Source organism: Streptomyces sp. NBC_00075, from assembly GCF_045041225.1.
GTDB classification, from domain to species: Bacteria; Actinomycetota; Actinomycetes; order Streptomycetales; family Streptomycetaceae; genus Streptomyces; species Streptomyces adonidis.
In genome coordinates, this window is record NZ_CP108243.1 from 1,493,612 (window position 1) to 1,551,282 (window position 57,671).

A 57,671-nucleotide genomic window follows, 5' to 3' on the forward strand; every position below is an offset into this window, starting at 1 on the left:
AAGTCCCTGGACGAGCTGATCGCCCAGGGCCTGACAGTACGAACGGGCGGGGTCGCCCACCGGGCCACGGTCACACGACGCTGACGCACGGCTGGCGCAACGTGCACAGGTGGGTCAGGTGGTGGCTGCCAGTCTCATGGCCAAGGCCCGCGAACTCCGCACCGACCAGGCACGTTTCAGCGAAGCCGATGCGTCACCGAACCCCAGTCACCCGCCGCACCCGCGACCTCCGCAGGCCGACCAGACAATGGCCGACAACCTCCCGACCGAGGGCCTCGATCACCACCTCGACCAACGGCAGCGCAGCCACAACCTCCCCGCCGCCCAGGCACGTTACGGCGAGGCAGGCGCCCGCCCCACCTCAGTCACCCGCGGCTCACGCACCGCTCCCGCAGCCTCCGCAAGTGGGCCAAGTGGTAACCGGCGTTCTCCTGGCCCAGGGACGCGATCGCCTCCTCGACCAGGGGCAGTGCTGCCGTGAACTCCGCTTCGTCGAGGTGCGTTTCGGCGAGGTCGGTGAGGGTGCGGGCGGTGTTGTACGCCTCGCCGGTGGCCCGGAAGAAGCACAGTGCCTGTTCCAGGTGGTCGCGGGCCTCCTCGCGGCGGCCGAGGCCCCGTAGTGCGCGGCCCCGGTGGCGCTCCAACAGGGCGCGGGCGCGTGGGAGATCGGCGGCGCCCTCGTCGGTGGGGCCGATGCCGTCGAGGATGCGGTACGCCTCGTCGAAGCAGTCGTGTGCCTCGGTGAAGCGCCATTGGCGTAGGCGGAGCAGGCCCAGGAACTCGACGGCGGAGGCGTGGCCGCGCGTGTGGCCGGCGGCCTGCTCATCCCGGGCCGCCGCAACGGCCTCCGGTTCTGCCTCGTCCCAGCGGCGCAACTCCGTGTAGGTGTGCGCCAGTTGGGCGTGCAGGGAGCCTGCCGTTCGGCTGCCCGGGAAGTGGGCGTCGGCGGTTCGTGCGCCTGCCTGGAGTGCGGGGAGCAGGATGTCGTGGTGGCCTGCCTTGAGTTGGAGCGGCCACAGTGCCTGGCACAGGCGTACGACGGTGTCCCAGTCGTTGAACTCCTCGGCCGCGCACACCGCTTGGACCAGGTTCTGTGCCTCGGCGGTGAGAGCGGCGACAGCTGTGCCCCGGTCGCCGTACGAGATCGGCGAGGTTCCGGCGGGGACGCGCCAGCTCTCCGGGAGGGCGGCCTGGGCGGCGCCCACCGCGAGGTGGAGATAGTGCTCGACCGTGCGGGTGACGGCCGCCGAGCACGCGGCGATGCCGTCGGTGGCGGCGGCGGTGCGCTCGGCGTGGGCGCGTACTGCCGGGCGGTAGCGGTAGCGGCCGACCTCCGTGGGGTCCAGGAGCAGCGCGGCGGCCAGTTCTTCGAGGAGGCGGGTCGCGTCCGCCTCGTCCAGGTCGGCGGCCCGTGCGGCTGCGGCGGCGTCCAGGGCAGGCCAGGCGTACAGGCCTGCCAGGCGGTAGAGACGGGCTGCGGCAGGGGGCAGCAGGCGGTAGGAGTCCTCGGCTGCCCTGCCCACCGCGTCCCGGGCCGGATCGGCGGCGGGGCTCTCAGGGGAGGGGACCTCTGCGGTCAGGCGGGGCGCCGCTGCCCGTAGGGCGTACGGGGAGCCGGCGCAGCGGTCCAGTACGCCGGGCAGGGTGGCGCGGGCCGCGCCGATCGCCGGTTTGCCGACCAGGTCGGTGAGCAGCTGCTTGGCATCCTTGCGGGCCAGGGGGCCGACCGGGACGCGCAGCGCGTCGAGACCGGCGAGCGGCTGCCGGGCGACGACCACGGTGACGACGCCCGGGGCCGAGGTGAGCAACGCCCTTACCTGGCCCGCCGATTGGGCGTGGTCGAGGACCAGGAGGAGCCGTCGGTCGCTGAGGCAGCTCCGGAAGAGGTCGGCTCGGTCGGCTGCGGCGGGCGGTATCTCCTCGTCGGGCAGACCGAGTTGGCGCAGGAGGGTGCCGAGGGCGGCGTCTGGTCCGAGGGTGCGCAGATCGGCGTAGAGCTGTCCGTCGGGGAATCGGGCCTGTTGCCGCCAGCCCCAGTGGATGGCGAGGGTGCTGGTGCCGATGCCTTCGGGGCCGTGCAGCAGGGCCAGCCGGGGGCGGCCGTCGAAGGCGCGGGTGGCCTCCTTGTCCAGGGCCTTCAGCGCTTCCTGACGGTCCGTGAAGAAACGCGGAGAGGCCGGCAGTCCGGGCCGACCCGCGAAGGTGCCGGACATGGCGCCCTGTGCGGGCACACCCTGGGCGAACAGGGTCCAGGCGCGGGCGAGTTGGGGGTCGTTCCGCACTCGGTCGTGGACGAGGTGGGCGACCTCGGTCAGCTGTCCGGGGGTCGTGGGTGCGACGACTTCGCGCCCCGCGATACGGCGGACCACACCTCCGGCGGACTCCCACGCCCACCGTCCGGCCTCGTTCGCCATGCCCGATCCGACGGCTCCGAGTACCGCACCGATGGCGCCCATCGACATCGGATCCATGATCCCGTGCCCTCCCCGTCTCCCGTGCCCAGCACGGCCGTTGTGCCGCCTTGTGGATCAACCCTAGCGGCAGAACGGACACCCTGACGGAGGGTCAGCCACCCTCGTTCGCTCAGCGAGGCGGAATCCCGTACGCCCTCTCCACCCTGATCCGCAGCACGAGCCGCCCATCCCGGACCATCGCCGTGCGGTAGTCGTCCCAGTCGGGATGCTCGCCGCGCACGGCCCGGTAGAGGCGGATCAGCTCCTCGACCGTCTCGTCGTACGGGTCCCGCGCCACCGGCGTCAGGTCGGCCGTGCCCTCGACCACGGTGTACGCCCAGCGGTCGTCGCTGGTCACGTGGTAGGAGACGCGCGGGTCCCGGCGCAGGTTGCGGGTCTTGGCGCGGGTGTCGGTGAGGGAGACGCGGACGGTGCGTTCGTCGGGGTCGTAGGCGTGGTTGACGTTCGAGAGCTGGGGGCGGCCGTCCGCCTTGAGGGTCGTCAGTACTCCGCCGGCGTACTCGGAGAGCAGCTTGAGGAGCGCGTCCTGCGTGTCGTCCTGAGTCATGTCTTCATCAACGGTGCGCCCATGCGACTCCATTCCGAGCTGCGCCCGCTTGAGCGCGGTAGACACTGTCTACCGCGCACTGGTAGACAGTGTCTATGAGTGACTCCCTACGCACCCGCCTGATCGATGTCGGCGTCGACCTGGTGACCACGGAAGGCATCCACGCGCTCACCCTCCGGGAGATCGCCCGCCGCGCCGGCGTCTCCCACGGCGCCCCCCGCCGCTACTTCCCGACCCATCTGGAGCTGCTGTCGGCCATCGCCCGCCGTGGCTTCACCGAGCTGGCGGCCAGGGGCGAACGGGCGATCGAGGAGAGTCGGTACGGGACCGGCGGTTCGGCGGGGCCCCGGGAGCAGATCGCCCTGCTCGGGCGGGTGTACCTCGACTTCGCGCTCGCCAACCGGGGCATGCACGAGCTGATGTTCCGTCACGATCTGCTGGAGAGCGACACGTTGGGGCTGCGCGAGGCCAGTCTGCCCGTCTTCGCGCTGCTGGTGGATCTCGTCGGGCAGGTCCGGCCGGATGCCGACGCCCGGCTCGTCTCGGGCGCGTTGCTCGCGAACCTCTACGGCATCGCCCAGCTGTGGGCCTGGGGCAGCCTCCAACTCACCACCGGGGCCGACGACTTCGTACCCCTGCTGCGTACCGCCCTCGACGCGCACCTCGGGCCGGAGGAGCGGTGAGCGCGCATCGACGGGTCACTTTCGCAAGCAGTGTGATCGGGGCGGTGGTCGTCGCTCTCGACGGCACCGTGCTGACCATCGCGCAGCCCACCCTGCAACAGGACCTGCACGCCTCCTTCGCCGAGGTCCAGTGGACGAGCACCGGGTATCTCATCGCGGTCGCGAGTCTGCTGGTGTTCGCCGGACGGCTCGGGGACCGGTACGGGCATCAACGACTGTTCGCCATCGGGGTGTTGGGCTTCGGGGCGGTGTCGGCGGGCATCGGGGTCGCCTCCGGAGTGGGCTGGGTGATCGGACTGCGCGTCCTCCAGGGCGTGTTCGGCGCGCTGCTGCAACCCGCCACGCTCGGGATGCTGCGCGCCGCGTTCCCGCCCGACCGGCTGGGGATGCCGATCGCGTGGCGGACCAGTGCGATCGGGGTGGCCGCGGCGGCCGGTCCGCTGGTGGGCGGGGTGCTGGTGACCCACCTGGGCTGGCGGTCGGTGTTCTTCCTCAATGTCGTACCGGCGCTGGTGCTGGGCGTCCTGGCGTCGGTCGTACGCGCTCCGGGCCCGCCTCCGTCTCCCGAGGCCGGACGTGCGCGGCTCGACCTCCCCGGTGCCGCCCTGCTCGCGCTGGCCCTCGCCGGCCTCGTGCACACGCTCGTCGGTGTTCCGGAGCACGGCTGGAGTGCGTCAGCCGTCCTCGGGCTGCTCACGGCGGCCGGCGCGGGCCTGCTCCTCGTACGCCATGAGCGGCGTGCCGCCGATCCGCTGTTGCCGCCGGAGGTGCTCGGGTCGGCGGTCGTGGGGGCCGCTCTGAGCATTCTCGTGGCCGCGTCCGCTGCGATGTTCGGCACACTCTTCGTGGCCAGTTATGTGCTCCAGGACGAGCTGGGCATGGACCCGTTGCGGACGAGTCTGGCCGCGCTGCCGGGTGGCGCGGCGATGGTGCTGGGGGCGCCGGTGGCCGCCGTGCTGCTGCGTCGCTACGGGGCCCGGCGTACGACCGTGGCCGCGCTGGCGCTGCTCGCGCTCGGGGTGCTCGTGCTGTTCCGGGCGGCCGGGACGGGGGCGGTCGGCGGTGGATTCCTGCTGCTCGGAGCGGGTTTCGGCACCGTGATGGTGACCGCGACAGCCGTCGTCGTACGGCATGTGGCGGCCGAGTCGGCGGGGGTGGCGGGCGGGTTGCAGCAGACCGCGATGAACGTCGGACCGGTCCTCGGGGTGGCCACGGCGGCCACGCTCGCCACCGTCACCGGCGGGCTGCGGACTGCGTTGCCCGTGCTCGCGGGTATAGCGGTCGTAGGGCTTCTGGGCACCCTGAAACTGCCGGATCTTGGTGATCGCAGGGCGACGGCCACCCACTCTCTGCGTCACCATGGGGGTTCTGAGGCCTGAGGTGGTCCTGTCGGGGTATGACAGGACGGCACTTCAAGCGACCGGAGGGGAACGATGGCACAGCTGCGACAAGAGGTCGATCCGAGCGAGGTCGGACTGGACGTGAAGGCGCTCGACCGCCTCGACCAGCACTTCGCCCACTATGTCGACGAAGGGCGGCTGCCCGGCTTCCTCGTGTCCGTGGCCCGCGCCGGTCGCGTCGCGCACCTCACCACGCACGGCCGGCGCGACATCGCGGCCGACCTGCCGGTCGAGGCCGACACGATGTGGCGGATCTACTCCATGAGCAAGCCGGTCACCTCGGTGGCCGCGCTGATCCTGGTGGAGGAGGGCCGGCTCGGGCTCACGGACCCCGTGTCCCGCTTCCTGCCGGAGTTCGCCGACCCGCAGGTGTACGCGGGGGGCTCCGGGGACGACCTCACGACCCGGCCCGCTGGCCCCCTCCTGATCCGCCACCTGTTGACCCACACGGCGGGCCTGACCTTCGCGTTCTACCACTCGCACCCCGTCGACGCCCTCTACCGCGGGGCCAACCTGGAGTCGTCGGTGGTGCCGGGCTCGACCCTGGCCGAGACCTGTTCGGTGTACGCGGGTCTGCCGCTGCAGTTCGAGCCGGGCACCCAGTGGAACTACTCGGTCGCCACGAACGTCCTCGGCCGGGTCATCGAGGTGGCGTCCGGGCAGCCGCTCGACGAGTTCGTCGCCGACCGGGTCTTCCGCCCGCTCGGGATGACGGACGCCGGTTTCTGTGTGACGGGCGAACAGACGGACCGGCTGGCCGAGTTGTACGGGGAGACCGAGGACGGCGGAATCGAGCCGACCCTCGGTCTGCCGCTGAAGGGCCGGCCCCGGTTCCTGTCCGGCAGCGGCGGCATGGTCGTCACCGCCCACGACTACCACCGGTTCATGGAGATGCTCCGCCGGGGCGGCGAACTCGACGGCGTCCGCCTCCTGTTGCCCGAGACGGTGGCCCTGATGACCTCCAACCACCTTCCGGGCGGCGCCGATCTGCGTACCTTCGGTGCCCGTCCGCACGACGAACCCGGCAACGCGGGCGTCGGTTTCGGCCTCGGGGTCTCGGTGGTGATCGACCCCGACCGCACCCTGGCCCCGAGCGGCCTCGGCACGTACGGCTGGAGCGGGGTGGCGACGACGACGTTCTGGGTCGACCCGAGCCGTGATCTGACCGTGCAGTTCATGACCCAGGTACGACACAGGACGAGCCAGTCGTACTGGCAGGATCTCCGACGGCTGGTGCACGAGGCCGTCGTCGCCGAGTAGGTGCCCCAGGAAGCAGACAACAGGCGGGGAGCGCGCCGCCGTCAGCCGACGGTGAGCCTGAACTCCAGTCCCTCCCCGCCGAGTTCGCTCAGCCATTCCTCCGAACGCCGTGCCGTCTCGGCGGCGCGGCTCAGGCCCGGCGGCAGCGAACCGTCGAGGATGTGCCGGACGCCCAGGGCAAGTGTGCGGGAGACACAGCGGGCCATCGCGCTCTCGGCCGCGTCACCCTCCAGGTCGAGGAGATAACGGCCGGACCACGTCCGCCGCCCCGAGCCGGTGTCACCGTCCGCGTCCACCTCAAGGGACACCGCGAGCACCACCCGGTCACGGTCGGCGTCGGTCGTCGGATAGCGGGCCGCCAACTCCCTTGCCAGGGCGCCGATCCGCTCGTCGTCGCCGCCCTTCAGCTCCTCGAAGACGGAGTCCCAGGCGCTCAGCCAGCCGTCCAGGCGCAGGGTGCCCCGCACGAAGGTCTCCGCCTTCCACGCCGTCGGCAGTTCGTACTGGCCGACGAAGGGCAGGCTGTCCCGGTTCGGGTACACCTCGAAGGTCTCCCCGTCGATCACATGCGGGCGCGTGACCTCCCAGGGCCGGTCGGCGACCGTCTCGGCGCCGTCCTCGATGTAACGGGCGGGCGAGCGAAGGGCGTTCAGGACTCCGGCGGGCGCCCAGCTGAACCGGTACCTGAAGTCGTTGGGCACCGCGGGGATGCCTCCGCAGTACGAGGTGAGGCGGTACGAGGCCGCTGTACCGGCACCGATCGCGTGCTCGGCGCGGGTGACCAGGCTGTGGGCGAAGAGGTGGTCGATGCCCGGGTCGAGCCCGCACTCGGTGAGGACGACCAGACCGGCCGCCTCGGCTGCGGGAACCTGATCGAGTACCGCCTCCGACACATAGCTTGAGCACGCGAAGTGCGCCCCGCCCTGCACGCAGGCCGCCAGCAGCGGGGCGTGTTCGGGTGCCGGGAGCATCGAGACGACCACGTCTCCGGGGGCGAGTTCGGCGGTGAGCGCGGGGAGGGTGTAGGCGCGGGGTTCGGCGCGGCCGGTGAGGCCCAGGTGGGCGAGGGCCTCGGCGGCGCGGTCCTCGGTGCGGTGCCACACACGTACCCGCTCGGCCGTCTCGCACAGCGCGGCCAGGCCGCCGCCCGTGGACAGGCCAGCGCCGATCCAGTGGACGGTGCCGCTCGCGGGAACCAGATCACTCATGGCCCAACTCCTCCTTGACGATGCCGAGTTCACGGCACACCTGATGGAACCGGTCCAGACAGCGCCCCCACGCCCCGCCCACCTCGAAGTCGAGGAGCTGGGGCACCAGGGCGGCCGAGAAGTCCGTGCTGGCCTCGCGGGGCAGCAGGGACGGCAGGTTGTCGATGGCGATCAGGTCGAGCGGGGGCTCGTCCCGGAGGAGGCGCACCGGGTCGTCCCAGGTGGTGGCGGTGTCGTAGACCGGGAGGAGGTTCATGGGTGAGCCGACGTCGACGGTGACGTCCGAGAGGGTGCGGAGGCGGCGGCCTGGGGTGTCGAGGTCCTCGTCCGTGAGGAAGGGCGGGACCGGGCTGGTGGTGAGGACGGTGTTGACCAGCAACTCGTGGGCCAGCAGGGCCGGTCGGTCCAGATTCCGGGTCTCGGCCAGGTCCCAGCAGGTGGGGTCGACGCCGGCCTCGTCGAGCGCGACGCGCGCGCCCCGGCCACTGCGGCCCAGGGCGCCGATCACCAGCGCGCTCATCCGGGTTCCGGGTGACCGGAGTTCGGCCTCCAGGGCCTCCTTGGTGGTGGGCAGCAAGGGAGTCGTCAGCTTCCCCCGGTGCTGGAGCACGGCGAGAGCGGCGCCGAGATATCCGGCCCAGTAGCCGAAGGCGGCCAGCCGCCGCCCCTGGTCGTCCGCCAGGTACTCCAGGTCCAGCAGGGCCCCGCCCCCGGCGACAAAGCGCTTCAGCAGCTCGGCCGCGCCCGGCTGGCCCTTGTAGGCGTGCCCGAAGAAGATGTGCCGGTGGCGCAACTCGCCCGGCTCGTCGGGGAGTTCCTTGAGGCCGACGATCACCGCGTCCGAGGGTGCGGAGACCCAGGACCCGGCGTCTGCGACACCGCAGCCGACCGCCTCGTACTCCTCGATCGGGAAGATCCGCTGCGGGGACTCTTCCACGGTCAGTCGCACTCCCTCCTCGACGAGTCGCTGGGCGTCGGACGGGACGACAGCGGTACGGCGTTCGGTCGTGCGGGTCTCGTGGCGCAGCCACAAGTGGAGCTGGGTCATACGGGGGTGACCTCCGGGCGCGGGGCATCGGCCGCGAGACGGCCAGCGTTCATGGGGCTTATGTCGACGAAGGGTACGCGGCCCAGGTAGAGGGGGCGCAGATCACCCCACCGCCCGCCGGTCGAGCGGGCCGGGCCCCTCGGTGGGCAAGCAGAGCCCCCTGCTGAAGTCGACCGCGTCCCCTACGCCCGGCCGAGGCGAGCCTGTAGGCGATGCCCGCCCCCATCACCCCACCACCGATCACGACGGCGCCCGCCCGCCGCAGGGCGCTCATCGCCCCGCTCCCCGCGCCGCGCGCACGACAGCCCAGGCCGCCGCCGCGTCCTGCACACCGAGCCCGACGCTGTTGTAGAAGACGATGTCGTCGGGGCTTGTGCGGGCGGTCCGGGCGCCGGTGAGGACGTCTCCGAGGCCGATCAGATGCTCGCGGGTCAGTAGGTGGTTCCGTAGGGCGTCGATCACCGGGCCTGCGTGCTCCGCCGCGGTCTCCGGGTCGTCGACGACCACGGCCGCCGACCTCCGTAGGACCTCGGCGTCGACCTCCTTGCGGGTCGGTTCGAACGAGCCCACGCTGACCACCGTGCAGCCGGGCGCGAGCCAGGCGCCGTGTACGACGGGGGTGGTGCTGAGCGTGCAGGTCGCGACCATGGAGGCCCCGGACACCGCCTCCTCCGGGGTGTCGGTCGCCTCGGCGGCGATACCGAGTTCGGCCGCGAGGTGGTCCGCCGCCCGCTCGCGGCGCTCCGGGGTCGGGCTCCACACCCGTACGGACTTCAGGTTCCGTACGCGGGCGACCGTCCGTGCGTGGGCGAGGGCCTGGGTGCCCGAGCCGATGAGGGCCAGTTCGGCGCTGTCGGCGGTGGCCAGCGCGTCGAAGGCCACCGCGCTGGCGGCGGCCGTACGCAGGGTCGTGACCGCCGTGCCGTCCATGACGGCGGCGAGTCGGCCCGTCACCGGGTCGAGGGCGGTGACGACGGCGTGAACGGTCGGCAGTCCGGCCGCCGCGTTGCCGGGGTTGACGCTGCCGAACTTCGCCACCGCGCCGGTGTCCTTGGACAGCCGGGAGACGTACGCGAAGACCACGCTGTCGTCGAAACGGCTGGGGTGCATGATCTTCCCGGGCAGATCGGGTGGATCAGGCAGGCCGGGTGCACCGGCACCACCCGCGCCCAGTGCCGCGAACGCCGCGCGCTGCGAGGCGATCGCCGTGTCGGGGTCGAGGAGGGCCGTCACCTGGTCCCGGGAGAGGAAGAGGACATCGTCGGTCATTCCCTCTTCCTTTCCGGAATCGGGGCTTCTGGCACCCCCCGCGCGCATCCGAATGACGCGCGCCCCCTGATCGGGACTCCCGGCCGGGTCTCCCGGTCAGGTGGTCAGGACCAGTGTGCCACCGCGTCCAGGTGCGGCAGGACGTGGTCGAGGCGCTCGCGCTTGGTCCGCAGGTAGGTGATGTTGTTCTCGCACGGCGGGATCAGCAGCGGCACATCTTCGGCGATCTTGATGCCGTGGCGGAGCAGCGCCTCGCGCTTGCGCGGGTTGTTGGACATCAGGCGGACCGAGCGGACGCCGAGGTCGTGGAGGATCTCCGCGGCGACGCCGTAGTCGCGGGAGTCGACCGGCAGGCCCTGCGCGAGGTTCGCCTCGACGGTGTCCAGGCCCTCCGACTGGAGCTGCATCGCGCGGAGCTTGGCGAGCAGGCCGATGCCCCGGCCCTCATGCCCTCTGAGGTAGACGAGAATGCCGCGTCCCTCGGCGACTATCGCGCGCAGCGCGGAGTCGAGCTGGTCGCCGCATTCGCAGTGCTGGGAGCCGAACGCGTCGCCGGTCAGGCACTCGGAATGCAGCCGGGTGAGTACGTCGTCCTCGGTGATCTCGCCGTAGACCAGCGCCACTTGCTCGTCACCGCGATCGTGGTCCATGTAACCGACCGCCTGGAAATCGCCGTACACGGTGGGCAACGGCGCATTAACGACGCGTTCGACTCCCGACGGCTGGGAGGCTTTGCCGAGTACGCCAATTTTTTCTGTCATGATCTGGTTCCTAAGCAGAGACGAAAGGCCGTGAGAACATGGATGATTCGGGAATACGGTTGCCGGTGGACACTACGGAAGACGTACGGACGCGAGCCGCCGGCGTCTCAACACAGGTCGCCGTTCTTCCGGTCGGGAGCTTCGAACAGCACGGTCCCTTCCTTCCGTTGACGACGGACACCCTGGTCGCGTGTGCCATAGCCCGGGAGATCGCAGCCGCATACCCGGTGCACCTCCTTCCGCCGGTGACGATCGCCTGCTCGCACGAGCACGCTGCCTGGCCGGGAACCGTCAGCATCTCCTCCGTGACCCTTCACGCGGTAGTACGGGACATCGCCGATTCGCTGCGCCGCTCGGGCGTGGACGCCCTGGTGGTCGTCAACGGACACGGCGGAAACTACGTACTGGGCAACGTCGTTCAGGAATCCTCCGCGCGCGGTGAGCGGATGGCGCTGTTCCCGGCCGCGGAGGACTGGGAGACGGCGCGCGAGCGGGCCGGAGTCGTGACCTCGCTGCTCACCGACATGCACGCGGGGGAAATCGAGACCTCCATCCTTCTGCACGCTCATCCCGAATTGCTCCGTCCCGGTTATGAGACCTCTGATTTCGTCGCCGACGACCGCCGGCATCTCCTCACCCTCGGCATGGCCGGTTACACCGATTCCGGTGTCATCGGCCGTCCTTCACTCGGTTCCGCCGAAAAGGGGAAGGCGTTGCTGGCGAGCTTCGCCGACTCCTTCGGGGCGTATTTCTCGATGCTCACCGAGTCCGGGGACGACGATTCGGTGAGCACCGAGGGCTCCGTGGGCGACCAGAAGTAGCGGACGACCAGGACGACCGCGCCGGGCAGGGCGGCCACGAAGCTCAGTACGCCGTACACGACGGCGACGCTCAGCCCCATGCTCGCGCCCAGCCCCGCCGCGCCGAACGCCCAGGCGGTGACGCCCTCGCGGGGGCCCCAGCCGCCGACGTTCAGCGGCAGGCCCATCGCCAGCAGCGCGAGTACGGCCAGCGGCAGCAGCTCGGCGGCCGTGGCCGAGGATCCGGCGACCCGGGCGGCGACCACGAACATGCCGAGGTGGCCGGAGAGGACGATCACCGAGGAGAGGGCCACGCCCGGCGCGTTCTCGCGGGAGAGCAGGGCTCCACGGGCCTCGGCGAGCACTGCCCGCACGGCCCGGGCCTTGCGGGCCGCGACGCTCGGGGCCCGGTTCATCCGGATCGCGACGACGACCGCGAGGGCGCCCACTGCGGCGAAGGCGGCCATCAGGGCGACCCGGCGGGCCTCGGCCATCACAGGTGACGGCTGGGTCAGCAGCACGGCCGCGCCGACGGCGAGCAGCGCGATCTGTCCTGCGGCGCGTTCGAGGACGACGGCGCGGACTCCGCGTCCGACGTCACCGGCGCTCTGTCCGTGCCGTACCGCGCGGTGGACGTCGCCGAGGACGCCGCCGGGGAGGGCCGCGTTCAGGAACAGCGAGCGGTAGTAGTCGGCGGTGGCGGTGCCGAGGGGCAGCTTGATCCGCAGGCTGCGGGCGACCAGGGCCCAGCGCCAGGCGCTGAACACGGTGGTCAGCAGGCCGATGCCGAGGGCGATGAACAGGGTCGGTACGTCGATGCGGCGCAGGCCGTCGAGGAAGACGCCGGTGCCGAGGCGCCAGAGGAGTACGCCGAGGATCGTTGCTCCGGCGAGGGTTCCCAGGTGGGGCCTCAGGGCTCGGGCGGCTCGGCGGAGTCGGCTCGGGGGTGTTGCCTGGGGGGTGACCCTGTCCCCGACGAAGCCGATGACTCCGGCGCGGCCGGAGGACGAACGTACCGCCGGATTGGTAGTTCGTCGGGTGCGGGCCGGTGGGGGCTGGTCGCGCAGTTCCCCGCGCCCCTGGCGGGGCGCTGGCGCGCGCCCGCCGATGACAACCTCGGGCGCGTCGACCGTCTGAACGCTCATGACGTCGTCCCGCCCTTCGGCCTCGCCAGTGCCAAGAGGTCGCTGTGGTGGACCTCGACCCGCAGCTCACCCGCCGCGCATGCCTCCAGGCGGGCGGCGAGGTATTTGTCGGCCTTCGGCTTCAGGGACGGGCGTTCCTCCACCGCTGCCGCCACCCAGCCGCGCAGCCACTCCGCGGTGAGCGGGGCCTCGACGGGGCCGAGGCGCCAGGCGCTCGGGTGGACGTGGACGGTGGCGCCGCGCTGGTCGAAGGCCTCGCAGGCCGCCGTGACCGCGTCGGGGCCGAGCAGTCCCGCCCGTCGCTGGTGGGCGTTGAACGCGTCGGCGAGATCCCCGTCGAGCGGGTCGGGGGCGGCGAAGTCGACGCGGCCGGCCACGGACAGGGTCAGCAGGGCCGGGCAGCCGACGCCCGCACAGGCCGTGGCGAGGGCGTCGACCTCCTCGCGGGTGAGGACGTCAAGGAGGGCGGACGCGGTGACCAGTGAGGCGCCGACCAGGGCGTCGGAGGTCAGCCGGGCGACATCGCCGCGCCGGGTCTCGACCGTCACGCGGCTGCCGTCGGCGGCGGCGCGCGGCGAGGCCACGGCGGCGAAGTGCAGGAGGTAGGGGTCACGGTCGTGCAGGACCCAGTGCTGGGCGCCGTCGAGCCGGGGTGCGAGCCAGCGGCCCATGGAGCCGGTGCCGCAGCCCAGGTCGTGGACGACGAGGCCGCCCGCCTTGCCGGGCAGGTTGGCCAGCCGGATCCGGAGCGGGTCGAGCAGTTCGGCGGCGCGCGCGGCGGCATCGGCGCCCTCGCGCAGCTCCAGCCAGTCGGGCGCGTACCGGGGCGGGTCGTCGGGCCCGGCCTCGCGCAGCCGGATCGTGCCCCGCTCCCCCGGGCCGACCGGCCCGGCGCCGGCCTTGACGTCCCGGTGCGTGGGCTGGGCCGGAATCCCGGCGGCGGGCTTGGAGTTCGTGTCCACCGGAGTCACCGGTCCCCGTCGCTGGATCTCGGACGCCGCCGAAGTCGTGATCGTCGTCGCCTTCTTCATGCCGCGCTCCTTGCTTCTGGGGGAGTCCGCTCCGGCGTCCTCATGAGACTCCGCAGCGCGGCCACCCGGCGTCCCCGAGCGGCGACCAGCTCCACGTCGGCGTCCACGGGCGTCGTAGAACCCCGCGGCGCCGCCTCCGACCCGGCGGAAAACGCCGTCGTCATCGCCTTCTTCATGCCGCGCTCCTCGCTCGCCCGGGAGCCCGCTCCGACATCCCGACCAGGCTCCGCAGCGCGGCGACCCGGCGTCCCCGAGCAGCGGACAGCTCGGTGTCGGCATCCACGGAGGCCACCGAACCCGGCGAGGTTCCCGAGGGAATCCGCCCCCGCACCCCGACGGCACTGCGCAGGGCAGCGACCCGGTGTGCCCGGGCGACGGCCGACTCGACGTCGTCGTCCCTGAGCACCTTCGAGCAGGTCGAGGGCGTCGTCGTCGCGTTACTCACGTCCGCCTCCTCAACTCCCGGGAGAAGCGCCCGTCGTAGCAGTGCCACTTCCCGGCGTGCCTGGACGGCCGCCGCTTCGGCGTCGGTGGCCACGAGGAGCACCACCAGCCCCGGCTGCCCGGCCGTCGGCATGGTCATCGCCCTCTTCATGCCGCCCTCCGAGGTTCCCAGGGGATCCGGCCCAGTACTCCGGCCAGGCTTCGTGCCGTGGCCGCCCAGCCGTCGAGGGCTGCTCGGCGGCCTCGTGCCGCTGCCTTCAGGCGGCGGCGGACGTCCGCCTCGCCGAACCAGCCGCGCAGTTCCGCCGCGAGGGCCGCCGGGTTCTCCGGGGGTACGAGGATGCCGGGGACGCCTCCGTCGGGGGCGCGGCCGACCGCCTCGGGGAGGCCACCGACGTCCGTGGCGAGGACCGGGATGCCGCGGGCCAGGGCTTCCGTGACCGCCATGCCGTAGGTCTCCGCGTAGGAGGTGAGGACCATGAGGTCGGCTGCCGCGTAGGAGGCGTCGAGCTGGGCGCCCGCCTGGGGGCCGGCCAGGTGCAGGCGGTCCTCCAGGCCGTGCTTGGCGATCAGGGCGCGCAGGTCGGAGACGTACTCGGGGTCCTGTTCGAGGCCGCCTACGCAGACGCAGCTCCACGGCAGGTCGGTCACCGCGGCCAGTGCCTCCACCAGGCGGTGCTGGCCCTTGCGCGGGGTCACCGCAGCCACGCAGAGGAGGCGGGAGACGCCGTCCGTGCCGGAGGCGAGGGGGGCGATGTCCGCGCCGGGGGCCGCCATGTGCACACGGTCCGGGGCGAGTCCGTGGTGGGAGACGAGGCGTCGGACCGCCCAGTCGCTGGTCGCGATCACCGAGGGCACCGCCCGCAGGACGGTCCGCTCCAGGGCGTCCAGCTCGGCCGCGACCGCCGGGTCGAGACCCGTCTCGTCGCCCAGCGGAAGGTGTACCAGCACGGCGAGGCGCAGCCGTTCGGCCTCCGGGACGATGATCTCGGGGACCCCGCAGGCCACCAGACCGTCGAGCAGGACGACCGTGCCGTCCGGCAGCTCGCGCAGCGTCCGCGCCAGTTCCGCGCGGGCGTCGGCGCCGGGCCGGGGCCAGTCACCGGCGACGGCGTGCTTGTGCACCTGCCAGCCGAAGCCGGGCAGATCGAGGCTGATCCGCCGGTCGTAGGCGTTGCCCCCGCTCGGCGTGGCCGGGTCGTCGACCCCGCCCGGCATCACGAAGTGCACGGAGCGCAGGGACATGGGGATGATCGCCGCGTTCTTGAGGGCCGCGTTCTGCACCGGCACGTAGTTGAGCGTCTTCTGCACGTGAGCCTGTACCTGTACCTGAGCCGGGGCGACCGAGGAGGCCGCCGGGGAAAGGGGAACCGCGCGGTCGAGGGTCGTGTCGGTCACAGGGCACGCTCGTAGCTCGCCCAGGCGACGTGGGATTCGTGCAGGGTGACGGTCAGGCCTGCCAGGCCCCGGGCGCCCTCGCCCAGCGCACCCTTCTCGATACGGGCGGCGAGCCGGTCGGCGATGACCTTGGCCAGGAACTCCGTGGAGGTGTTGACACCGGCGAAGTCGGGCTCGTTGTCCAGATTGCGGTAGTTCAACTCACTCACCACGGCACCCAGTTCCTGGGTGGCCAGGCCGATGTCGACGACGATGTTGTCCTCGTCCAGCTGTTCGCGGCGGAACGTGGCGTCGACGAGGAACGTCGCTCCGTGCAGGCGCTGCGCGGGCCCGAAGACCTCTCCGCTGAAGCTGTGGGCGATCATGATGTGATCGCGGACGGTGATGCTGAACAACGGACGACCCTCCAGGTGCGGCGCGTCTTGCCCCGTGCTGATCGCTGCCGGGGCATGCCGAGTAGTACGGCTGCTCAGGGCAGCTTGTTCAACGGCTTGTTCAAATGGAATAGCGGACGCGGTGGCAGAGGGCCGGGATCTCTCCGGAGGCCAGCTTCGGCAGCACGTCAGGGAGTTCCTCGAAGTCGCTCTCCCCGGTGATGAGGGCGTCGAGCGCCGGGTCGGCGAGCAGGTCGAGGGCGAGGGCGAGTCGGTCGGCGTACGTACGGCCGGGGCGCGCGGACGGGGACACCGTCCCCACCTGGCTGCTGCGGACGGTGAGCCGCCGGGAGTGGAACGCCTCGCCCAGCGGCAGGCTGACGCGCCGGTCGCCGTACCAGCTCAGCTCGACCACCGTGCCCTCGGCGCCGAGGAGTTCGAGCGAGCGCGCGAGCCCCGCCTCGGTGGCACTCGCGTGGACGACCAGGTCGCACTCCCCCGACGCGTCCTGCGGCAGCGCGAAGTCGACGCCGAGCGCCTCGGCGGTCTTCGCCCGCCCGGGATCGGCGTCCACCAACTGCACACGCACGCCCGGGAAGCGGGCGATCAGGGCGGCCACGGAGCAGCCGATCATCCCGCCGCCGACGACCGCGATCCGGTCCCCGGCCAGCGGCGCCGCGTCCCAGAGGGCGTTCACGGCGGTCTCGACGGTCCCGGCGAGCACCGCCCGCTCGGCGGGCACCGAGTCCGGCACCACTGTCACCGCGCCCACCGGGACGACGTACCGCGTCTGATGCGGATAGAGACAGAAGACGGTACGGCCGACGAGCGCGTCCGGCCCCTCCTCCACCACACCGACGTTGAGGTAGCCGTACTTCACCGGCCCGGGGAAGTCGCCCTCCTGGAACGGCGCCCGCATGGCCGCGTACTGGCTGACCGGGACCCCGCCCCGGAAGACGAGTGTCTCCGTGCCGCGGCTCACGCCCGACCACAGGGTGCGGACGAGCACCTCGCCCTCGCCGGGCGCCGGCAGCTCGACGTCACGGATCTCTCCGCGGTCCGGCGAACCGATCCAGAACGCACGTGCGGCGCGCTTCATCGGAGTCCTCCTGAACGCTTGGGAAGTTGTTCACGTACCGAGATGTGCACAGTCCGCGCACAGTACGCGGCATGATCCACTCTGTACATACGGCGGAGGACGAGCGGTGGCCCTGAACTACACGTACGACGTAAGGCCGGCACAGCAGGAGACCGCTCTGGGAGCGGGCATTCAGATCCTGTTGCTGGCCCTGCTGGGCTCCGCGATCGGTCTGGGCCCGGCGGGCTGGCTGACCGGGCTGACGTTCGCGTTCGCCACCTGGGCCGTTCTGTCCCGCGCGCTGCACCGGTCCGGGTCGAAGTCCTTCGGCCCTGCCAACCGTGTGACCCTCGGCCGGGCGACCCTGGTCGGCGGGGTGACGGCGCTGGTCGCGGACTCCTTCGAGAGCTCGCCGCCGGTCACGCTGTTCGTCGGTCTGACGGCCGTGGCCCTGATCCTCGACGGCGTGGACGGCAAGGTCGCCCGCCGCACCGGCACCTGCTCGACACTGGGCGCGCGCTTCGACATGGAGGTCGACGCGTTCCTGATCCTCGTGCTCAGCGTGTACGTGTCCATGTCGCTGGGCCCGTGGGTCCTGCTGATCGGCGGTATGCGCTACGCCTTCGTGGCCGCCGCCCGCGTCCTGCCCTGGCTGAACGCCCCGCTCCCCCCGAGCACCGCCCGCAAGACCGTGGCCGCCCTCCAGGGCATCCTGCTCCTGGTCGGCGCCTCCGGCTACCTGCCCCTCGCGGCGACGCAGGCGGTCGTCGCGCTGGCCCTGGGCACCCTGGTCTGGTCGTTCGGCCGGGACATCCTGTGGCTGTACCGGACGTCCCACCCGCGTACGACGCCGGTCGCGTCGTACGCGGACGTGGAACAGCAACTGCGCGCACTGGTACCGGCCGAGTCCGTGTCCCGGTGAGGTACGGGCCTGGTGAAGGAGGGTGCGCGCAGCGCCCCGACAGGGGCGCGGGGAACTGCGCGACCAGCCCCCACCGCCCCGCGGCCGAGGAACCGCCCAGTCCTTAACTCGACGAACGTGAACCCCGGCTCCTGATCAACGCGAACGCCGCCGCACCAAGCCCCAACACCCCCACAACCAACCCGGCGATCCCCAACCCACGAGCGGTCGAGTCACTGGCCGAGGCCTGACCGGCCTCGCTCTTGACGGAAGCCACCGCCGGTGAAGTCGCAACCGTCAGTTTCAGCGTGGGCGCCGGATTCTCCGGCTCCTCCTGCCCCGCCTCGGGCGTCTCGATCCACCGGACGACCTTGCCGTCGGAGTACGTCTGGAGAGTCTTGAAGGCCAGCTGCCCCGTGTCGTCGGGGAGTTGACCGAACGCGACGTCGAAGTCCTCGTACTCCCCCTTCCCGATCCTCCCGCCGGACCAGGTGATCTCGGAGACGGCGTCGGTGATCGTCCCGTCGTCCGTCTTGATCGGCGTCTTGAGCTTGGTGGTCGTCACCTTCGCGGTCCAGCCCTCCTCCGGGGTGACCAGCACGCCGAGGACGGGATGGTCGGTGGGCAGGAAGACCTGGACCTTCGTGGTGCTCGCGGTGTCCTCCTCGTTGGGGACCCGGAAGGTCAGGACGCCGTCCGTGGCGCCCTTGGCGTAGCTCTCGGGGTGCACGGCGACGTGCGCGAAGGCGGAACCGGCCGCCGCGAGGACACCGGCGGCGGTGAGTCCGGTGACGACGCCGGCGCGGCGCAGGGTGAAGCGTGTGGGGAACATGGGCGGAACTCCGTATTTCCGTACTGGTGACTACTGTCGAGGACCTTCAGGGCGTGTACGGAATCCCTGTCGGCGGTCCTCGACCGCTCACCGCGTATCGGAGGAGCAGCCGGCGCGGCCGGACGACCGACGACGACATGCGCCCCGGGGCCGGGCGGGGCGGCACGGCGGGCGCGTCCCGCCACCAGGCGGCGAGGCCCGGCACGAAGGCGACGGCCCAGCGCAGCAGCGACCACAGCGCGGCCTCGCCCCGTCGCAGGCACCAGGAGGCGGCCAGGGCGGCGAGGACGTGCGCGCTCATGACGTGGGAGTGCGCGTGGGCCATCGACATCCCGGGGTGGTGCATGGGCGCCATGGTCCGGCCGCGCACCGCCCCGAACGCGAGGTGCAGCCCCGCCTGGGTGGCCAGCGTCAGACCGCCGATCCCCGGCAGCGACCGTTCCCGTCCGCCGAGCAGCCACCCGGCGGCGAACACGCCCACGAACCCGGCGCCGTCGGCGGCCAGGGCCGGTGACCGGCCGGTCGCGAGGCCGTGCGCGGCGGCGGCCAGCAGCACGCACACCGCGGCGAACACCACGGCGCGCAGACTCCGTACGGCCGGGGAAGCGTCGCTCATCGTGCCGGGATCCTCCCACAGGCGATCCCGGCACCCTCCAGCCCGTCCGGCGTTTGAGGACGAGCGCGTTCAGCGCGATACGGGGGTCTGGGGGCGGAGCCCCCAGGACGAGACCGGGGAGTCACTCGCCTCCTGCGGTCTCCTCGTCCTCCAGTTCCTTCGCGAGGCGGCGCAGATGCGGGCCGTACTCCGGGTCGTTGAGCGCTGCCGCGAACTGGGCGGTCAGGTAGGCGAGGGGGTTGCCGGTGTCGTACCAGCGGCCGTGGATCACCTGGCCGTAGACGGCGCGGCTGGCGGCGTAGGCGTTGATGGCGTCGGTGAGGTAGACCTCGCCGGTGCGATGGTCGTACCAGCGCTTGGTCTGTTCGCGCAGTTCGTCGATGATGCCGGGCGTGATGACGTACCCGCCGATGGCCGCGTACGACGACGGCGCGTCCTGCGGGCGGGGCTTCTCGACCAGGCCGGTGATACGCAGCAGACCGTCGTCGAGGTCCTCCTTGACGACGGGGACGCCGTAGCGCTGCGAGTCGCCCGGGTCCATCGGCATCAGCGCGAGGACCGGGGAGTTGGTGGCCTCGTACGCCTTGATCAGCTGCTGGGCGCGCGGGACCTCGGCGACGAACACGTCGTCGGGCCACAGCACCAGCAGCGGCTCGTCGCCGATGTTGCGCGAGGCGTTGAGGACGGGGGTGCCGTTGCCGTAGGGGCCCTGCTGGTAGAGGTAGGTGATGTGGCCGAGCCGGGACAGCTCGCCGACCTCCTCCACGGCGTCCGCGTACGCCGACTTGCCGTCGGCGCGCAACTGGTCGACGAGGCCGGGGTTGGGCCGGAAGTGGTCCTGGATCAGCCCCTTGTCGCCGGACACGACGATGGTGATGTCGGTGATGCCGGAGGCCACGAGCTCCCGGACGGTGTGCTCGATGACGGGCTTGTCACCGACGGGCAGCATCTCCTTCGGTGTCGCCTTGGTGAGCGGCAGCAGCCGGGACCCCAGTCCGGCTGCGGGAATGACTGCCCTGCGAATCGTGGCCATGGGCCCCCCTGTACGAAAACGCGTACGTTTCATCGGTCGGTGGTACTTGTGGTGCGTGGTCCTGCTCGGCGGTGCTCCGCACCGCTCACCCGCGCGTGTCGGCGCGGGTGGAGTGACGCTACCAATCGGCATGCCCCACCGCCGCACCCCCCAGACCCCGCAGGTGCTCCCCCGGCCACCGGTTCAGGCCCGTCGCGGCAGTACGGCGATGGCCGCGAGTGGTACGGCGGCCAGCACCAGCCAAGGGACGGCGGCGGGCAGTCCGGTGTCGAGGAGGGTGCCGGTCAGCGCGCTGCCGACCAGCACGACCAGGCCGGAAACCGACGACAGGGCGCCGGTGTAGAGCCCGAGCCGGCCCTCTTCGGCGAGGTCGGGGACCCAGGCGCGGGCGACCGGCGCGACCAGCATCTGGCCGAGGGTGAGCAGGACGACGAACCCGGCGGCGGGCAGCAGCCCGACGGTTCCGGTCCAGGCCGCGGGCCTGGCCAGGGCCACTACGGCGAATCCGGCGGAGATCAGGAGCATGCCGACGACCATCGAGCGGCGCAGGTCGAGACGGTCGCCGACCCAGCGGGTGACCGGCAGTTGGGCGGTCACGACGAGCAGCGAGGAGAGGGCGAACAGCCAGGCCAGGGCGGTCTGCGAGCCGGTCGCACGCTCGACCTCGTCGGGGAGTGCGAGGTACAGCTGGTTGTACGCGAGGAGATAGGCGCCGTACGCGGAGCAGAGTGCGAGAAACCGACGGTTGCGCAGCAGTGTGTGCACGCCCCCTTTCGCGCGTATGCGCTCCCTGCCGGGTATGTGCTGCGGGAGCAGCCAGGCGTGCCCGGCGAGGACGAGGACGAGGATTCCGGCGCCCGCGAGACAGACGACCCGGAAGTCGACGGACAGCAGCAGTCCGCCGAGCAGCGGTCCGACGAAGGCGCCCGCCTGTCCGGCGACGGTGAACAGGGCGAGGACGCGGGTGCGTGAGCCGCCGCCCTGCTCCTCCCGGACCACGGCCTGCCGGGCGACCTCGGACTCGACGGCGGGCGAGAAGAGCGCGGCGGCGAAGCCGATGAGGAGGACGGCGCCGATGACGGTCCCGGTCGAGTCTGCGTAGCCGAGCCAGGCGAAACCGGCGATGCGCAGGGCGCACCCCGCGAGCACCACGGGCCGGATGCCGTACCGGTCGGCGAGCGCGCCGCCGACCACGAACAGCCCCTGCTGACTGAAGGTACGCAGCCCGAGCACGAACCCGACGAGCCAGCCGGCCATGCCGATCGCCTGCCCGAGATGCTCGGAGAGAAAGGGCAGAACGGCGAAGAACCCGACGTTGAAGGCGAGTTGGGTGAGGATGAGCAGCCGCAGAAGCGGCGACAGCCGCGCCCGGGCGGGCGTCCCGCCCTGAAGACCGGCGGTTGCGGGGGTGGTCACTGGAGAGCCAACTCTCGTGAATCCGGGAGGTGTTGGGACGCGGGCGCAGTCATCCGGGGCGGCGGCGTCCTGAGCGGCGGCGACGGGCACATCCGGGCAGGCGGCTCACCGTTGCGGGCAGTTGCGGAGGCGCACGCCGGAAGGCCGGCCTTCTTGTCTCTCGGCGAGGTCGGGCCGCGCACACCGTCTCCTGCCGGGACAACCGGGATCATCGGAAGGCCAACTCCCGCTTCTCCGGAAGCGGTTGGGCCGCCCGCACCGCCCTCCGGGGACTGCGCACCCTGAGCCCCGCAGCCGTCACCGCCAACGCGCCCAACAGGGCGAGTACGGCGGCCGGGGCGAGGACCGCCCAGGGGGCGCGTTCCGCGTACGGCTGGTTCTCGGCGAGGAGCAAGCCCCATTCCGGGGACGGGGGTTGGGCGCCGAGGCCGAGGAAGCCGAGGGCCGCGAGGGCCAACGCGACTGCGGGCAGGCGCAGTAGGGCGTGCCGGGTGACCGGGGGCAGTGCGGCGGGCAGGAGTTCGTGGCGCAGGACGTACCAGCGGTAGGCGCCCAGCCCCCGGGTCGCCGTGACATGCAGCGTGGCCCGTTCCTGGCGCAGCAGGGCGGCGGTGTGCGCGGCCAGCGGTGCCCAGGCGACGGCGGTCACGGCGAGCGCGGGGGTGGCCCCGCCGCTGCCCACGACCGCCGTGACGAGCAGCGCGGCGAGTACGGGCGGTATCGCGTTGACCGTGTCGACGAGCGGTCCGGACACCCGGGGCACCAGCCCCAGCACCAGTCCGATCAGCAGCGCGGCGGCGCTGATCGCGGAGGCGAGCAGGAGCGTGTCGAGGGCGCCGTGCCCGACGCGGGCGAGGACGTCGCGGCCGAGCGCGTCCGTGCCGAACGGGTGTGTCCAGGACGGGGGTTGGAGCCGGGCCCGGGTGTCCAGGGCCAGGGGGTCGCGTGGCAGGCCCAGGGCTACGACGCCGAGCAGCACTCCGGCGTACAGGAGGGGCGGAGTGCGGCGGGCGGGCGGTGCGGGCCGGTGCAGGGAGGAGAGGCCGCCGTCTCGCAGGGCGGGGCCGATCAGCAGCCGGGCTGTCAGCCGGGTTCCGCCCGCTGCCAGCGCCGCCAGCAGGACCAGGGCGAGGGTGCTCGCCTGGAGGACGGGCAGGTCCTGGGCGATCGCGGCCTGGAGGGCGGTGCGGCCGAGGCCGGGGATGTCGAAGATCTGCTCGACGGCGACCGAGCCGCCGGTCAGCCCGACGACGAACAGGCCCGCGTTGGGCAGCAGTCCGGGCAGACAGCGGCGTACCGCCTGGCTCGCGATCCGTCGGGCCGGGATGCCGCGTGCGGCGGCGGCCAGTGCCCAGGGTTCGGCGAAGGCGCCGGGCAGCAGGTCGTCGAGGAGCCGGCCGAGCAGCGCGCCGGCGGGCAGGCCGAGGGCGAGTCCGGGCAGGATCGTCCACTGGAAGCCGTACCAGCCGAGCGCGGGCAGCCAGCCGAGTTGGACGCCGACGACGGTGGCGAGCACGGACGCGGTGAGGAACTCGGGCAGCGCGGCGACCATCGCCGAACCGCTGCCGCCGCCATGTCGCCCGCCGCTCCACAGTGTTCGGGCGCACACCAGCGCCGCGACGAGGACGGCGATGGTCAGCGCGACGGCCATCAGCAGCAGTGAGGCGCCGAGCGCCTCCAGCACTCCGGGCATGACCTCGCCCCCGGAGATCCAGGACCGCCCGGCGTCCCCACGCGGCAGCCCGCCGAGCCACTCCCCCAGCAGCCGCAACGGCCCGGCGTCCAGGCCGAGTTGCTCCCGGATGGCGGCCAGTACGGCCGGAGTGGCCTCGCGCTCCGCCGACCGGGCCTTGAGCACGGTGAGCGCCGGGTCGGTGCGGGTCAGCCAGGGCAGCAGGCCGATCCCGCACACGAGCAGCGCGGCGAGCAGGGCACGCCACAGGAGCGTGCCCACACGACCCCGCACGGGTCAGCGCCGGGTTCCGGTACCGACCAGCGTGCGCTCGTACGGATCGAGGAGTACGCCCTGTACGTCGGCGTCGACGCCGGTGATGATCCGCTGGTGGACCAGCGGGACGACGGCGTCGGCGCCGAGGATCAGGGCCTCCGCCGCCATGGCCGCGTCCTGCCGCTTCGCGGTGTCCTCGATGCCCTCGGCCTTGGCGACGGCCTGGTCGACCTTCTTGTCGGCGAGGAGGGAGAGGTTGTAGCCGCCGTCGGAGGTGTAGTCGCTGGCGAGGACGGAGACGGGGTCACCGGAGTCGAGCATGGTGTTGCGGGCGGCGACGACAGCGTCGAACTTGCCGGCCAGCGCGTCGCTCTCCAGGCGCGAGTACTCCCGTACCTCCAGCGTCACCTTGAACCCGGCCTTCTCCAGCTGCTGCTTCAACACCTGGGCGGCTTCCGGGAGTTCGGGCCGGTTGTCGTACGTGGCGAGGGTGACGGCCGTGCCGTCGGGCGCCGCCGCCTTCGCGCGCCCTGTGGGCTGGACGCGCTTGCCCTCGGCCCAGCTGAGCGCCGGGCCGTAGATGCCCTGGCCGGCGTCGGCGTGGCCTTCGTAGACGCCGTCGGCGATGGCGGAGGTGTCCACGGCGGCGCGGGCGGCGGCGCGCAGCCCGGCGTCCTTGAAGGCGCCGGACTTGGTGTCGAGGTGCAGGTAGGTGGTGCGGGCCGTGGCGGTCTCGCGGCGGGTCGCCTTGTCGAGGGAGGCGGCCTGGGCGACCGGGATCGACTCCGCGATGTCGACCTGGCCGGTGCGCAGGGCGTTGGCGCGGGCGGTGCCGTCGGCGATGAACCGGGCGTCGATGCCGGCGGCCTGGGCGCGTCCGCCCCAGTAGTCGTCGAAGCGGTCGAGGGTGGCGGCGGTGGAGCCGGTGGTCTTCGTCAGTTCGAAGGGGCCGGTGGCGGTGCCGACCGGGTCGACGGCGTCCTTCTTCGCGAACGCCTTGGGCGCGAGGACGGCGAGGCCGGGGCTGGAGAGGCGCAGCGGGAGCACGGGGTCGGGCTCGGCGGTGGTGACGGTTATTCGTCCGTCGGTCGCGGCCTTCGCGGTGAGGGTGACGCCGGTGAGGGCGGCGGGCTCGGGCTCGGCCTGGGTGGCACGGGTGAGGGCGGCGGCGACGGTGGCCGCGGTGACTGCGGTGCCGTCCTGGAAGGTGGCCTGGCGCAGCGTGAACTCCCAGGTGCGGTCGTCCTTGCGGGTCCAGGACTCGGCGAGGGCGGGCGCGGCGGAGCCGTTGGCGTCGAGGGAGGTCAGCCCCTCGGTGACGCCGAGGCGGCTGAGCAGGGTGGCGTCGGCGCCGTACGGGGAGAGGTTCTCGGCGGGCGGGAAGGCGAGCGCGACCTTCAGCCGGGAGCCGGACCCGGCGTCCGACGACGAGTCGCCGTCGTCGCTGCCGCTGGAGGCGAAGCAACCGGTGAGCAGCGGGGCGAACAGCAGTCCGACGAGCAGTCGGCGACGGCGGGGGGTGCGCATGATCCTCAGTTCTGTGAAGGGGGCGGTGCGGCACGGACGGAGGCCGCACGGAAACTGGACCCTATATGATTATCATTTCCAGTAGCCAGCCCGGGTGGTCGCCTGCGATCACAGCTCCAGCGGAACCTCGAAGTGGACGACGCCCTGCCCGCCACCCACGTCCTCGCGCTCGTCGTGCACGACCTTGCCGAGCGACCGCCAGAAGCCCTCGGCGCCGGTGACCGCGGGGTCCGTGTGCAGATACACGGCGCGATAGCCGCCGTCGGCCGCCGCGAAGGCCAGCAGTTCGGTCACGAGCCGCCGGGCCAGTCCGCGCCTGCGGTGCTCGGGACGGACGTACACCCGGCGCAGTTGCGCGGTCGCGCCCGAGGGGTAGCGCTCGGCGACATGGCGGGGGTTCGGCGGGTGGAGGGGGCCGCGCGAGTCGAGGGCGGCGGTGGCGACGACGCTCGCGTCGCGCTCGTCGACCGCGACCAGGAGCGTGTGGCGGGCAGGTACGAGGTAAGCGGACGCGGGATCGACTATGTCGCCGTGCCAGCGGGGCACGTAACCCGTCCCGAAGTCGCGGTAGACGGTGTCGAGCATGACAGCCCGCGCGCCGTCGAGGTCGTCGGGGGTCGCCGTCCTGATGCCATATTGATGCACCTGCACATCATATGCATTTAGGAACGTCGAACAAACGGCCACCAACTCGACACCGTCGCACCTCAGTTGAGGGTGAGGTGATTTGACAGAGCCCCCGGCGCCGCATAAATACTTGCCACATGACATTCATTTTCAAAACGGCTGGCAAAGAGGCCACCAGCAGTCGAGGGGCGGCCAGGTAATGCGCGTCGCGTTCGTCGGCAAGGGCGGCAGCGGCAAGACCACGCTGTCCGCACTGTTCTCCCGCCATCTCGCACGCTCCGGCGCGCCCGTGGTCGCCATCGACGGCGACATCAACCAGCACCTCGCCGAGGCACTCGACCCGGTCGGCGGCGAGGCGTTCGCCGCGCCGCCGCTCAGCGCGCACCTCGGCGACATCAAGGACTTCCTGCGCGGCACCAACCCGCGCATCGAGTCGCGCGAGGCCATGGTCAAGACGACCCCGGCCGGCCGTGGCTCCCGGCTGCTGCGTCCGCTCGGCGACGACGAGATCCACGCCCGGCACGTCGAGCGCGTGGGCGGTGTGCCGCTGATGGCGACCGGCGCCTTCGAGGAGAGCGACCTGGGTGTCGCCTGCTACCACTCCAAGCTGGGCGCGGTGGAGCTGTACCTCAACCATCTCGTCGACGGACCCGGCGAGTACGTCGTCGTCGACATGACCGCCGGCGCGGACGCCTTCGCCTCCGGGCTGTTCACCCGGTTCGACATGACGTTCCTGGTCGCCGAACCGACCCGCAAGGGCGTCTCCGTCTACCGCCAATATCGCGACCACGCCCGCGAGTTCGGGATTCCGCTCGCGGTGATCGGCAACAAGGTCACCGGTGAGGACGACCTGCTCTTCCTCAAGGAGGAGACCGGCGACGACCTGCTCACCCACTTCGTCCAGTCCTCCTGGGTGCGCGCCGCCGAACAGGGCCGCGACCAGGGCGAGTTGGAACCGCACAACCGGCACGCCCTGAACCAGCTCAAGGACGCGCTCGACGCCCGCCCCAAGGACTGGGCCACCTTCCAGCGGCACGCCGTCGAGTTCCATCTGCGCAACGCCCAGGCCTGGGCGGACAAGGCGACGGGCCTCGACCTGGCCGATCAGGTCGACCCGGAGTTCGCGCACGGGCCCGCCGCCCTCGCCTGACCACACCCCCACTGCACCACTTCGTGAGATCGAAAGAACAGGACACCCCTTTCATGTCGCTCGACGTCTCCCCCCAGCTCCTCGCCGAAGCCGAACAGGGTGACATCCGCGAGGACGACTTCGTCGAAACCGTCCGCACCTCCCTCCCCTACGCCTACGACCTCATCGCGGACCTCGCCTCCGAACTCCAGGGCGGCACCGCCGAGTTCGCCGACAACCAGACCCCGCCGCCCTCCGAGCAGGAACGCGGTCAGCTGCTGCGGGCGCTGGCCAGCGACGCGATCCGGGGCAGCCTGGAGCGGCACTTCGGTATCGCGCTGGCCTTCCAGAACTGCCACCGGGTCGCGGCGTTCCACCCCGGCGCCCAGAACGGCGAGACCTACGCCCGCTTCACCTCGCTGCGCTCGCAGGTCCTCAACCAGTCCCCGGAGTTCCGCGACTGCTGACGGGACGATCCAGATCTCCCGGCCCCAAGAAAGTTGATAACGATTCGGCAGCCCTACGGCCCCCTGCCCTCTACGGTCGAACGGGTGAAAGACCGCATCGTCATCAAAGGCGCCCGTCAGCACAATCTCCAGGACGTCTCCGTGGAGCTGCCCCGGGACGCGCTGATCGTCTTCACCGGGGTGTCGGGTTCCGGGAAGTCGAGTCTCGCGTTCGACACCATTTTCGCCGAGGGACAGCGGCGTTATGTGGAGTCGCTGTCGGCGTACGCGCGGCAGTTCCTGGGGCAGCTCGACAAACCCGATGTCGATGTCGTCGAGGGCCTGTCGCCGGCCATCGCGATCGACCAGAAGACGACCGGCCGCAATCCCCGTTCCACCGTCGGCACGATCACCGAGGTCTACGACCATCTGCGGCTGCTGTACGCCCGGGTCGGCCGCCCGCACTGCCCGGTGTGCGCCGAGCCGGTCAGCCGGCAGACCCCGCAGCGGATCGTGGACCGGCTGCTGGAGCGGCACGAGGGTGCCCGCGTCCAGCTGCTGGCCCCGGTCGTCCGGGACCGCAAGGGCGAACATGCCGAGGTCTTCCGCCAGTTGATGTCGGACGGCTTCAGCCGGGTCCGGGTGGACGGCGTCACCCTGCCGCTGTCGGGCGGAACACCCGCACTGGACAAGCGAGTCAAGCACTCCGTCGAGGTCGTCGTGGACCGGCTGACGCTGAAACCGGGGGTACGGCAGCGGCTGACGGAGTCCGTCGAGACGGCCCTCGGTCTCGCGGGCGGTGTCGTCTGGGCCGACTTCGTGGACCTCGAAGCCACCGCTCCCGAGCGGGAGTCGAGGTTCTCGGAGCGGATGGCATGTCCCCGGGCCCACGACATCGACCTGGAGTCGCTGGAGCCGCGCCTGTTCTCCTTCAACGCGCCCTGGGGAGCCTGCCCCGAGTGCACGGGCCTCGGCGCCCGTACCGAGGTGGACCCCGAACTCGTCGTACCGGACGAGGAGTTGTCGCTCGCCGAGGGGGCGATCGCGCCCTGGACCAACACCAGCGGCGCCGACTACTTCACCCGCCTCCTCGAAGCACTGGCCGCCGAACTCGGCTTCGGCACCGCCACGCCCTGGCGCCAACTGCCCGCCGCCGTAAGGAAGTCCGTGCTGCACGGGACCCCGGGGCAGCTGCACCTCACCTACCGGAACCGGTTCGGGCGCGAGCGTTCGCATCTCACCCGGTTCGAGGGGGTCGTGCCGCACATCCGGCGCCGGCACGCCGAGGCCGACGGCGAGGGGCGGTTCGCGGGCTATATGCGGGAGGTGCCGTGTCCGGCCTGCGCGGGGGCCCGGTTGCGGCCGAGCGTGCTGGCCGTCACCGTGGGCGGCCGGAACATCGCCGAGCTGACCGCGCTGCCCATCGATGAACTGGCCCTGTTCATAGGTGAGTTGAAACTCGAAGGCTGGGAACTCCGGGTAGCCGACGCCGTACTGGCGGAGATCACCGAACGGCTCCGCTTCCTCCTCGACGTAGGGCTCGACTATCTGTCGATGGACCGGCCCGCCGCGAGTCTGTCGGGCGGGGAGGCGCAGCGCATCCGGCTCGCGACGCAGATCGGTGCCGGGCTGGTCGGGGTGCTGTACGTCCTGGACGAGCCCAGCATCGGGCTGCACCAGCGCGACAACCGGCGGCTGATCGAGACGCTGCTGCGGCTGCGCGACCGGGGCAACACGGTGATCGTCGTGGAGCACGACGAGGACACCGTGCGGATCGCCGACTGGGTCGTGGACATCGGTCCGGGCGCCGGTGAACTCGGCGGACACGTGGTCCATTCGGGCAGTACGGAGGAGCTGCTGGCGCACCCCACCTCCCTCACCGGCGCGTATCTCTCCGGCCGCCGCCGGATTCCGCTCCCGGCGACGCGCAGACCGCGCACCGAGGGCCGTGAACTCACCGTCCACGACGCGTCCGAGCACAACCTGAGGAACATCACGGTGTCGTTCCCGCTCGGGCAGTTCGTCGCGGTCACCGGCGTCTCCGGTTCGGGCAAGTCGACGCTGGTCAACGACATCCTCCACGCGGCCCTCGCCAAACGCCTGTACCGGGCCCACCAGGTGCCGGGACGGCATCGGACGATCACCGGGATCGAGGAGATCGACAAGGTCGTCCAGGTCGACCAGTCCCCCATCGGCCGCAGCCCGCGCTCCAACCCGGCGACGTACACGGGCCTGTTCGATCATCTCCGCAAGCTGTTCGCGCAGACCCCGGAGGCGAAGGTGCGCGGCTATCTGCCGGGCCGGTTCTCCTTCAACGTCAAGGGCGGGCGCTGCGAGCACTGTTTCGGCGACGGCACGATCAAGGTGGAGATGAGTTTTCTGCCGGACGTGTATGTGCCGTGTGAGGTGTGTCAGGGCGCGCAGTACAACCGCGAGACCCTGGACGTGCACTACAAGGGGAAGTCGATCGCCGACGTCCTCGCCCTGACGATCGAGGAGGGTCTGGCCTTCTTCGACGGGCACGGGGTCATCTCCCGGCATCTGGGCGTCCTGCACGACGTCGGTCTCGGCTATGTGAAGCTCGGCCAGGCCGCCACCACCCTCTCCGGCGGCGAGGCGCAGCGGGTCAAACTCGCCGCCGAACTCCAGCGCCGTACGCGGGGGCGCACACTGTACGTACTGGACGAGCCGACGACCGGGCTGCACGTCGACGACGTCCGCCGGCTGCTGGCCGTACTGCATCGACTCGTCGACGCGGGGAACACGGTCGTCGTCATCGAGCACAACCTCGATGTCGTCAAGACGGCGGACTGGGTGATCGACATGGGCCCGGAGGGCGGGACCGGTGGCGGCCGGGTGATTGCCCAGGGCACTCCGGAACACGTGGCGGCCGAGGCTCGTTCTCATACAGGGACGTTCCTGCGTGCACTCCTGGAGAGGAAGTGAGCACGATGGCGACCGACACCGAGGTGACCGATGTGTTCGACCCGGCCACCGAGGACGAGAGCGATGCTCCCCTCCCCCGGCTCAGCAACGCGGGAGGTTCGGTCGACCAGGTGCGGGACTATCTCCGGCTCATCGCCCGGGTCCGGCTGCTCAGCGCCGACCAGGAGGTCGACCTCGCGAAACGCATCGAGGCCGGGCTGTACGCCGAGCACAAACTGTTGGAGGAGCCGCCCGAGGACACCGTGCTCCGACGCGAGCTGGAGATCGTCGCCGCGGACGGGGAGCGCGCCAAGTCCCACCTCATCGAGGCGAACCTCCGGCTGGTGGTGTCCGTCGCCAAGCGCTACACGGGCCGGGGGCTGCTGTTCCTGGACCTGATCCAGGAGGGCAACACGGGCCTGATCCGGGCCGTCGAGAAGTTCGACTACGCGAAGGGCTTCAAGTTCTCGACGTACGCGACCTGGTGGATCCGGCAGGCGATCTCCCGCGCGCTGGCCGACCAGGGCCGGACCATCCGGATCCCCGTCCATCTGGTCGAGGTCATCAACCGGGTGGCCCGCACCCGCCGCGAGCTGATCCAGGACCTCGGCAAGGAACCCACCCCGGAGGAACTGGCGGAGAAGGCGGGCGTCGACGTGGAGCGGCTGCCCGAACTGGCCATGTACACCAAGGAACCCGTCTCGCTGCACACCGCCCTCAGTGAGGACGGCGACGGCGAGTTCGGCGACCTGATCGAGGACCGCGACAGCGTCACCCCCATGGACATGGTCACGTTCCTGCTGCTCCAGGAGACGATCCAGTCCATCCTCGCGGACATGACGCCACGGGAGGCCGGGATCATCTCCCTGCGCTACGGCCTGTCCGGCGGCCGGACGAGAACCCTGGAGGAGATCGGCCAGGTGTACGGCGTGACGCGCGAGCGGATCCGTCAGATCGAGTCCAAGACGATGTCCAAGCTGCGTCACCCGTCCCGCTCCCAGATCCTGCGGGACTACCTCGACGCCATGTGACCCGGCCGTTCTCCAGGCTTACGGGCTCAGGCGGTGCCGAGTGCCGTACGCAGGGTGCTGATCGCCTGCCCGATGGCGGCCTCGGCGGCGTGCGTCCCGCGCAGGGCGTTGAGCATCACGAAGTCGTGGATGATCCCCTGGTAGCGGACCGCGGTGACGGGTACGCCGGCCTCGCGCAGCTTGTTCGCGTACGCCTCGCCCTCGTCGCGCAGGACGTCTGCCTCGGCGGTGATGACCAACGCCGGGGGCAGACCGGTGAGTTGGGCGGTGGTGGCGCGCAGCGGGGACGCGGTGATCTGGGCGCGCTCGGCCGCGTCGGTCGTGTACTGGTCCCAGAACCATTCCATGGCGTCCCGGCGCAGGAAGTAGCCCTCGGCGAACTGCCGGTAGGAGCCGGTGTCGAAGGCGGCGTCGGTCACCGGGTAGAAGAGGACCTGCTGGACGAGCGGCACATCACCCCGCTCCTTGGCCATCAGCGTCAGCGCGGCGGCCATGTTGCCGCCGACGGAGTCACCGGCCACCGCGATCCGGGTGGCGTCCAGGTAGTGGTCGGCGCCGTCGGAGACGATCCAGCGGGCGACGGCGTAGTTCTGCTCGATCGCGACCGGGTAGCGGGCCTCGGGCGAGAGGTCGTACTCGGGGAAGACGACCGCGGCCCGGGCGCCGACGGCCAGTTCGCGCACCAGACGGTCATGGGTGTGGGCGTTGCCGAAGACCCAGCCGGCGCCGTGGATGTAGACGATCACCGGCAGGACGCCCTGGACACCGGCCGGGCGGACGATCCGGGCCCGGACCTCTCCGGTGGGGCCGCCGGTGACGGTGACCCACTCCTCGTCGACGGCGGGCTTGTCGATCTCGCCCGACTGCACCTCGTCGACCGTCTTGCGGCCCTCGACCGGGCCGAGGTCGAAGAGGTACGGCGGGTTCGCGGTCGCCTCGGCGAAGCCGGCGGCGGCAGGTTCGAGAACGGGGCGGATGTCGGTCGTCATGACGATCTCCTCGGATCGGGTGCCGGGGCAGGCTCCACCTGCGGGTTTCACCGGGGAGCGGCGGCACACCAGAAGAGTAGCGCCCGATTAGATCGTGCGCTACTTATTCGACCTCTATTTGTTGGCGCCCTATGGAATCGGGAGGACGTGAACGTTAGGGTGGAAATCACCGTGCACGGCGTCATGCGGACACGGAACCGACCAAGGACAACGCGGAGACCAGGAGCCCTACCGTGAGCGCACCCGGAAGTGCACCACCACAGGAGGGCTCCCTGCTCCTCGACGACCAGCTCTGCTTCGCCCTCTACGCGGCCTCCCGGGCGGTCACCGCCCGCTACCGGCCACTGCTGGACGAGCTGGGGCTGACCTATCCGCAGTACCTGGTGATGCTGGTGCTGTGGGAGCAGGACTCGATCACCGTGCGGGATCTCGGGCACGCCCTCCAACTGGAGTCCAGCACCCTCTCCCCGCTGCTGAAGCGCCTGGAGGGGAACGGCCTGCTGCGGCGCGAGCGGCGGGCGGAGGACGAGCGTTCGGTCGCCCTCCGCCTCACCGAGGCAGGCGCCGCGATGCGTGACCGGGCGGGCACGGTGCCGCTCGCCATCGGCGACGCGATGGGACTGACGCCCGAACAGGACGCGCTCGCCAAGCAGTTGCTGCGCCTGCTGACGGCCAACGTGAGCGGTGGCTGACGCCGGCGCTCCGCCTCAGGAGGATCCGCGGGACATGTGGTTCGTTCACCGCGGGCCGGTGGGGGCTTGCGCAGTTCCCCGCGCCCCTGAAAACCGGGGCACGGGCCGACTCCCCCGGCTGAACCTCGGTCAGGTGCGGGTGGCGGTTTCGGGCTGCGCGGGTGACGGGTCGGCGGCGGTTCGGGCTGCACGCAGGGGCTGTTCTGTACTGGTGGTCGGTACCAGGAGGGCTGCCAGGGCCGCGGCCAGGCAGAGGACGGCCAGCAGGGCGAAGCCGTGGGTGTAGCCGGATTCGTACGGGAGGCCTGAGGGCTGGAGGCTGCTGGTGACCAGGACGCTGGTCAGGGCGGCGCCGATCGAGCCGCCGATGGTGCGGACGTTGGCGTTCATGCCGGTCGCCGCGCCGGTCTGCTCGGGCGGGACGCTGCCGACGATCAGGTTGGCCATCGAGGCGAAGGCCAGTCCGATGCCGAGGCCGAACACGCCTGCCACGAAAGCGACTTGCCACTGCTCGTCATGCCAGAGGGTGAGGAATCCGCAGGCGACGGCGCCGAGCGCGGCACCGGCCGTGAGCAGTTTCCTGGCGCCCAGTACGGGGGTCAGCCGGCCGCCCAGGACACCCGCGAGGAACATCGCGACCAGCATCGGCAGCATGAGCAGTCCGGCGGAGGTGACGCTCGCGCCGAATCCGTACCCGGCGGAGGCGGGCGTCTGGACGAAGCCGGGGAGGAAGGACCAGATCGAGTACATGCCCGCACCGAAGAGCAGCGCGGCGGTGTTCGTGGTCCACACGGCGGGCAGGCGCATGATCTTCAGGTCGATGAGAGGGGTGCGCGAGCGCGCCTCGGTCAGCAGCCAGAGGGCGAAGAGGAGTACGGCGGCTGCGAACAGGCCGATCGTCCGGCCCGAGCCCCAGCCCCATCGGGTCGCCTGGCTGAGCGGCAGCAGCAGGGCGACCAGCCAGGCGGACAGCAGTACGGCACCGAGCCAACTGACGCGCCCGGCAGCCCTGTTGGGCGACTCGGGGACATAGCGGATGGCGATGAGCGTGGTGACGGCGACGACGCCGACGGGCAGCCAGAACAGCCAGCGGTAGTCGAGCGCGGTCACGATCGGCCCGGCGGCCACCATGCCGACACCGCCGCCCGCCGCGATGACGGCGGACAGGTTGCTGATGCTGCCGCTCACCTCACCCGGCGGGAACTCGTCCCGGATGATGCCGAACGACAGCGGGAACAGCGCGCCGCCCGCGCCCTGGACGACCCGGGCGAAGATCAGTACGCCGATGTTCGGCGCAAGCGCGGCGAGCAGACAGCTGAGCGTCACGACCACGAGGACGGCGACGAGGGTGCGTTTCTTGCCGATCAGGTCGCCGACACGGCCGAGGATCGGGGTGAACACCGAGGCGGACAGCAGAAAGGCCGTCATCACCCAGGTCGCGGTGGACTGCGAGGTGTCCAGGGCGTGCTGGACGGTCGGCAGGGCCGGCGCGATCAGCGACTGGAGCATGGAGAACACGCCCGCACCGGTCGCGAGGACCGCGAAGGTGAGGCGGGTGGAGCGTGTGGAGCTCGTGGAGCTCGTGGAGCCAGTGGACTTGCGGGGCATGGAAAGGCATCTCCGAACAGAGGTGGCGGAGTAGACGTAGACGTGGTGAGGGCCGCGTTCGCGCACGCCTGCTATGCGCACGGCCGTACGCGTCGCATGGGGGAACGCACCCCGACTGCTAAAGTGGAGGTACGCCTCCACTCTAGCGGAGGCCAACCTCCGCTTCAATACCGGAGGCCAGCATCCGTTTCGAGCGCGCCCGACCGGCGCCCGGCCAGGGAGGCATCCGTGACGGCACAGCCGTACCCCGTCAGCGGTTTCGTCGCGGCGCAGCGCCCGCACCGCAAGGACGCGGCACGCAACTACGACGCCCTGCTGACCGCCGCACGCGAGGCGTTCGCGGAGCACGGCTCCGAGGCGTCCCTGGAGGACATCGCCCGGCGCGCGGGCGTCGGCATCGGCACGCTGTACCGCAACTTCCCCACCCGCCGCCATCTCTTCGAGAGCGTGTACGCCGACGAGGTGGACGCCCTGTGCCGGTTCGCGCTGGAGGTCGCCGACCGGCCCCCGTGGGAGGCGCTCACCGCGTGGCTGCGCCGCTTCGTGGGGTACACCGTGACCAAACGGGCCGTCCGCGAGGCCCTCAACCACGAGTCGGAGATCTTCCTGGCCTGCCGGGACTCGATGTACCAGGCGGGCGGCCCGCTGTTCGAGCGGGCGCAGGCGGCCGGGGAGGCACGCAAGGACATGACCTTCGACGACCTGGTGCGTATGCTCGCCGGCATCACCTCGACGAACTTCCTCGACGAGACCCAGCGCGACCGCGTCCTGGCGGTGGCCCTCGACGGGGTCCGGGTGCACACGGCTCTGTAGTCGTACGCCCGTCGTCACCGGTCCGGCGAGTCGCAGGCGCGGCCGTGCCGCCGTACGCACGATCCTGGCCGGGCGGGCGGCGACCACCTCCGGTCCCGGGCCGCCCCAGAGCCACCGGAGAACCATGCCAGCCGACGACAGTCCGTCCTCCGAGACGTCCGCCGAAACCCCCTCCCCCGCCGGCCGGGTCCAGGCGCGCGCCACCGCGCTGCTGGGTCGGCCCAAGCTGTGGCTGCTGCCCACCGTCCTGACCGGGCTGCTCGCGCTGCTGCTGTCGCTCCTCTACATGGGCGGCATCGTGAGCCCCAACCGGGATCTGCACGATCTGCCCATCGGCATCGTCAACGCGGACCGGGGCGAGCCGCTGACCGGGCAGCAGGAGAACCTGGGTGCGCAGATCGTCCGGGCCGTCACCAGCGACACCTCCGGCGGCGACAAGGCCGAGTGGCGTGAACTGAGCCTCGCCGAGGCCCAGGACGAGCTGGACTCGGGCAAGCTCTACGGAGCGCTGGTCGTGCCCGACGGCTTCACCGCCTCCGTCGCCGCGCTGACCGGCACGAGCGCCTCCGCCCGTCCGACGCTGACCGTGCTCACCAATCCCGGCAAGGGCAGCCTCGGTTCCTCCCTCGCCAGTCAGATCACCACGGCCGCCGCCCACCAGGCCTCGCAGAACATCGGCAAGCAGCTGACGGCGAGCGCGACGCGGGCCGATGCGACGGCGAAGCTGCTGCTGGCCGACCCGGTCGCGGTCACCACGCAGGTCGGGCATCCCATCGGCACCAACAGCGGCCTCGGGCTCACCACCTTCTACTACACGCTGCTGCTCGTGCTGGCCGGGTTCATGGGCGGCAACGTCATCAGCAACGCGGTGGACACCTCGCTCGGTTACGCCGACAACGAGATCGGCCCCTGGCACACGCGCCGCCCGACCGTGCCCATCGACCGCACCCAGACCCTGCTGCTGAAGATGGGCATGACCGCCGGGATCACGCTCCTCAGCGTCTCCCTGGTCATGCTCGCCACCGTCGGCATCCTCGACATGGACGCCGGTCATCTGCCCCTGCTGTGGCTGTACTCGTACTGCGCCACCCTCGCGGTCGGTCTCGGCGTCCAGGCCATCAACGCGGCCTTCGGCGGGATCGGGCAGCTCGTGTCGATGTTCGTGTTCATCGTCCTGGGGTTGCCCTCGTCCGGGGCCACGGTCCCGCTCCAGGCGGTCCCGGACTTCTACCGCTTCCTGTCCGCGTTCGAGCCGATGCGGCAACTCGGCGACGGGGTGCGCGCGATCCTCTACTTCGACGCCCGCGGGGACGCCGGACTCACCCGCGCCTGGATCATGATCGCGATCGGCACCGCGCTCGCGCTGCTCTTCGGCTTCGCCATGACCCGCTACTACGACCGCAAGGGCCTCGAACGCCTCACTCCGCAGCCTTCCTGAGTCCCACGGGGCCTTCCTGGGCCCTCCCGGGCCGGAGTGGACGCCGATCGTTGCCCGTTCACCCTTTCGAACGTCGGTCTCGCGCTGACACACTCACGAGGGTGCCCGACTTCGACATGCTTGTCATAGGATCCGGCCCGGGCGGCCAGAAGGCTGCCATCGCGGCGGCCAAGCTCGGCCGCCGGGTCGCCGTCATCGACCGCCCCGACATGGTCGGTGGGGTCTCCATCCACACCGGCACCATCCCCTCCAAGACCCTGCGCGAGGCGGTTCTCTACCTCACCGGCCTCACCCAGCGCGATCTGTACGGCCAGAGCTACCGTCTCAAGGAGGACATCACCGTCTCCGACCTGACCGCGCGCACCGAGCACGTGGTCAGCCGCGAGGTCGATGTCATCCGCAGCCAGCTGTCCCGCAACCATGTCTCCCTGTTCGCCGGAACCGGCCGCTTCGTCGACGACCACACCGTGGCACTCCAGGAAGTGACCGGCAACGAACGGCTGTTGAGCGCCGAGAACATCATCATCGCCACCGGGACCCGGCCGGCCAGGCCGGACAGTGTCGAGTTCGACGAACAGACGATCCTGGACTCGGACAACGTGCTCAACCTGGAACGGGTGCCGCGTTCCATGGTCATCGTGGGTGCGGGGGTGATCGGCATGGAGTACGCCTCCATGTTCGCCGCGCTCGGCAGCAAGATCACGGTGGTGGAGAAGCGGGCCGGGATGCTCGACATGTGCGACGTCGAGGTGATCGAGTCGCTCAAGTACCACCTGCGGGACCTGGCCGTCACCTTCCGGTTCGGGGAGACGGTCGCGGCGGTGGAACGCCATCCCCGGGGCACACTCACGCTCCTGGAGAGCGGCAAGAAGATCCCCGCGGACGCCGTGATGTACTCGGCGGGCCGCCAGGGCCTCACCGACGAACTCGCCCTGGACAAGGCCGGGTTGTCCGCCGACCGGCGTGGCAGGATCACGGTCGACGAGCACTACCGCACCGAGGTGCCGCACATCTACGCCGTCGGCGACGTCATCGGCTTCCCGGCCCTCGCCGCGACCTCGATGGAACAGGGCCGGGCGGCGGCGTACCACGCGTGCGGCGAGCCGGTGGACCAGATGCACAACCTCCAGCCCATCGGCATCTACACCATCCCCGAGATCAGCTTCATCGGCCGTACCGAGGACCAACTCACCGAGGACAGCATCCCGTTCGAGGTGGGTATCTCCCGCTACCGCGAACTGGCCCGGGGCCAGATTATCGGCGACTCCCACGGCATGCTCAAGCTCCTGGTCTGCCCGGAGACCCGCAAACTCCTCGGCGTCCACTGCTTCGGCACGGGAGCGACGGAACTGATCCACATCGGCCAGTCCGTGATGGGCTGCGAAGGCACGGTCGACTATCTGGTCAACGCGGTCTTCAACTACCCGACGCTCGCGGAGTCCTACAAGGTGGCTGCTCTGGACGCGACGAACAAGCTGCGCCAGATCGACCGGTTGCGGGACTGAGTCCCCGCCGCCCGTCCTGGTCGGCCCCTCACGACGCCGGTGGCGGCGGATCGTGGCAGCGGGCGGACCCCTCGATTCCCGCCAGGGCAATAGGGGGGTCCGCGCCACGATTAAGGGTTGGAATGCGGAGATCCCGATCGTAGCGTCGCGACGAGTGCCCGCAGCTGCCCGCCAAGCCCGCCACTTGGTTTCCGAGGAGAAGTCATGACCACGAGCCAAGAACTCAAAAGCCCGACAGGGTGCCCGGTTTCCGGACTGGCTGCCTCGTTCGACCCGTTCGGCACCGAATACCAGTCCCACCCGGGCGTGTCCATGGCCGACGCGCGCGAAGAGGAGTCGGTCTTCTACAGTCCGGCGCTGGACTACTGGGTGGTCACCCGGTACGAGGACATCAAGGAGATCTTCAAGGACACCGACACCTTCTCCGCCTCCATCACGCTGGACCAGATCACACCGTCCACCGAGGAGACCGTCGCGATCCTGGTGGAGCACGGCTTCAACCCCGGACTCGCCCTGGTCAACGAGGACGGCGAGTCCCACCGGGAGCGCCGGAAGGCGCATCAGGACCCGTTCAAGGGCAAGGAGGTGGAAGCCCTCACCCCGCGCATTCGCGAACTCGTCACCGGCCATATCGACAGGTTCGTCAAAAAGGGTCGCGGCGACCTGATGGTCGATCTCTTCCAGGAGGCGCCCATCACCATCGCCCTGATATTCATGGGAATTCCGGACGAGGACATCGCGGCCTGCCGGCAATTCACTCTGGACCAGACGGTGTTCATGTACGGCCGCCCGTCTCCCGAGGAACAGAAACAGGTGGCCACCAATCTCGGGCGGTACTGGGAGTTCACCGGCGACCTGGTGGAGAAGATCAAGCAGATGCCCGACGCGCCGGGCTGGTTGCCGCATGTGATCCGCGAAGGCCGGAACAAGCCCGGGCTGTTCGGCGACAACGAGTTGCAGACCACGGCTCTGGCCGGCCTGGTCGCCGCGCACGAGACCACCACCAACGCCAGTGGCAACGCCATGCGCGCGCTGCTGGAGAACCCCGAGACCTGGGCCCGTGTCTGCGACGACGCGAGCCTCATCCCCAAGGCGGTCGAGGAGTCCCTGCGTTACGACGGCTCGGTGGCCGCGTGGCGGCGGCTGGCCGTCAAGGAGACCACGGTCGGCGGCGTGACCATACCGGCCGGCGGCCGGGTGATGATGATCACCTCCTCCGCCAACCACGACGAGGCGGTCTTCGAGAACCCGGAGACGTTCGACATCGACCGGCCCCATCCGAACCGTCACATGACCTTCGGGTTCGGCGCGCACGCCTGCATGGGCGCCACGCTCGCCCGTCAGGAGATGCGGATCTTCATCGAGGAGCTGGCCCGCCGGCTGCCGCACATGCGTCTGGTCGAGGACCAGGAGATCACGTATCTGCCCAACACCTCCTTCCGCGGGCCCCAGAACCTGCTGGTGGAGTGGGATCCGCAGCTCAACCCGGTGCTCGCCGACCGCCCCTGACGGACCCCGAGCGGCCGGGCCGTCTCTTCGGGCGGTCCGGCCGCCCCGCCCCACACCGGACAGCTGACGGCTCGCCCGCCATGTGCCGCTGCCGGGGCTTTCTGTCGCCCGTACGCAGTTCCGACTCGTCCGAGTGTCGCTCCAGCAAGGAGAAAGCACCGACATGAGCAGCCCACGGGAGAGTTCTCTGCCCTCGCTCACAGGGATGAGAATCATCGCCGCGGTCCTGGTGGCCGCCTTCCACATCGGCAGCCTCGCACCGTTCGCCGACCTCGACATTGCCAAGACCTATCACTCCCTGTTCGACCAGGGCGGCTGGGCCGGTGTCACCTTCTTCTTCGTGCTCAGCGGCTTCGTACTGACCTGGGCCGTCCGCCCGTCCGACACGGTCACCGCCTTCTGGCGGCGGCGGGTCCTCAAGCTGTTCCCGAACCACGTGGTGACCCTGGTCGCCGGGATCTTCCTGCTCCTCTTTCTCGGGACCTTCCCGGGTGCCGGTGTCGCGACCGCCAACCTGCTGCTGGTGCACGCCTGGGACTGGCGGTTCGAGAGCTGGTGGGGCGTCAACCCCGTCTCCTGGTCCCTGTGCTGCGAGGTGTTCTTCTACGCCTGCTTCCCGTTGATCATCCGGCTGGTGAACCGGGTGCGGCCGGGCCGGCTGTGGTGGTGGGTCGTGGGGATCGCCACGGCCGTCGTGGCGATCCCCTCACTCGCCGACCTGGTGATACCGGACGAGGCGGTCAGCCCGGCGACGCCGATCGGTGTCACCAAGCTGTGGTTCATCAACGGCTTCCCGCCGGTCCGCACCCTCGACTTCGTGCTCGGCATCTTCCTGGCCCGGATGGTCCGGGAGGGCCGTATCTTCCGGATCCCGCTGCTGCCGGCCGCGGGGCTCGCGGTCGGGGCGTACTACGTGTCCACCCAGGTCCCGTACGCGTACAGCCTGGCCGCCTGCACCGCGCTGCCGTTCGGGCTGCTGATCGTGTCGGCGACGCAGGCCGACCGGGAGGGCCTGTGGTCGCCCTTCCGCAGCAGGGCGATGGTGTGGCTGGGGCAGATCTCCTTCGCCTTCTACCTCTGGCACTTCCTGGTGCTGATGTGGCTCGGCGACCTCTTCAAGGAGCGTCAGCCGCTGTCCACGGCCGGCAACCTCGGGTTCATCGCCCTCGCGCTGACCGTGACGGTCCTGCTGTCGTGGGCGACGTTCCGCTTCGTGGAGACGCCCATGATGCGGAACTTCGCCTCGCCGGGCCGGCGTCCCCGGCTCGACGCCCCGCCCCCGGACCGTACGGCCCGGCCCGCGGCGGTGGCCGAGCGGGTCGAAGGACAGCAGGGCTCCGCGGGCTGAACCGGCACTCCGCTCCGGTACCGCGCTCCGGCGGTACCGGGGCGGAGTCCTGTGCCAGAACATGATCGGCTGGTGCACAGGACCAGTAGGAGCTGGACAACACACTGTAAAATAATTTGTCATGGGACAGCCGAAGATGAGTCGTCGCGAACGACTCCGGGCCGAGACGGCCGCGGAGATCAAGGCCATCGCGCTCAAGCACATGGCGGCGGGAGGCGCGGCCGCACTGTCCCTTCGCGCCATCGCCCGGGACATGGGCATGACGGCGGGCGCGATCTACAGCTACTACGAGACACGCGACGCGCTCATCAACGCGCTGATCACCGACGTGTACACCTCGCTCGCCGACACCCTCGAAGCCGCGCACGAACAGGTGGACGAGCACGACACCGCGCAGCGGATCCTCGCGCACGGCACCGCCTACCGGCAGTGGGCGATCAGCCATCCCGAGGAGTTCCAACTCGTGTACGGCGATCCCGTTCCGGGCTATCAGATGCCGGAGGGCGGCCCCGCCACCGAGGCCGAGCTGCGGGTCTGCACGCTGCTGGGCCAGCTGGTCGCCGCGGCCTGGCCCCACGCGGCGGCGGCCCAGGCCGGTGAGGAGCACTCGTGGGAGGACTTCCAGCCGGACCTCACGGACGCGCTGCACACCAAGGAGCCCGATCTGCCGCCCGCCGCGCTCGCGCTGACCCTGCGGATCTGGGGGCGGATGCACGGGCTGGTCGCCCTTGAGGTCTACGGCCACCTGAGGACGCAGATCGTGAATCCCGCCAAGCTCTACCAGCAGGAACTCCTCGACCTCACCAGCTCGTTGGGCCTCCCGGTGCCTGCCGCGAGCGCCGGCCGCTGACAGCGGAGCGGCGGAGCACGAGAAAACAGGAGCACGAGAAAACAGAGGAGACCCGGCCGGGGGCAACAGACCCGGCCGGGTCCTCTGCAACTCGTGCCCGGCGACGGGGGATTGCGCCGGCCACGAGGATCAGGGGGAGACTTCGCAGAGCGTCAGGCGGTGGCGGCGCCCGTCGTCTGGTCGGCCTCCGTCACACCGGACTCCGCGACCACCGCTGTGGGCGGCTCGGGGTCCTTCAGGAAGAAGAAGGTGATCACGGCGCCGACGGCGACCACGATGCCGGCGATCACACCCGCGAGCTGGAGCCCGTCCACGATGTCGGTCACGGCCGGGGCGGCGTCGTAGTCGATGCCGTGGTTGGCCACGGCCACCAGGGCCGCCAGACCCACCGCACCACCGATCTGCGCGAGCGTCGACGCCATCGAGGACGCCACGCCCTGCTCCATGGGCGAGATGCCCATGCCCGCCGCCGCGAACGTCACGGTGAATCCGACGCCGCCGCCGAAGCCCCAGAGGAAGATGCCCGGCATCAGCGCCCAGAACGAGCCGCCGACCGACATACCGAGCGCTGTGGCGGCGACACCCGCGCCGTTCACCAGCAGCGTGCCGGTGAACACCTTGCGCAGACCGAACTTGTTGAGCAGGGGCGCCGTCAGCTGACCGGCGGCCATGGAGAAGGCACACAGCGGAAGGAAGGCCAGGCCCGCCTTGATGGGGCTGTAGCCGAGCACCGGCTGGAGGTAGGTCGTGAGGATGTAGTACCCCGTGGACAGCGTGGCCATGAAGAGGAACGCCACCGCCATCGTCACTGCCAGCGTCCGCGTACGCACCAGCCGCAGCGGCATCAGCGGAGACCGTGTCCGGGCTTCCACCAGGAAGAACACCACCAGGAGCACTGCGCCGATCGCCTCGGTGCCCGCCGACTGGAAGGAGGTCCAGCCGGAGTCGGGACCGGATGCCAGCCCGAACACGATCAACGTCGCTCCGCCGGTCGCCAGCAGGGCGCCCGGTACGTCGAAGTCGCGGATGCCCTTCTGCGCCGGAGCGTCGGCGGGCAGCAGCTTGATACCCGCCAGGAAGGCCAGCGCCGTCAGCGGCACATTGACGAACAGGACCGATTCCCAGCCCCACCAGTCGGTGAACAGCCCGCCGAGCAACGCCCCCGCCGCGAGCCCGCCGCCGCCGATCGCGCCCCAGACCGACAGGGCGCGGTTGCGCTCCGGGCCTTCGGGGAAGCCGATGAAGATCAGCGTCAGAGTGGCCGGGAAGAGCAGTGCTCCGCCCGCGCCCTGTACCGCACGCGCCGCGATGAGAGTTCCCGGACTGTTGGCGAATCCGGCCACCAGCGACGACAGTCCGTAGATCACGATCGCCGCGAACCACACCCGCCGGGCTCCCAGCCGGTCGACCATTCGGCCGCCCAGCAGCAGCAGCCCTCCGTAGCCCACCGCGTACGCGGACACGACCCACTGCAACGACTGGGCCGTGAACCCCAGGTCCGTGCCGATCTCCGGCAATGCCACATAGACGATGTTGTAGTCCACCGCGATGATCAGCTGCGAGAACCCCAGCAACACCAGCCGCCACCCGAGCCGCACCGGCGCCCTGCTTAACGTATCTGTCATGGCCCTGATCAATCTCCTATAGAGGCGATGCGGAAGTCGCGACCCACGGGCAGCTCGCCCGGTATGCCCGTCGGCGCCTACACGGCGCACTACTTCCTACACGGTGTTCAAATTACGAATGCAGTATAGGAATCGCGCGCCGTGAAGTGTCAAGTGGGCATAAGAAGCTGGGCGCTCGCCCCGGCCCGACGGCCGATACCCGGCCGGCCGTTCCCCCCTTTCCCGCGCTGGGGTCGTCCGGGCCCCGCACCACCCCTAGCGCGCCGACGGCACGGCGCGTACCTGGGCGCTTACCGGTTCGGCCGGCGGTGCGGCATAGGGGTCGGCAAGGAGCGCGGTCGCTCCGGACGCCCGGAGCGCGGGGGGAGGGATAGGGGGCGCGGCACAAGCCTGGGGTTGGCCGGGACGGGGCGGGCGACTTAGCGTCCCGGAGGGCGTCCCAGCGCCGTGCCGGGGGTGCCTTGCCGGCCCGAGGCCCCCGTCAGCACCACCGGCAGCGCCGCCGGCCCCTCTCCTCCAAACCCCGTACGCAGCGTGGCGTGCGGCAACCTTTCGGCCAAAGGGATGTCATGGATTCATTGGCAAGTGCGGTACTCGCCGGGGCCGGTCCGGACGAACTGGCCCGCGAGGAGGTGCCCACCGACTACCTCGCCGCCCATCTGCGGGCGGAGGACATGGCCGGGGTTCTCGCGACACCGGATCCGGATGTCCGCGACTCCCTCCGGGTGGGCCGGGTGCCGATGCCGGAGCTCGCGCCCGACGAGGTCCTGGTCGCGGTCATGGCGAGTTCGATCAACTACAACACCGTGTGGTCGGCGACCTTCGCCCCGGTGCCCACCTTCAGGTTCCTCCAGCGTTTCGGCGCGCTGGGCGGCTGGGCGGCGCGGCACGACCTGCCGTACCACGTCGTCGGCTCGGACGCGGCCGGAGTCATCGTCCGGGTCGGTGAGGGCGTACGGCGCTGGCGGGCCGGCGACCATGTGGTGGCGAGCTGTGTCCAGGTCGACGAGCAGGAGCCGGCCAGTCACGCGGACGCCATGCTCGGCGGCGACCAGCGCATCTGGGGGTACGAGACCAACTTCGGCGGGCTGGCGCACTACACGGTGCTGCGGGCCGGCCAGCTGCTGCCCAAGCCCGCCCATCTGACCTGGGAGGAAGCGGCCGGCAACATGCTCACGGCGGCCACCTCGTACCGGATGCTGATCAGCGAGCGCGGCGCCCGGGTCAAGCTCGGGGACGTCGTGCTGATCTGGGGTGCGACCGGTGGACTCGGGGCGTTCGCCGTGCAGTTGGTGAAGCAGGCCGGCGGTATTCCGGTGGGTGTGGTCAGTTCCGGGGCCAAGGCCGGGCTGCTGCGCGGTCTCGGCTGCGACGTGGTGATCAACCGCGAGGAGATCGGCATCGGCGGCGAGATACCGCGTACCCCGGAACGCACCGTCGAGCTGGGCGAGCGGCTGGGCCGGGCGGTCCGTGCCGCGGTGGGCGAGGACCCGCACATCGTCTTCGACTTCGTCGGCGAGGCCACGTTCGGTCTCTCGGTCCATGTCGTGCGGCGCGGCGGGACGGTGGTCACCTGCGGATCGAGCACCGGCTACCAGCACCACTACGACAACCGCTCCCTGTGGACGAACCTCAAGCGCATTGTGGGCAGCCACGCCGCCAATCTGCAGGAGCAGTGGGAATGCAACCGGCTGTTCCAGCTCGGGCTGCTCAACCCCGTCGTCTCCACGGTCCATCCGCTGGAGGACGTGGCCGAGGCCGCCCGGCTCGTACAGACCAATCGGCACATCGGCAAGGTCGGCGTCCTCTGTCTGGCACCCCGGACGGGACTCGGCGTCACCGATACCCAGTTCCGGGCCCGTATCGGCGAGGACCGCATCAACCCCCTGCGGACCGGCGAGACAGTCACCCCCACACCTGCACTGGCGGGCTGATCCCGCGACCACGGAAGGTGGACTCGACAGTGGCGACACACGCTGCCGGAATAGTTGCGACCGGCTCTTACGTCCCGAAGGAAGAAGTCAGCAACGAAGAGGTGGCGGCCCGTTGCGGCGTCACCGCGGACTGGATCGAGCGCAAGACCGAGATCAGGAGCCGGCGGTACGCACCGCCGCACGAGGCCACCTCCGACCTCGCCGCCCGGGCCGGCGCGGCGGCGCTCCGGGCCGCGGACCTGCCCGCCACCGAGATCGACTACCTGATCGTCTCCACCTCCACCGGCGACTCCCCACAGCCGCCGACCTCCGCCCTGGTGCAGCACGCCCTCGGCGCCTACGGCGCGGCCTGCTTCGACGTCAACGCCGTGTGCAGCGGCTTCGTCTACGGCCTCGAACTCGCCCGGGCACTGATCGCCTTACGCCCCGACGCCCACGTCCTGGTCATCGCCGCCGACCTCTACTCCCGGATCCTGGACTTCTCCGACCGCCGCACCGCGCCGCTGTTCGCCGACGGTGCCGGGGCGGCCGTGGTCGGCGCGGTCGAGGAGCCGTACGGCATCCTCGACACCGACCTGTCCACCAGCGGCGACGCCCATCACCTCATCCGGGTCGAGGCAGGCGGCAGCCGTCGGCCCGCCTCCCCGGAGACCCTCGCGGAGGGCGACCACTTCTTCCGTATGGAAGGCCGGGCCGTCCGCGAGTTCGTCAACCAGCATGTGCCGCCCGTGCTCCACCGGCTCGCCGAACGCACCGGCCACCACATCACGGACGTCGACCACTTCATACCCCACCAGGCCAACGGAGTCATGATGCGCGAACTCGTCGAAGCCGCCGGGCTGTCCCGGGCCACCACTCACCGCACGGTCGAGCGATACGGGAACCTGGGCTCCGCTTCGGTCGCCGTCACCCTGGACGAGGCCAACAAGGCCGGTCTGCTGCACCGCGGCGACCTGGTGCTGCTGGCCGGCTTCGGCGGTGGCATGGCGGTCGGCTCCTCGCTGCTGACCTGGCGGGGGGACGCGATATGACAGCCGCCCTGGCACCCGAAGCGGCCGTTTCCGTGCCGGACCGGGCACCGGAGATCCAGCGGGTCGGTGTGGTCGGCTGCGGCCTGATGGGGGCCGGCGTCGCCGAGATCGCCGCCAAGGCCGGGCTCGACGTACGGATCGTCGTCTCCTCCGAGGACTCGCGCGGTCGCGGTCTGCGCCGGATCACCGGCTCCCTGGACCGCTCCGTCGCCAAGGCCAGGATCAGCGCGGCCGAACGGGACGCCGTGCTCGGCCGGATCTCGTTCACCACCGCGCTGGAGGACCTGGCCGACCGGCAGTTCGTGGTCGAGGCGGTCGCCGAACACGAGCCGACCAAGCTCCAGATCTTCTCCCTGCTCGACAAGATCGTGGAGGACCCCGAGGCGGTGCTCGCCTCCAACACCTCCTCGCTGTCGATCGTGCGGCTCGCCGGCGCCACGCAGAACCCCGGCCGGGTCGTCGGCGTGCACTTCTTCAATCCCGTCCCGGTGCTGCCGCTGGTCGAGCTGGTCGGCTCCGTCCTCACCGACGAGCGCACCATCGGCCTCGCCGAGCGCCTGGTCACCGAGGTCCTCGGCAAGACCGCGATCCGGTCCCCCGACCGGGCCGGCTTCCTGGTCAACGCCCTCCTCTTCCCGTACCTGCTGTCCGCCGTCCGCATGGTGGACACCGGGGTGGCCACCGCCGAGGTCATCGACCGCGGTATGGAGGCGGGCTGTTCCCATCCGCTGGGCCCCCTGCGCCTGCTGGACCTGATCGGCCTGGACACCACCGTGTCGATCGCCGACGCGCTCTACGCGGAGTTCAAGGAGCCGCTGTACGCACCGCCGCCGCTGCTGCTGCGCATGGTCGAGGGCGGGCTGCTCGGCAAGAAGACCGGCCGGGGCTTCTACTCCTACGGCTGAGGATCCCGCGTCTGAGGACGACTTTCTCCGGCTCGGACCCGGGCCAGGCCGTCACGGCCGGGTCCGGGTCCGGGCGTGCGGGCCTGCCATCGGAGTCCGAGGCCGTCGTCTCGGCGAGCGGACCCACCCGCACCAATCACACCCGGAACGATTTCTGAACCGCTCGGCGAGAGCCGCGCACCATGGGGAGGGCAGATCAATGGCGTCAACGGCCAAGGACCCTGAGGACACGTCATCCGCCGATGCGGTGGTCGCGGCGCTGCGGGACTCGTTGAAGGAGACGGCCCGACTGCGCCGGCGGAACCGGGAGTTGACGGACCGGGAGCGGGAGCCGGTGGCGATCGTCGGCATGGCGTGCCGGTATCCGGGCGGGGTCGTCTCCCCCGAGGGACTGTGGGACCTGGTGGCGGACGGCGGCGACGCGATCACGGAGTTCCCGGAGGACCGTGGGTGGGACGTGGAGGGTCTGTACAACCCTGATCGGGAGGTGCCGGGGTCGTCGTATACGCGTCGGGGTGGGTTTCTGCATGGGGCGGGGGGCTTCGACGCGGAGTTCTTCGGTATTTCGCCGCGTGAGGCGTTGGCGATGGATCCGCAGCAGCGGTTGCTGTTGGAGATCTCCTGGGAGGCCCTCGAACGCGCCGGCATCGACCCGACATCCGTACGGGGGTCGCGTACCGGCGTGTACGCCGGGGTGATGTACCACGACTACGGTCCCCACCTGCACCGGCCCGTGCCCGGAGTGGACGGTCACCGGCTCACCGGCACCCTCGGCAGTGTGCTGTCGGGGCGGGTGTCGTATGCGTTCGGTTTTGAGGGTCCGGCGGTGACGGTGGATACGGCGTGTTCGTCGTCGTTGGTGGCGTTGCATCTGGCGGTGTCGGCGTTGCGTCGGGGTGAGTGTGATGTGGCGTTGGCGGGTGGGGTGACGGTGATGTCGACGCCGGGGACGTTTGTGGAGTTCTCGCGTCAGGGTGGGTTGTCGGCGGACGGGCGGTGCCGGTCGTTCGGTGCGGGGGCTGATGGGACGGGGTGGGCCGAGGGTGCCGGGGTGCTGTTGGTGGAGCGGTTGTCGGATGCGCGCAGGTTGGGGCATCGGGTGCTGGCGGTGGTGCGGGGGTCGGCGGTCAATCAGGACGGTGCGTCCAACGGGCTGACCGCGCCCAACGGTCCCTCCCAGCAGCGCGTCATCCGCGCCGCACTCGCCGACGCGGACCTGAAGGAGGGGGATGTGGATGCGGTCGAGGCGCACGGCACGGGCACCCGGCTGGGCGATCCCATCGAAGCGGACGCCCTGTTGGCGACGTACGGGCAGGGGCGGGTGGCCGAACGGCCTTTGTGGCTGGGGTCGTTGAAGTCGAACCTGGGGCATGCGCAGGCGGCTGCGGGGGTGGGCGGGGTCATCAAGATGGTGATGGCCATGCGCCATGGGGTGTTGCCCCGGACCCTGCACGCCGAGACACCCTCACCCTTCGTCGACTGGGACGCGGGTGCGGTGGAGCTGCTGGCCGAGTCGCGGGAGTGGCCGCAGACGGGTCGGCCGCGTCGGGCCGGGGTGTCCTCCTTCGGCATCAGCGGCACCAACGCCCACGTCCTGCTGGAGCAGGCCCCCGAGCCGGAGCCCCGGCCCGAGCCGGAAGAGGCAGCGCCGCAGGACACACCGACCATGCTTCCCGTACCGCTGTCCGCCGCCAGTGAGGCCGCGTTGCGGGCGCAGGCGGTGCGGCTGGGGGAGTTCCTGGCCGCCGACCCGTCACCGTCCCTGACCGAGGTCGCGCACGCGCTGGCTACGACGCGGGCGCTGATGGAGCACCGCGCGGTGATCCTGGCCACCGACCGGGAGGAACTGCTGACCGGTCTCGCCACCCTCGCGGCCGGGGAGGAGAGCCCCCGGGTGGTCACCGGACAGGCTGGGCCGGGTGGCGGGCTGGCGGTGGTGTTCACCGGCCAGGGCAGCCAACGCCCCGGCATGGGCCGCGAACTCCACCACACCTTCCCCGTCTTCCGGGACGCCCTCAACGAGACCTGCGCCCTCCTGGACAGGGAACTGGCCGCCGAACTCGCAGACGCGGGAGCCGGCTCGCTGCGGGACATCATGTTCGCCGAGCCCGGCACCCCGCAGGCCGAGGCCCTGGACCACACGGTGTTCACGCAGAGCGCCCTGTTCGCCTTCGAGACCGCCCTCTACCGCCTGCTGTCCTCCTGGGGCATCCACCCCGACCACCTCGCCGGACACTCCGTCGGCGAAGTCGTCGCCGCCCACACCGCCGGCATCCTCACCCTCCCCGACGCCTGCACCCTCATCGCCGCACGCGGCCGACTGATGAACTCCCTGCCCACCGGGGGTGCGATGGTCTCCGTCCAGGCCCCCGAGGAGCGGGTCGCCGAGGTCATCACGGCCGCCTCCACCGACGGTGGTGGAGTGGAGATCGCCGCCGTCAACGGGCCCGCCTCCGTCGTGATCTCCGGCGAGAAGACCGCCGTCCTGGCCATCGCCGGTCAGCTGGAGGAGCAGGGCGTCAAGACCCGCCGCCTGCGCGTCAGCCACGCCTTCCACTCACCCCTCATGGACCCGATCCTCGAAGACTTCCACACCGTCCTCGACACGCTCACCTTCACCCCGCCCCGCACCCCGGTGATCTCCAACCTCACCGGCCGCATCGCCGACCCCGACGACATCACCACCCCCGACTACTGGATCCGCCACGCCCGCCAGGCCGTCCGCTACGCCGACACCCTCCACACCCTGGACACCCTCCACACGACCACGTACCTCGAAGTCGGCCCCGACACCACCCTCACCACCCTCGGCAAAGCGGCCCTCCCCGACCTCGACACCACGCTGCTGGTCCCCACGCAACACCGCACCACCCCCGAAACCACCGCCCTCCTGCACGCGACAGCCACCCTCCACACCCACAACCGCTCACCTCTCCCGCCCGCCCCCGACAGCCACAGCCCCACCATCGATCTCCCCACCTACCCCTTCCAGCACAAGCACTACTGGCTGCCGTCCGACGCCGACACCGCGCGGGCCGCCACGGGACACCCGCTGCTCGGGCTGACGATGTCGCTGGCGGACTCCGGCAGCGTGGTGCTGAGCGGCCGGCTGTCGCGGGACGCACACCCGTGGCTGGCCGATCACGCCGTACTGGGCACCGTCCTCTTCCCCGGCACCGGACTGGTCGAACTGGCGATACGGGCCGGCGCGGAGACCGGCTGCGCGGCCGTGGAGGAGCTGACGCTCGAAGCACCGCTCGTGCTGCCCGCGACGGGTGGACGTCAGGTGCAACTGGTCGTCGCCGCCCCGGACGCCGACGGACGGCGTGAGGTACGGATCTACTCGCGGCCGGACGCGGACCCGGCCGACCGAGCCCTGTCCGGCGAGGACACCTTCGACGTCGACGCGGCCGAAGAGTGGACCCGCCACGCGACGGGCGTACTGGCGGCCGAAGACACCACGCTCACGGAGGGCACGGATCTGCTCGCGTGGCCGCCGTCCGGTGCGGACGCGGTGGATCTGGACGGCTGGTACGAGACGTTGGCCGGGAAGGGCTTCGAGTACGGTCCGGCGTTCCAGGGCCTCAGGGCCGCCTGGCGACGCGGCGACGAGATCTTCGCCGACATCGCCCTCGACGAGACACAGGCCGAGACCGCCGGACGCTACGGGCTCCACCCGGCCCTCCTCGACGCGGCCCTGCACGCCATCGAACTCGGCGCACTCCCCGCCACCCCCGGCGAAACCCACCTCCCCTTCGCCTTCAACGACGTACGACTCCACGCCACCGGAGCACCCGCAGCCCGCATCCGACTCGCACCCGCCGGACCGGGCGCGGTGTCGCTGACCGTCGCCGATGTCGCCGGGCAGCCCGTCGCGGAGATCGGTTCGCTGTCGCTGCGGCCCGCCGATCCGGCGCAGTTCGCCACCGCCGGCGCGTCCGCTCCACGGGACTCGCTGTTCACCCTCGGCTGGGTGCCGGTGACCGCGACGGGTACGGAGACCGTGCCCGCGTACGCCGACATCGCCGACGCTCTGGCGGAGGCCTCCGGATCCGACGCGGCGGCCGTACGGCTGACCTCCGCACCGGGTCTGGAGACGCCGGGCTCGGTGCACGAACTGACCCACCGCGCCCTGGCCGCCGTACAGCAGTGGCTGGCCGAGGAGCGTACGGCGGAGACCCTGCTGGTCGCCGTCACCCATCAGGCGGTCGCCGCCGATGTGCGGGAGGACGTACGGGATCCGGCCGGGGCTGCGGTGTGGGGTCTGCTGCGGTCGGCCCAGACCGAGAATCCGGGCCGTGTCGTCCTGGTGGACCTCGATGAGGAGACCGCCGCCGACCCCGCTCGGCAGGCCGCCGCCCTGGCCGCCGCCGTCGCCTCCGGTGAGCCCCAACTGGCCGTGCGCGGCGGGCGGTTGCTGGCTCCCCGGCTGCATCGGGCCGTACCGGCTGCGTCGGCGCCCACCGTCTGGGATCCCGAGGGCACTGTGCTGGTCACCGGTGCCACGGGGGCCCTGGGTGCCCTGCTGGCCCGTCATCTGGTCGCCGAACACGGTGTCCGCCGACTGCTGTTGACCAGCCGCCGTGGCCGACAGGCTCCGGGGGCCGACGAGTTGGCGGCCGAGCTGGCCGGGCTCGGCGCCGAGGCGGTCTTCGCAGCGTGCGATGTGAGCGACCCGGCGGCCGTGGCGGAGCTGCTGGCCGCGATCCCGGCCGCGCATCCCTTGCGGGCCGTGGTGCACGCGGCGGGCGTCGTGGACGACGGAGTGGTCGCCGCGCTGACCCCGGAGCGGCTGTCCGGGGTGCTGCGGCCCAAGGCCGACGCGGCCTGGCACCTCCACCGGGCCACCGCCCAACTGGACCTGAAGGCCTTCGTGCTCTTCTCCTCGGTCGCCGGTACCTACGGCACTGCCGGGCAGGCGAGTTACGCGGCGGGCAACGCCTTCCTCGACGCCCTCGCCGCCCACCGCCACGCACAAGGACTCCCCGCCACCTCACTGGCCTGGGGACCCTGGGCCGAAGGCGGCATGGCCGCCGAACTCAACGCCGCCGACCAGGCCCGGCTGACCCGCGCCGGGATGCGGGAACTGACCGTCGCGCAGGGGCTCGCCCTCTTCGACACCGCCCTCGCCCTGGACGCGCCGGTGGCGCTGCCGGTGGGGCTCGACACCGGCGCCCTGCGCGCGCTCGGCGACGAACTCCCGCCGCTCATGCGGGCCTTGGTCCGTGTCCCGGCCCGCCGCGCGGCCACCGCCGCCGATGCCACTCCCCTCACCCAGCGGCTGGCCGGCCGGACGGCCGACGAGCAGCGCGAAGTCCTGCTGGAGCTGGTCCGGGCACAGGTCGCGGCCGTCCTGGACTTCGACGGCGCCGGGAGCGTGGAAGCCCGGCGCGGCTTCAAGGAACTGGGCATCGACTCGCTGACGGCCGTGGAACTGCGCAACCGGCTCGGCAAGGCGGTCGGACTGCGGCTGCCCGCGACGCTGGTCTTCGACCACCCCTCGGCCGCGGCGGTCGCCGACTACCTGGTCCAGGAGCTGGGGACGGCGCAGACGTCGGCCGAGGCGCCCGTGCGGCGGCCCGCGGCGGCCTCCGTCCGTGGCGTCGACGAGCCGATCGCCATCGTCGGGATGGCGTGCCGTTATCCGGGCGGGGTCCGCTCGCCGGAGGATCTGTGGCAGCTCGTCACCTCCCGGGGCGACGCGATCTCGGAGTTCCCGGCGGACCGGGGCTGGGACGTGGCGAACCTGTTCGATCCGGACCCGGACCGGCCGGGCACCTCGTACACGCGCGAGGGCGGGTTCCTGCACGACGTGGCCGAGTTCGACGCGGAGTTCTTCGGGATCTCACCGCGCGAGGCACTCGCCATGGACCCGCAGCAGCGGCTGCTGCTGGAGACCTCCTGGGAGGCGTTCGAGCGGGCCGGGATCGATCCGGCGACGCTGCGCGGCAGTGACACCGGTGTGTTCACCGGCCTCATGTACCACGACTACGTGAGCCGGCTGCCGGAGATGCCGGGCGATCTTGAGGGGTATCTGGGCACCGGCAACACCGGCAGTGTCAGCTCGGGCCGTATCTCGTACACCTTCGGGCTCGAAGGCCCGGCCGTGTCGGTGGACACCGCCTGCTCCTCCTCCCTGGTCGCGCTGCATCTGGCGATACGGGCACTGCGGTCGGGCGAGTGCTCACTGGCGCTGGCGGGCGGTGTGACCGTACTGGCGTCGCCTTTCACGTTCATCGAGTTCAGCCGGCAGCGGGCGTTGTCGCCGACGGGCCGGTCACGGTCGTTCTCGGCGGACGCGGACGGCACCGGGTGGGCCGAGGGCGCGGGGATGCTGCTGGTGGAGCGGCTGTCGGACGCGCGGCGCAACGGGCACCGGGTGCTCGCGGTGGTGCGCGGTACGGCGGTCAACCAGGACGGCGCGTCGAACGGGCTGACGGCCCCGAACGGGCCCTCCCAACAGCGGGTGATCCGGGCCGCGTTGGCCGACGCCCGGCTGACGCCCGCCGATGTCGACGCCGTGGAGGCGCACGGCACCGGCACTCCGCTGGGCGACCCCATCGAGGCGCAGGCGTTGCAGGCGACGTACGGGCAGGAGCGGGCGGACGCGGATCCGCTGTGGCTGGGTTCGGTCAAGTCGAACATCGGGCACACGCAGGCCGCCGCCGGGGCCGCGTCGGTGATCAAGATGGTGCAGGCGCTCCAGCACGGGGTGCTGCCGCCGACGCTGCACGCCGAGACGCCTTCCCCGTTCGTGGACTGGGACGCGGGCGCCGTGGAACTGCTGGCCGAGGCCCGTGACTGGCCGGAGACCGGGCGGGTGCGCCGGGCCGGTGTCTCCTCCTTCGGGATCAGCGGCACCAACGCCCATGTGATCCTGGAGCAGGCTCCGGAGGAACAGCGCGCTCGGCCCGACGGGCCCACGGAGGAGCTGCCCGAGCCGAACGCGGCGGCGCTGCCGCTGTCCGCGGCGGATCCGGCCGCGCTGCGCGACCAGGCGCGGCGGCTGGCCACCCATCTGTCGCGCAACCCCGGGCTGCGGCGCACCGACGTGGCGCACGCCCTGGCCACCACCCGGGCGGCGCTGCCCCAGCGGGCCGTCGTGCTCGGTGAGGGTCTGGACGTTCTGGCGCGGGGCGAGTCGGCCCCGAACGTGATCACCGGGACGGCTCGGGAGTGGGGCCGTACGGTGTTCGTGCTGCCCGGGCAGGGCTCGCAGTGGCGCGGGATGGCGGTCGAACTGCTCGACTCGACACCCCTGTTCGCCGAGCGGCTGCGGGAGTGCGCGGCCGTGATCGAGCGTCATGTGCCGTGGCGGGTGGAGGCCGTGCTGCGCGGTGAGCCCGAGGCTCCGCCGCTGGAGCGGATCGAGGTGTTGCAGCCGGTGCTGTTCGCCGTGAACATCGCCCTGGCCGCCCTCTGGCAGGCCCACGGCATCCACCCCGACGCCGTCATCGGCCACTCCCAAGGCGAAATAGCCGCCGCCCACATCAGCGGAGCCCTCACCCTCCACGACGCCACCCGCATCGTCCTCATCCGCTCCCAGCTCTTCGCCGACCACCTCACCGGACACGGCGCCGTCGCCTCCCTCCAGACCACCGAAGAAAACGCGCTCCGGCATCTGGCCGCCTATCCAGACCGGTTGTGGATCGCCGGCGTCAACGGACCCACCGCCGTCACCGTCGCAGGCGACCACGACGCCCTGGAGGAACTCGTCACCACCCTCACCGACCAGGGCGTCCGCGCCCGCATCGTCCCCTCGACCGTCGCCTCCCACAGCCCCAAAGTCGAACCCCTCCGCGACCGACTCCTCACCGCCCTCGCCTTCATCCAACCCCGCAAAGCCCACCTCCCCCACTACTCCACGGCTACGGGCGCCGTCCTCGACGGCACCGAACTCACCCCCGACTACTGGTACGAGAACTGCCGCCGACCCGTCACCTTCGCCCCCACCATCCACACCCTCCTCACCACCGGACACACCACCTTCATCGAGATCAGCGCGCATCCCGTCCTGACCATGGCCATCGAGGAGACCGCCGAGGCGGCGGGCGCCGAGGCCCTGGTCCTTGGCACGCTCCGGCGTGACGAGGGCGGGCCGGAGCGGCTGAACGCCTCGCTGGCCGAGGCGTGGGTGCGGGGCCTGCCGGTGCGCTGGCCGGAGCCCGCGCGTCCGCGCCGGGTGGACCTGCCGACGTATCCCTTCCAGCGCAAGCGGTACTGGGTCGAGGCGCCCGCCGACCGTTCGGCGGCCGGGACCGGGGACGCGGTGGAGACCGGGTTCTGGGAGGCGGTGGAGAACGACGACCTGGAGACGCTGGCGGCCACCCTCGGGCTGGACGACGGTGACGCGCTGGGCGCGGTGTTGCCCGCGCTGTCGTCCTGGCGGCGGGGCCGTGTGGCGCGGTCGGCCGCCGATGCCTGGCGGTACAAGGTCGCCTGGCGGCCGGTGACCGAGCCGGCCTCGGTGCTGCTGTCGGGCACCTGGCTGCTGGTGGCTCCGGAGGGGCACGCGGAGGCGGCTGAACTGGCCGGGCGGGTGGCCCTGGCACTGGAACGGCACGGCGCCCGGCCGGTGCGGCTCGATGTCGCGGCCACCGTGGACCGGGCCGAACTCGCCCTGGCGATAAGGGAGTCCGCCGCCGGAGAGACAGCCGGAGAGGCAGCCGGGGAGGTCGCCGGAATCCTGTCCCTGCTCCCGCTGGACGAGACACCGTCGGCCGGGCGGCCGGCGCTCACCGCGGGCACCGCCGGCACCCTGCTGCTGATGCAGGCGCTGGCCGACACGGAGGTGCCGGTCCCGCTGTGGACGGTCACTCGGGGCGCGGTCGGCACCGCCGACGCCGATCCGCCGACCGCTCCCGTGCAGGCCCAGGTGTGGGCGCTGGGCCGGACGGCGGCGGTGGAGCACCCCGACCGGTGGGGCGGTCTGGTGGACCTCCCGGCCGCACCGGACGACCGTGACATCGCCCGGCTGGTGGCGGCGTTGTCCGGCCTGGCGGACGAGGACCAGCTCGCGGTCCGTGGCGCGGGGATGCTCGCCCGCCGCCTGGTGCGGTCCCCGCTGGCCTCGGTTCCCGTACGGCGTTCCTGGACACCGCACGGCACGGTGCTGGTGACCGGCGGCACCCGTGGCATGGGCGCGCACACCGCGCGCCAGTTGGCCGCGCTGGGCGCCGAACACCTGCTGCTGACCACGGACATGGACCTGGACGTGTCCGAACGGGTGGCTCTGGAGGCCGAGTTCACCGCCGTCGGGGCGCGGGTGACGGTCGCGGTCTGCGATGTCGCGGACCGTACGGCGCTCGCGGCGCTGCTGGCCTCGGTGCCCGAGGACACTCCGCTGACCGCCGTCGTGCACGCCGCCGGGGAGCTGGACGCGGCCGCGCTGACCGACCTCGACCCGGCCGAACTGGAGCACTCCCTGCGTACCAGGACCCTCGGCGCCGCCCATCTCGACGAACTGCTGGCGGACACCGCGCTGGAGGGCTTCGTCCTGTTCTCCTCCATCGCCGGTGTCTGGGGCAGCGGCGCCCAGGGCGGGTACGGGGCCGCCAACGCGTACGTGGACGCGCTCGCCGCCCATCGGCGGGCCCGTGGTCTGCCCGCGACCTCCGTCGCCTGGGGCCCGTGGGCCGATCCCGGCACCGGTCTGGAGGACGAGGAGGCCGAGGCCGAACGCCGTGCGCAGCTCCGTCGCCGGGGTCTGACCCCGCTGCCCTCCGAGCAGACGGTCGCCGCGCTGATCGACGCACTGTCCCGGGACGAGACCGCGCTGGTGCTCGCCGACGTGGACTGGGAACGGTTCGCGCCCGCCTTCACGGCGGTGCGCAGCAGCCCGCTGCTCGGTGAACTACCGGAGGCCGTACGGGTGTTGACGGACTCCGGGCCGGACGACGGGGGCGCTGCGGCGACCACCTCGGAGGCGCTCACGCAGACCCTGGCCGGGCTGTCCGCGAGCGACCAGGAACGGGTACTGACCGATCTGGTACGCGCCGAGACCGCCGTCGTCCTCGGGCACACCGACAGCGAGGCGGTGGACGGCCAACGGCCCCTGAAGGACCTGGGGTTCG

General features: G+C 71.4%; 41 protein-coding genes and 2 pseudogenes (2 of these 43 running past the window's edge). 21 read left to right on the forward strand and 22 right to left on the reverse strand.

All coding sequences use genetic code 11. From position 1 onward, the window contains the following. On the forward strand, positions 1 to 84 hold the end of the coding sequence (locus tag OG787_RS06535) for a hypothetical protein (RefSeq protein ID WP_405534541.1). 1,629 nt of this gene lie to the left of the window's left edge; 84 of the gene's 1,713 nt are visible here — the last part of the coding sequence; the start codon falls outside the window, past its left edge; it ends in the stop codon at positions 82 to 84. A 281-nt stretch (positions 85 to 365) separates the two neighbouring features. Here the strand turns inward: OG787_RS06535 and OG787_RS06540 are convergent, their stop codons facing one another. Then, a complete protein-coding gene (locus OG787_RS06540; RefSeq protein ID WP_405534542.1) occupies positions 366 to 2,471 on the reverse strand; it encodes a tetratricopeptide repeat protein in 2,106 nt (701 codons plus the stop codon). 112 nt (positions 2,472 to 2,583) lie between these two features. After that, positions 2,584 to 3,021, reverse strand: coding sequence for a PPOX class F420-dependent oxidoreductase (locus OG787_RS06545; RefSeq protein WP_369031764.1), 438 nt, complete (start codon positions 3,019 to 3,021; stop codon positions 2,584 to 2,586). A 95-nt stretch (positions 3,022 to 3,116) separates the two neighbouring features. On the opposite strand from OG787_RS06545, the gene OG787_RS06550 reads away from it, so the two are divergent. From OG787_RS06550 to OG787_RS06560, 3 genes are read left to right on the forward strand one after another with little or no spacing between them, the layout of a single operon-like run. Next, positions 3,117 to 3,704: a TetR/AcrR family transcriptional regulator gene (locus OG787_RS06550; protein ID WP_369031763.1), complete on the forward strand. Its 588-nt coding sequence runs from the start codon at positions 3,117 to 3,119 to the stop codon at positions 3,702 to 3,704. Beyond that, positions 3,701 to 5,083, forward strand: coding sequence for an MFS transporter (locus tag OG787_RS06555; protein WP_405534543.1), 1,383 nt, complete (start codon positions 3,701 to 3,703; stop codon positions 5,081 to 5,083). The genes OG787_RS06550 and OG787_RS06555 overlap by 4 nt, the downstream gene beginning before the upstream one ends. 54 nt (positions 5,084 to 5,137) lie before the next feature. Next, positions 5,138 to 6,364: a serine hydrolase domain-containing protein gene (locus OG787_RS06560; protein WP_369031761.1), complete on the forward strand. Its 1,227-nt coding sequence runs from the start codon at positions 5,138 to 5,140 to the stop codon at positions 6,362 to 6,364. Positions 6,365 to 6,405: 41 nt separating this feature from the next. Here the strand turns inward: OG787_RS06560 and OG787_RS06565 are convergent, their stop codons facing one another. The 4 genes from OG787_RS06565 to ribA all read right to left on the reverse strand — a co-directional run bounded on the left by OG787_RS06565 (position 6,406) and on the right by ribA (position 10,650). Then, positions 6,406 to 7,572 (reverse strand): saccharopine dehydrogenase family protein, encoded by a 1,167-nt coding sequence (locus OG787_RS06565; protein ID WP_405534544.1) that lies wholly within the window; start codon positions 7,570 to 7,572, stop codon positions 6,406 to 6,408. Next, entirely contained in the window at positions 7,565 to 8,620 is a 1,056-nt protein-coding gene (locus tag OG787_RS06570) for a saccharopine dehydrogenase (protein ID WP_405534545.1), read from the reverse strand. The genes OG787_RS06565 and OG787_RS06570 overlap by 8 nt, the downstream gene beginning before the upstream one ends. A gap of 270 nt (positions 8,621 to 8,890) precedes the next feature. Further along, entirely contained in the window at positions 8,891 to 9,889 is a 999-nt protein-coding gene (locus tag OG787_RS06575) for an ornithine cyclodeaminase family protein (RefSeq protein ID WP_405534546.1), read from the reverse strand. 104 nt (positions 9,890 to 9,993) lie between these two features. Continuing rightward, positions 9,994 to 10,650 (reverse strand): GTP cyclohydrolase II, encoded by a 657-nt coding sequence (ribA, locus tag OG787_RS06580; RefSeq protein WP_235473729.1) that lies wholly within the window; start codon positions 10,648 to 10,650, stop codon positions 9,994 to 9,996. 38 nt (positions 10,651 to 10,688) lie between these two features. Between ribA and OG787_RS06585 the strand changes: the two are divergent. Continuing rightward, positions 10,689 to 11,420, forward strand: a pseudogene (locus OG787_RS06585) (creatininase family protein); the annotation flags it as partial. On the opposite strand, the gene OG787_RS06590 reads toward OG787_RS06585, so the two are convergent. The 6 genes from OG787_RS06590 to OG787_RS06615 form a co-directional block, all read right to left on the reverse strand. Continuing rightward, positions 11,303 to 12,595: a lysylphosphatidylglycerol synthase transmembrane domain-containing protein gene (locus OG787_RS06590; protein ID WP_405534547.1), complete on the reverse strand. Its 1,293-nt coding sequence runs from the start codon at positions 12,593 to 12,595 to the stop codon at positions 11,303 to 11,305. The pseudogene OG787_RS06585 and the gene OG787_RS06590 sit on opposite strands and share 118 nt — an antisense overlap. Further along, a complete protein-coding gene (locus OG787_RS06595) occupies positions 12,592 to 13,626 on the reverse strand; it encodes a trans-aconitate methyltransferase (protein ID WP_369031756.1) in 1,035 nt (344 codons plus the stop codon). Before OG787_RS06595 ends, OG787_RS06590 begins: the two co-directional genes overlap by 4 nt. A gap of 172 nt (positions 13,627 to 13,798) precedes the next feature. Continuing rightward, entirely contained in the window at positions 13,799 to 14,209 is a 411-nt protein-coding gene (locus OG787_RS06600) for a hypothetical protein (RefSeq protein ID WP_369031755.1), read from the reverse strand. Positions 14,210 to 14,217: 8 nt separating this feature from the next. Then, on the reverse strand, positions 14,218 to 15,468 hold the full coding sequence (locus OG787_RS06605; RefSeq protein ID WP_405534548.1) for a glycosyltransferase family 4 protein: 1,251 nt from the start codon (positions 15,466 to 15,468) through the stop codon (positions 14,218 to 14,220). Then, positions 15,465 to 15,863: a 6-pyruvoyl tetrahydropterin synthase family protein gene (locus OG787_RS06610; RefSeq protein WP_369031754.1), complete on the reverse strand. Its 399-nt coding sequence runs from the start codon at positions 15,861 to 15,863 to the stop codon at positions 15,465 to 15,467. The genes OG787_RS06605 and OG787_RS06610 overlap by 4 nt, the downstream gene beginning before the upstream one ends. A gap of 100 nt (positions 15,864 to 15,963) precedes the next feature. Then, on the reverse strand, positions 15,964 to 16,941 hold the full coding sequence (locus OG787_RS06615) for a dehydrogenase (RefSeq protein ID WP_369031753.1): 978 nt from the start codon (positions 16,939 to 16,941) through the stop codon (positions 15,964 to 15,966). A gap of 106 nt (positions 16,942 to 17,047) precedes the next feature. On the opposite strand from OG787_RS06615, the gene OG787_RS06620 reads away from it, so the two are divergent. Beyond that, positions 17,048 to 17,842 (forward strand): CDP-alcohol phosphatidyltransferase family protein, encoded by a 795-nt coding sequence (locus OG787_RS06620; RefSeq protein ID WP_369031752.1) that lies wholly within the window; start codon positions 17,048 to 17,050, stop codon positions 17,840 to 17,842. A gap of 103 nt (positions 17,843 to 17,945) precedes the next feature. On the opposite strand, the gene OG787_RS06625 is transcribed toward OG787_RS06620, so the two are convergent. From OG787_RS06625 to OG787_RS06655, 7 genes are all read right to left on the reverse strand, one after another. Continuing rightward, the gene (locus OG787_RS06625; RefSeq protein WP_405534549.1) at positions 17,946 to 18,653 is read right to left on the reverse strand and encodes a YcnI family protein; all 708 of its coding nucleotides are present in this window, start codon (positions 18,651 to 18,653) and stop codon (positions 17,946 to 17,948) included. Positions 18,654 to 18,699: 46 nt separating this feature from the next. Further along, positions 18,700 to 19,269 (reverse strand): hypothetical protein, encoded by a 570-nt coding sequence (locus OG787_RS06630; protein WP_405534550.1) that lies wholly within the window; start codon positions 19,267 to 19,269, stop codon positions 18,700 to 18,702. A 121-nt stretch (positions 19,270 to 19,390) separates the two neighbouring features. Beyond that, positions 19,391 to 20,302 (reverse strand): UTP--glucose-1-phosphate uridylyltransferase, encoded by a 912-nt coding sequence (locus OG787_RS06635; protein WP_369031749.1) that lies wholly within the window; start codon positions 20,300 to 20,302, stop codon positions 19,391 to 19,393. 183 nt (positions 20,303 to 20,485) lie between these two features. Further along, a complete protein-coding gene (locus OG787_RS06640) occupies positions 20,486 to 21,718 on the reverse strand; it encodes an MDR family MFS transporter (protein ID WP_405534551.1) in 1,233 nt (410 codons plus the stop codon). A 208-nt stretch (positions 21,719 to 21,926) separates the two neighbouring features. Next, the gene (locus tag OG787_RS06645) at positions 21,927 to 23,684 is read right to left on the reverse strand and encodes an ABC transporter permease subunit (RefSeq protein WP_369031747.1); all 1,758 of its coding nucleotides are present in this window, start codon (positions 23,682 to 23,684) and stop codon (positions 21,927 to 21,929) included. Positions 23,685 to 23,687: 3 nt separating this feature from the next. Further along, positions 23,688 to 25,193 carry an ABC transporter substrate-binding protein gene (locus OG787_RS06650; protein WP_369031746.1) on the reverse strand — a complete coding sequence of 502 codons (1,506 nt, stop codon included), beginning with the start codon at positions 25,191 to 25,193 and terminating at the stop codon, positions 23,688 to 23,690. Positions 25,194 to 25,301: 108 nt separating this feature from the next. Then, positions 25,302 to 25,838, reverse strand: coding sequence for a GNAT family N-acetyltransferase (locus OG787_RS06655; RefSeq protein ID WP_405534552.1), 537 nt, complete (start codon positions 25,836 to 25,838; stop codon positions 25,302 to 25,304). A 181-nt stretch (positions 25,839 to 26,019) separates the two neighbouring features. On the opposite strand from OG787_RS06655, the gene OG787_RS06660 reads away from it, so the two are divergent. From OG787_RS06660 to OG787_RS06675, 4 genes and pseudogenes are all read left to right on the forward strand, one after another. Next, entirely contained in the window at positions 26,020 to 26,970 is a 951-nt protein-coding gene (locus OG787_RS06660) for an ATP-binding protein (RefSeq protein ID WP_405534553.1), read from the forward strand. Positions 26,971 to 27,023: 53 nt separating this feature from the next. After that, positions 27,024 to 27,416, forward strand: coding sequence for an SCO5389 family protein (locus tag OG787_RS06665; protein ID WP_235473749.1), 393 nt, complete (start codon positions 27,024 to 27,026; stop codon positions 27,414 to 27,416). 84 nt (positions 27,417 to 27,500) lie between these two features. Next, positions 27,501 to 30,341: an excinuclease ABC subunit UvrA gene (gene uvrA, locus OG787_RS06670; protein WP_405534554.1), complete on the forward strand. Its 2,841-nt coding sequence runs from the start codon at positions 27,501 to 27,503 to the stop codon at positions 30,339 to 30,341. Further along, positions 30,326 to 31,351: pseudogene (locus OG787_RS06675) on the forward strand (RNA polymerase sigma factor); the annotation flags it as partial. The gene uvrA and the pseudogene OG787_RS06675, both read left to right, overlap by 16 nt. A gap of 26 nt (positions 31,352 to 31,377) precedes the next feature. On the opposite strand, the gene OG787_RS06680 reads toward OG787_RS06675, so the two are convergent. Continuing rightward, positions 31,378 to 32,340, reverse strand: a complete 963-nt coding sequence (locus OG787_RS06680; protein ID WP_405534555.1) for an alpha/beta hydrolase — start codon at positions 32,338 to 32,340, stop codon at positions 31,378 to 31,380. 233 nt (positions 32,341 to 32,573) lie between these two features. Between OG787_RS06680 and OG787_RS06685 the strand changes: the two genes are divergently transcribed. Beyond that, positions 32,574 to 33,032, forward strand: coding sequence for a MarR family winged helix-turn-helix transcriptional regulator (locus OG787_RS06685; RefSeq protein ID WP_405534556.1), 459 nt, complete (start codon positions 32,574 to 32,576; stop codon positions 33,030 to 33,032). 129 nt (positions 33,033 to 33,161) lie between these two features. Here OG787_RS06685 and OG787_RS06690 read toward each other — a convergent pair whose 3' ends face one another. Beyond that, a complete protein-coding gene (locus OG787_RS06690) occupies positions 33,162 to 34,640 on the reverse strand; it encodes an MFS transporter (protein ID WP_405534557.1) in 1,479 nt (492 codons plus the stop codon). A 228-nt stretch (positions 34,641 to 34,868) separates the two neighbouring features. Between OG787_RS06690 and OG787_RS06695 the strand changes: the two genes are divergently transcribed. The 6 genes from OG787_RS06695 to OG787_RS06720 all read left to right on the forward strand — a co-directional run bounded on the left by OG787_RS06695 (position 34,869) and on the right by OG787_RS06720 (position 42,103). Next, positions 34,869 to 35,453 (forward strand): TetR/AcrR family transcriptional regulator, encoded by a 585-nt coding sequence (locus OG787_RS06695; protein ID WP_369031740.1) that lies wholly within the window; start codon positions 34,869 to 34,871, stop codon positions 35,451 to 35,453. Positions 35,454 to 35,577: 124 nt separating this feature from the next. Then, on the forward strand, positions 35,578 to 36,891 hold the full coding sequence (locus OG787_RS06700) for a DUF3533 domain-containing protein (protein WP_405534558.1): 1,314 nt from the start codon (positions 35,578 to 35,580) through the stop codon (positions 36,889 to 36,891). A gap of 101 nt (positions 36,892 to 36,992) precedes the next feature. Continuing rightward, entirely contained in the window at positions 36,993 to 38,396 is a 1,404-nt protein-coding gene (sthA, locus tag OG787_RS06705) for a Si-specific NAD(P)(+) transhydrogenase (RefSeq protein WP_405534559.1), read from the forward strand. 204 nt (positions 38,397 to 38,600) lie between these two features. Next, entirely contained in the window at positions 38,601 to 39,905 is a 1,305-nt protein-coding gene (locus tag OG787_RS06710) for a cytochrome P450 (protein WP_369031737.1), read from the forward strand. A gap of 163 nt (positions 39,906 to 40,068) precedes the next feature. Continuing rightward, a complete protein-coding gene (locus OG787_RS06715; RefSeq protein WP_405534560.1) occupies positions 40,069 to 41,253 on the forward strand; it encodes an acyltransferase family protein in 1,185 nt (394 codons plus the stop codon). A 121-nt stretch (positions 41,254 to 41,374) separates the two neighbouring features. Then, a complete protein-coding gene (locus OG787_RS06720) occupies positions 41,375 to 42,103 on the forward strand; it encodes a TetR/AcrR family transcriptional regulator (protein ID WP_369031735.1) in 729 nt (242 codons plus the stop codon). Between the two features lie 152 nt (positions 42,104 to 42,255). Here OG787_RS06720 and OG787_RS06725 read toward each other — a convergent pair whose 3' ends face one another. Further along, the gene (locus OG787_RS06725; protein WP_369031734.1) at positions 42,256 to 43,728 is read right to left on the reverse strand and encodes an MFS transporter; all 1,473 of its coding nucleotides are present in this window, start codon (positions 43,726 to 43,728) and stop codon (positions 42,256 to 42,258) included. A gap of 569 nt (positions 43,729 to 44,297) precedes the next feature. On the opposite strand from OG787_RS06725, the gene ccrA reads away from it, so the two are divergent. The 4 genes from ccrA to OG787_RS06745 form a co-directional block, all read left to right on the forward strand. Then, positions 44,298 to 45,662, forward strand: a complete 1,365-nt coding sequence (ccrA, locus tag OG787_RS06730) for a crotonyl-CoA carboxylase/reductase (protein ID WP_369031733.1) — start codon at positions 44,298 to 44,300, stop codon at positions 45,660 to 45,662. A 29-nt stretch (positions 45,663 to 45,691) separates the two neighbouring features. Further along, on the forward strand, positions 45,692 to 46,693 hold the full coding sequence (locus tag OG787_RS06735; RefSeq protein WP_405534561.1) for a 3-oxoacyl-ACP synthase III family protein: 1,002 nt from the start codon (positions 45,692 to 45,694) through the stop codon (positions 46,691 to 46,693). Further along, positions 46,690 to 47,598 carry a 3-hydroxybutyryl-CoA dehydrogenase gene (locus tag OG787_RS06740; protein ID WP_369031731.1) on the forward strand — a complete coding sequence of 303 codons (909 nt, stop codon included), beginning with the start codon at positions 46,690 to 46,692 and terminating at the stop codon, positions 47,596 to 47,598. Before OG787_RS06735 ends, OG787_RS06740 begins: the two co-directional genes overlap by 4 nt. Before the next feature lie 199 nt (positions 47,599 to 47,797). Continuing rightward, positions 47,798 to 57,671: the 5' portion of a type I polyketide synthase gene (locus tag OG787_RS06745; RefSeq protein ID WP_405534562.1), read on the forward strand. Its footprint extends 371 nt past the window's final position; 9,874 of the gene's 10,245 nt are visible here — the first part of the coding sequence; it begins with the start codon at positions 47,798 to 47,800; the stop codon falls past the right edge of the window.

Bases quoted from the DNA above. Each gene is read 5' to 3' on its own strand.
- OG787_RS06550 (WP_369031763.1), top strand. From the start codon at position 3,117: ATGAGTGACTCCCTACGCACCCGCCTGATCGATGTCGGCGTCGACCTG.
- OG787_RS06665 (WP_235473749.1), top strand. From the start codon at position 27,024: ATGTCGCTCGACGTCTCCCCCCAGCTCCTCGCCGAAGCCGAACAGGGT.
- OG787_RS06715 (WP_405534560.1), top strand. From the start codon at position 40,069: ATGAGCAGCCCACGGGAGAGTTCTCTGCCCTCGCTCACAGGGATGAGA.
- OG787_RS06575 (WP_405534546.1), bottom strand. From the start codon at position 9,889: ATGACCGACGATGTCCTCTTCCTCTCCCGGGACCAGGTGACGGCCCTC.
- OG787_RS06630 (WP_405534550.1), bottom strand. From the start codon at position 19,269: ATGAGCGACGCTTCCCCGGCCGTACGGAGTCTGCGCGCCGTGGTGTTC.
- OG787_RS06560 (WP_369031761.1), top strand. From the start codon at position 5,138: ATGGCACAGCTGCGACAAGAGGTCGATCCGAGCGAGGTCGGACTGGAC.
- OG787_RS06615 (WP_369031753.1), bottom strand. From the start codon at position 16,941: ATGAAGCGCGCCGCACGTGCGTTCTGGATCGGTTCGCCGGACCGCGGA.
- OG787_RS06680 (WP_405534555.1), bottom strand. From the start codon at position 32,340: ATGACGACCGACATCCGCCCCGTTCTCGAACCTGCCGCCGCCGGCTTC.
- OG787_RS06540 (WP_405534542.1), bottom strand. From the start codon at position 2,471: ATGGATCCGATGTCGATGGGCGCCATCGGTGCGGTACTCGGAGCCGTC.
- OG787_RS06545 (WP_369031764.1), bottom strand. From the start codon at position 3,021: ATGACTCAGGACGACACGCAGGACGCGCTCCTCAAGCTGCTCTCCGAG.
- OG787_RS06725 (WP_369031734.1), bottom strand. From the start codon at position 43,728: ATGACAGATACGTTAAGCAGGGCGCCGGTGCGGCTCGGGTGGCGGCTG.
- OG787_RS06590 (WP_405534547.1), bottom strand. From the start codon at position 12,595: ATGAGCGTTCAGACGGTCGACGCGCCCGAGGTTGTCATCGGCGGGCGC.
- OG787_RS06650 (WP_369031746.1), bottom strand. From the start codon at position 25,193: ATGCGCACCCCCCGCCGTCGCCGACTGCTCGTCGGACTGCTGTTCGCC.
- ribA (WP_235473729.1), bottom strand. From the start codon at position 10,650: ATGACAGAAAAAATTGGCGTACTCGGCAAAGCCTCCCAGCCGTCGGGA.
- OG787_RS06595 (WP_369031756.1), bottom strand. From the start codon at position 13,626: ATGAAGAAGGCGACGACGATCACGACTTCGGCGGCGTCCGAGATCCAG.
- OG787_RS06660 (WP_405534553.1), top strand. From the start codon at position 26,020: ATGCGCGTCGCGTTCGTCGGCAAGGGCGGCAGCGGCAAGACCACGCTG.
- OG787_RS06740 (WP_369031731.1), top strand. From the start codon at position 46,690: ATGACAGCCGCCCTGGCACCCGAAGCGGCCGTTTCCGTGCCGGACCGG.
- OG787_RS06570 (WP_405534545.1), bottom strand. From the start codon at position 8,620: ATGACCCAGCTCCACTTGTGGCTGCGCCACGAGACCCGCACGACCGAA.
- OG787_RS06565 (WP_405534544.1), bottom strand. From the start codon at position 7,572: ATGAGTGATCTGGTTCCCGCGAGCGGCACCGTCCACTGGATCGGCGCT.
- OG787_RS06625 (WP_405534549.1), bottom strand. From the start codon at position 18,653: ATGTTCCCCACACGCTTCACCCTGCGCCGCGCCGGCGTCGTCACCGGA.
- OG787_RS06600 (WP_369031755.1), bottom strand. From the start codon at position 14,209: ATGACCATGCCGACGGCCGGGCAGCCGGGGCTGGTGGTGCTCCTCGTG.
- OG787_RS06690 (WP_405534557.1), bottom strand. From the start codon at position 34,640: ATGCCCCGCAAGTCCACTGGCTCCACGAGCTCCACGAGCTCCACACGC.
- OG787_RS06700 (WP_405534558.1), top strand. From the start codon at position 35,578: ATGCCAGCCGACGACAGTCCGTCCTCCGAGACGTCCGCCGAAACCCCC.
- OG787_RS06710 (WP_369031737.1), top strand. From the start codon at position 38,601: ATGACCACGAGCCAAGAACTCAAAAGCCCGACAGGGTGCCCGGTTTCC.
- ccrA (WP_369031733.1), top strand. From the start codon at position 44,298: ATGGATTCATTGGCAAGTGCGGTACTCGCCGGGGCCGGTCCGGACGAA.
- OG787_RS06720 (WP_369031735.1), top strand. From the start codon at position 41,375: ATGGGACAGCCGAAGATGAGTCGTCGCGAACGACTCCGGGCCGAGACG.
- OG787_RS06635 (WP_369031749.1), bottom strand. From the start codon at position 20,302: ATGGCCACGATTCGCAGGGCAGTCATTCCCGCAGCCGGACTGGGGTCC.